This window comes from Alphaproteobacteria bacterium SS10, assembly GCA_019192455.1.
GTDB lineage: Bacteria > Pseudomonadota > Alphaproteobacteria > TMED2 > TMED2 > TMED2.
On record JAHCML010000009.1, the window covers coordinates 56,502 to 112,985 of the forward strand.

The 56,484-nt window shown below is 58.6% G+C and carries 56 protein-coding genes and 1 tRNA gene (2 of these 57 running past the window's edge); 23 read left to right on the forward strand and 34 right to left on the reverse strand.

Translation table 11 applies throughout. The features are described 5' to 3' along the window. The 4 genes from KI792_13775 to gmd form a co-directional block, all read right to left on the reverse strand. Positions 1-240, reverse strand: the 5' portion of a protein-coding gene (locus KI792_13775) for an EF-hand domain-containing protein (protein MBV6634091.1). Its footprint begins 348 nt before the window's first position; the window shows 240 of its 588 coding nt (coding positions 1-240); the start codon lies at positions 238-240; its stop codon lies off the left edge, out of view. Positions 241-387: 147 nt separating this feature from the next. After that, complete coding sequence (locus KI792_13780; protein MBV6634092.1) at positions 388-1,359, reverse strand: GDP-L-fucose synthase; 972 nt, start codon at positions 1,357-1,359, stop codon at positions 388-390. Positions 1,360-1,380: 21 nt separating this feature from the next. Next, positions 1,381-2,247 (reverse strand): hypothetical protein, encoded by an 867-nt coding sequence (locus KI792_13785; protein ID MBV6634093.1) that lies wholly within the window; start codon positions 2,245-2,247, stop codon positions 1,381-1,383. Between the two features lie 19 nt (positions 2,248-2,266). Next, a complete protein-coding gene (gmd, locus tag KI792_13790; GenBank protein MBV6634094.1) occupies positions 2,267-3,358 on the reverse strand; it encodes a GDP-mannose 4,6-dehydratase in 1,092 nt (363 codons plus the stop codon). Between the two features lie 222 nt (positions 3,359-3,580). Here gmd and KI792_13795 point away from each other — a divergent pair, with 222 nt between their 5' ends. Further along, positions 3,581-4,486: a TIGR01459 family HAD-type hydrolase gene (locus KI792_13795; GenBank protein ID MBV6634095.1), complete on the forward strand. Its 906-nt coding sequence runs from the start codon at positions 3,581-3,583 to the stop codon at positions 4,484-4,486. 11 nt (positions 4,487-4,497) lie between these two features. Here the strand turns inward: KI792_13795 and KI792_13800 are convergent, their stop codons facing one another. From KI792_13800 to KI792_13810, 3 genes are all read right to left on the reverse strand, one after another. Beyond that, positions 4,498-4,836 (reverse strand): ribbon-helix-helix domain-containing protein, encoded by a 339-nt coding sequence (locus KI792_13800; GenBank protein ID MBV6634096.1) that lies wholly within the window; start codon positions 4,834-4,836, stop codon positions 4,498-4,500. A 664-nt stretch (positions 4,837-5,500) separates the two neighbouring features. Then, entirely contained in the window at positions 5,501-6,175 is a 675-nt protein-coding gene (locus KI792_13805) for a Smr/MutS family protein (protein MBV6634097.1), read from the reverse strand. Positions 6,176-6,206: 31 nt separating this feature from the next. Next, positions 6,207-6,902 (reverse strand): hypothetical protein, encoded by a 696-nt coding sequence (locus tag KI792_13810; protein ID MBV6634098.1) that lies wholly within the window; start codon positions 6,900-6,902, stop codon positions 6,207-6,209. Between the two features lie 209 nt (positions 6,903-7,111). Here KI792_13810 and KI792_13815 point away from each other — a divergent pair, with 209 nt between their 5' ends. The 3 genes from KI792_13815 (at position 7,112) to dnaQ (ending at position 9,489) form a co-directional block, all read left to right on the forward strand. Continuing rightward, entirely contained in the window at positions 7,112-8,011 is a 900-nt protein-coding gene (locus KI792_13815; GenBank protein ID MBV6634099.1) for a shikimate dehydrogenase, read from the forward strand. A gap of 13 nt (positions 8,012-8,024) precedes the next feature. Continuing rightward, on the forward strand, positions 8,025-8,702 hold the full coding sequence (gene coaE, locus KI792_13820) for a dephospho-CoA kinase (GenBank protein ID MBV6634100.1): 678 nt from the start codon (positions 8,025-8,027) through the stop codon (positions 8,700-8,702). A 61-nt stretch (positions 8,703-8,763) separates the two neighbouring features. Continuing rightward, positions 8,764-9,489, forward strand: a complete 726-nt coding sequence (dnaQ, locus tag KI792_13825) for a DNA polymerase III subunit epsilon (GenBank protein MBV6634101.1) — start codon at positions 8,764-8,766, stop codon at positions 9,487-9,489. Positions 9,490-9,500: 11 nt separating this feature from the next. Here dnaQ and secB read toward each other — a convergent pair whose 3' ends face one another. Beyond that, positions 9,501-10,079: a protein-export chaperone SecB gene (secB, locus tag KI792_13830; protein MBV6634102.1), complete on the reverse strand. Its 579-nt coding sequence runs from the start codon at positions 10,077-10,079 to the stop codon at positions 9,501-9,503. 108 nt (positions 10,080-10,187) lie between these two features. Beyond that, on the reverse strand, positions 10,188-10,703 hold the full coding sequence (locus KI792_13835) for an FxsA family protein (GenBank protein ID MBV6634103.1): 516 nt from the start codon (positions 10,701-10,703) through the stop codon (positions 10,188-10,190). 355 nt (positions 10,704-11,058) lie between these two features. Between KI792_13835 and KI792_13840 the strand changes: the two genes are divergently transcribed. Both KI792_13840 and KI792_13845 read left to right on the forward strand, forming a co-directional pair. Beyond that, a complete protein-coding gene (locus KI792_13840) occupies positions 11,059-11,733 on the forward strand; it encodes a Tim44 domain-containing protein (protein MBV6634104.1) in 675 nt (224 codons plus the stop codon). A gap of 31 nt (positions 11,734-11,764) precedes the next feature. After that, positions 11,765-12,955, forward strand: coding sequence for an MltA domain-containing protein (locus KI792_13845; protein MBV6634105.1), 1,191 nt, complete (start codon positions 11,765-11,767; stop codon positions 12,953-12,955). On the opposite strand, the gene KI792_13850 is transcribed toward KI792_13845, so the two are convergent. Both KI792_13850 and KI792_13855 read right to left on the reverse strand, forming a co-directional pair. Further along, positions 12,914-13,543 (reverse strand): Maf family protein, encoded by a 630-nt coding sequence (locus KI792_13850; GenBank protein MBV6634106.1) that lies wholly within the window; start codon positions 13,541-13,543, stop codon positions 12,914-12,916. The genes KI792_13845 and KI792_13850 overlap by 42 nt on opposite strands. Beyond that, the gene (locus KI792_13855; GenBank protein MBV6634107.1) at positions 13,536-14,405 is read right to left on the reverse strand and encodes a kinase/pyrophosphorylase; all 870 of its coding nucleotides are present in this window, start codon (positions 14,403-14,405) and stop codon (positions 13,536-13,538) included. Before KI792_13855 ends, KI792_13850 begins: the two co-directional genes overlap by 8 nt. 588 nt (positions 14,406-14,993) lie before the next feature. Here KI792_13855 and hemE point away from each other — a divergent pair. From hemE to rho, 3 genes are all read left to right on the forward strand, one after another. Then, complete coding sequence (gene hemE, locus KI792_13860; GenBank protein ID MBV6634108.1) at positions 14,994-16,157, forward strand: uroporphyrinogen decarboxylase; 1,164 nt, start codon at positions 14,994-14,996, stop codon at positions 16,155-16,157. Between the two features lie 41 nt (positions 16,158-16,198). Then, positions 16,199-16,633, forward strand: a complete 435-nt coding sequence (gene hemJ, locus KI792_13865; GenBank protein MBV6634109.1) for a protoporphyrinogen oxidase HemJ — start codon at positions 16,199-16,201, stop codon at positions 16,631-16,633. 348 nt (positions 16,634-16,981) lie between these two features. Then, a complete protein-coding gene (gene rho / locus KI792_13870; protein MBV6634110.1) occupies positions 16,982-18,238 on the forward strand; it encodes a transcription termination factor Rho in 1,257 nt (418 codons plus the stop codon). 20 nt (positions 18,239-18,258) lie between these two features. Here rho and KI792_13875 read toward each other — a convergent pair whose 3' ends face one another. Next, positions 18,259-19,992: a hypothetical protein gene (locus tag KI792_13875; GenBank protein ID MBV6634111.1), complete on the reverse strand. Its 1,734-nt coding sequence runs from the start codon at positions 19,990-19,992 to the stop codon at positions 18,259-18,261. Positions 19,993-20,177: 185 nt separating this feature from the next. Here KI792_13875 and KI792_13880 point away from each other — a divergent pair, with 185 nt between their 5' ends. After that, the gene (locus KI792_13880) at positions 20,178-20,690 is read left to right on the forward strand and encodes a hypothetical protein (GenBank protein MBV6634112.1); all 513 of its coding nucleotides are present in this window, start codon (positions 20,178-20,180) and stop codon (positions 20,688-20,690) included. 70 nt (positions 20,691-20,760) lie between these two features. Here KI792_13880 and KI792_13885 read toward each other — a convergent pair. After that, positions 20,761-20,835, reverse strand: a tRNA-Gly gene (locus KI792_13885). 148 nt (positions 20,836-20,983) lie between these two features. Between KI792_13885 and KI792_13890 the strand changes: the two genes are divergently transcribed. The 5 genes from KI792_13890 (at position 20,984) to KI792_13910 (ending at position 24,142) form a co-directional block, all read left to right on the forward strand. Next, positions 20,984-21,532, forward strand: a complete 549-nt coding sequence (locus KI792_13890) for a prolyl-tRNA synthetase associated domain-containing protein (GenBank protein ID MBV6634113.1) — start codon at positions 20,984-20,986, stop codon at positions 21,530-21,532. 95 nt (positions 21,533-21,627) lie between these two features. Continuing rightward, complete coding sequence (trxA, locus tag KI792_13895) at positions 21,628-22,632, forward strand: thioredoxin (GenBank protein ID MBV6634114.1); 1,005 nt, start codon at positions 21,628-21,630, stop codon at positions 22,630-22,632. 113 nt (positions 22,633-22,745) lie between these two features. Next, entirely contained in the window at positions 22,746-23,495 is a 750-nt protein-coding gene (locus KI792_13900; protein MBV6634115.1) for an LON peptidase substrate-binding domain-containing protein, read from the forward strand. A 12-nt stretch (positions 23,496-23,507) separates the two neighbouring features. After that, positions 23,508-23,723 carry a Trm112 family protein gene (locus tag KI792_13905; protein MBV6634116.1) on the forward strand — a complete coding sequence of 72 codons (216 nt, stop codon included), beginning with the start codon at positions 23,508-23,510 and terminating at the stop codon, positions 23,721-23,723. Positions 23,724-23,809: 86 nt separating this feature from the next. Next, positions 23,810-24,142 carry a DUF971 domain-containing protein gene (locus KI792_13910; GenBank protein MBV6634117.1) on the forward strand — a complete coding sequence of 111 codons (333 nt, stop codon included), beginning with the start codon at positions 23,810-23,812 and terminating at the stop codon, positions 24,140-24,142. A gap of 7 nt (positions 24,143-24,149) precedes the next feature. On the opposite strand, the gene KI792_13915 is transcribed toward KI792_13910, so the two are convergent. Then, positions 24,150-24,380 carry a DUF1127 domain-containing protein gene (locus KI792_13915; protein MBV6634118.1) on the reverse strand — a complete coding sequence of 77 codons (231 nt, stop codon included), beginning with the start codon at positions 24,378-24,380 and terminating at the stop codon, positions 24,150-24,152. A gap of 163 nt (positions 24,381-24,543) precedes the next feature. Here KI792_13915 and gcvA point away from each other — a divergent pair, with 163 nt between their 5' ends. Beyond that, a complete protein-coding gene (gcvA, locus tag KI792_13920) occupies positions 24,544-25,491 on the forward strand; it encodes a transcriptional regulator GcvA (protein MBV6634119.1) in 948 nt (315 codons plus the stop codon). On the opposite strand, the gene thpR is transcribed toward gcvA, so the two are convergent. From thpR to KI792_13940, 4 genes are all read right to left on the reverse strand, one after another. Beyond that, the gene (thpR, locus tag KI792_13925; protein ID MBV6634120.1) at positions 25,488-26,039 is read right to left on the reverse strand and encodes an RNA 2',3'-cyclic phosphodiesterase; all 552 of its coding nucleotides are present in this window, start codon (positions 26,037-26,039) and stop codon (positions 25,488-25,490) included. The genes gcvA and thpR overlap by 4 nt on opposite strands. Before the next feature lie 6 nt (positions 26,040-26,045). Continuing rightward, positions 26,046-27,098 (reverse strand): NADP(H)-dependent aldo-keto reductase, encoded by a 1,053-nt coding sequence (locus KI792_13930; GenBank protein ID MBV6634121.1) that lies wholly within the window; start codon positions 27,096-27,098, stop codon positions 26,046-26,048. 35 nt (positions 27,099-27,133) lie between these two features. Beyond that, complete coding sequence (locus tag KI792_13935) at positions 27,134-28,273, reverse strand: FIST C-terminal domain-containing protein (GenBank protein MBV6634122.1); 1,140 nt, start codon at positions 28,271-28,273, stop codon at positions 27,134-27,136. 63 nt (positions 28,274-28,336) lie between these two features. Then, positions 28,337-29,071: an arylesterase gene (locus tag KI792_13940; protein MBV6634123.1), complete on the reverse strand. Its 735-nt coding sequence runs from the start codon at positions 29,069-29,071 to the stop codon at positions 28,337-28,339. Between KI792_13940 and KI792_13945 the strand changes: the two genes are divergently transcribed. The 3 genes from KI792_13945 (at position 29,070) to KI792_13955 (ending at position 33,370) form a co-directional block, all read left to right on the forward strand. Then, entirely contained in the window at positions 29,070-29,795 is a 726-nt protein-coding gene (locus KI792_13945) for an ABC transporter ATP-binding protein (protein MBV6634124.1), read from the forward strand. The genes KI792_13940 and KI792_13945 overlap by 2 nt on opposite strands. Beyond that, positions 29,795-32,386 carry an ABC transporter permease gene (locus KI792_13950; GenBank protein MBV6634125.1) on the forward strand — a complete coding sequence of 864 codons (2,592 nt, stop codon included), beginning with the start codon at positions 29,795-29,797 and terminating at the stop codon, positions 32,384-32,386. Before KI792_13945 ends, KI792_13950 begins: the two co-directional genes overlap by 1 nt. 261 nt (positions 32,387-32,647) lie before the next feature. Beyond that, positions 32,648-33,370 carry a Bax inhibitor-1/YccA family protein gene (locus KI792_13955; protein ID MBV6634126.1) on the forward strand — a complete coding sequence of 241 codons (723 nt, stop codon included), beginning with the start codon at positions 32,648-32,650 and terminating at the stop codon, positions 33,368-33,370. 103 nt (positions 33,371-33,473) lie between these two features. On the opposite strand, the gene KI792_13960 is transcribed toward KI792_13955, so the two are convergent. Next, positions 33,474-36,911, reverse strand: coding sequence for a PAS domain S-box protein (locus KI792_13960; protein ID MBV6634127.1), 3,438 nt, complete (start codon positions 36,909-36,911; stop codon positions 33,474-33,476). A 209-nt stretch (positions 36,912-37,120) separates the two neighbouring features. Between KI792_13960 and KI792_13965 the strand changes: the two genes are divergently transcribed. Next, on the forward strand, positions 37,121-37,882 hold the full coding sequence (locus KI792_13965; protein MBV6634128.1) for an SAM-dependent chlorinase/fluorinase: 762 nt from the start codon (positions 37,121-37,123) through the stop codon (positions 37,880-37,882). 9 nt (positions 37,883-37,891) lie between these two features. Here KI792_13965 and KI792_13970 read toward each other — a convergent pair whose 3' ends face one another. Next, the gene (locus KI792_13970; GenBank protein MBV6634129.1) at positions 37,892-38,515 is read right to left on the reverse strand and encodes a LemA family protein; all 624 of its coding nucleotides are present in this window, start codon (positions 38,513-38,515) and stop codon (positions 37,892-37,894) included. Between the two features lie 200 nt (positions 38,516-38,715). On the opposite strand from KI792_13970, the gene KI792_13975 reads away from it, so the two are divergent. From KI792_13975 to KI792_13985, 3 genes are all read left to right on the forward strand, one after another. Further along, the gene (locus tag KI792_13975) at positions 38,716-39,585 is read left to right on the forward strand and encodes a deoxyribodipyrimidine photo-lyase (GenBank protein ID MBV6634130.1); all 870 of its coding nucleotides are present in this window, start codon (positions 38,716-38,718) and stop codon (positions 39,583-39,585) included. Between the two features lie 14 nt (positions 39,586-39,599). Then, positions 39,600-40,061, forward strand: a complete 462-nt coding sequence (locus KI792_13980) for a hypothetical protein (protein ID MBV6634131.1) — start codon at positions 39,600-39,602, stop codon at positions 40,059-40,061. 301 nt (positions 40,062-40,362) lie between these two features. Continuing rightward, the gene (locus KI792_13985; protein MBV6634132.1) at positions 40,363-41,082 is read left to right on the forward strand and encodes a GntR family transcriptional regulator; all 720 of its coding nucleotides are present in this window, start codon (positions 40,363-40,365) and stop codon (positions 41,080-41,082) included. 17 nt (positions 41,083-41,099) lie between these two features. On the opposite strand, the gene KI792_13990 is transcribed toward KI792_13985, so the two are convergent. The 14 genes from KI792_13990 to nusA all read right to left on the reverse strand — a co-directional run. Next, on the reverse strand, positions 41,100-41,333 hold the full coding sequence (locus KI792_13990; protein MBV6634133.1) for a hypothetical protein: 234 nt from the start codon (positions 41,331-41,333) through the stop codon (positions 41,100-41,102). Between the two features lie 35 nt (positions 41,334-41,368). Next, complete coding sequence (locus KI792_13995; protein MBV6634134.1) at positions 41,369-42,556, reverse strand: hypothetical protein; 1,188 nt, start codon at positions 42,554-42,556, stop codon at positions 41,369-41,371. 268 nt (positions 42,557-42,824) lie between these two features. After that, positions 42,825-43,973: a hypothetical protein gene (locus KI792_14000; GenBank protein MBV6634135.1), complete on the reverse strand. Its 1,149-nt coding sequence runs from the start codon at positions 43,971-43,973 to the stop codon at positions 42,825-42,827. 230 nt (positions 43,974-44,203) lie between these two features. Then, positions 44,204-45,034 (reverse strand): TerB family tellurite resistance protein, encoded by an 831-nt coding sequence (locus KI792_14005; protein MBV6634136.1) that lies wholly within the window; start codon positions 45,032-45,034, stop codon positions 44,204-44,206. A gap of 106 nt (positions 45,035-45,140) precedes the next feature. Then, positions 45,141-45,995 (reverse strand): glycerophosphodiester phosphodiesterase, encoded by an 855-nt coding sequence (gene ugpQ, locus KI792_14010; protein MBV6634137.1) that lies wholly within the window; start codon positions 45,993-45,995, stop codon positions 45,141-45,143. Positions 45,996-46,374: 379 nt separating this feature from the next. Beyond that, the gene (locus KI792_14015; GenBank protein ID MBV6634138.1) at positions 46,375-47,145 is read right to left on the reverse strand and encodes a glycerophosphoryl diester phosphodiesterase; all 771 of its coding nucleotides are present in this window, start codon (positions 47,143-47,145) and stop codon (positions 46,375-46,377) included. Between the two features lie 34 nt (positions 47,146-47,179). After that, positions 47,180-48,175, reverse strand: coding sequence for a class I SAM-dependent methyltransferase (locus KI792_14020; GenBank protein MBV6634139.1), 996 nt, complete (start codon positions 48,173-48,175; stop codon positions 47,180-47,182). Between the two features lie 127 nt (positions 48,176-48,302). After that, a complete protein-coding gene (pnp, locus tag KI792_14025; GenBank protein MBV6634140.1) occupies positions 48,303-50,429 on the reverse strand; it encodes a polyribonucleotide nucleotidyltransferase in 2,127 nt (708 codons plus the stop codon). Between the two features lie 428 nt (positions 50,430-50,857). After that, positions 50,858-51,127, reverse strand: coding sequence for a 30S ribosomal protein S15 (rpsO, locus tag KI792_14030; protein MBV6634141.1), 270 nt, complete (start codon positions 51,125-51,127; stop codon positions 50,858-50,860). Positions 51,128-51,170: 43 nt separating this feature from the next. Then, positions 51,171-52,106 carry a tRNA pseudouridine(55) synthase TruB gene (gene truB, locus KI792_14035; GenBank protein ID MBV6634142.1) on the reverse strand — a complete coding sequence of 312 codons (936 nt, stop codon included), beginning with the start codon at positions 52,104-52,106 and terminating at the stop codon, positions 51,171-51,173. Next, the gene (gene rbfA / locus KI792_14040; protein MBV6634143.1) at positions 52,106-52,582 is read right to left on the reverse strand and encodes a 30S ribosome-binding factor RbfA; all 477 of its coding nucleotides are present in this window, start codon (positions 52,580-52,582) and stop codon (positions 52,106-52,108) included. Before rbfA ends, truB begins: the two co-directional genes overlap by 1 nt. Before the next feature lie 81 nt (positions 52,583-52,663). Beyond that, positions 52,664-55,345, reverse strand: coding sequence for a translation initiation factor IF-2 (gene infB, locus KI792_14045; protein ID MBV6634144.1), 2,682 nt, complete (start codon positions 55,343-55,345; stop codon positions 52,664-52,666). A 158-nt stretch (positions 55,346-55,503) separates the two neighbouring features. After that, positions 55,504-56,181, reverse strand: a complete 678-nt coding sequence (locus KI792_14050) for an RNA-binding protein (protein ID MBV6634145.1) — start codon at positions 56,179-56,181, stop codon at positions 55,504-55,506. A 63-nt stretch (positions 56,182-56,244) separates the two neighbouring features. Continuing rightward, positions 56,245-56,484 carry the final stretch of a transcription termination/antitermination protein NusA gene (nusA, locus tag KI792_14055; GenBank protein ID MBV6634146.1) on the reverse strand. The gene runs 1,347 nt beyond the window's last position, so 240 of the gene's 1,587 nt are visible here — the last part of the coding sequence; its start codon lies off the right edge, out of view; the stop codon is at positions 56,245-56,247.

The window sequence follows — 56,484 nt, forward strand, 5'->3', positions numbered from 1 at the left end:
GGTGACAGAGAGGCGGCGATCATCATCGGTATCGGCCTCTTGGAACATCTTCATCAGATGCTTGCCCGGGCCGCCCATCCGGTCAAACACGTCACCACCGCGCCCGGCTTCAACGACGCTGGGCAACAGCAGCGCAGCGGCCAGCACAGTGACAGCCACGCCAGAGGCAGCGCCCGCGCCAATATAGATAACGCGTTGGTAAGGCTTATTGGGTTTCTGGTCGGTTTGATTGTCGGTCATCTGGTCACTCCATTCTTCGATTGGGTGCCAGCGCCGATGCCGCAGGTCGGGAAGGGATTGGGAAGGGGGCGGTCATCAGCGCTGGTTCGCCGGTTAACACGGCGGTGCTGATGACGACCCTGCGGTCGATCCGAAAACTTTTTTGATTTAGGTGCCGGTGGCGACGCTCAACCGTGCCTGATCATAATTGTCGAGGAACCATTGATAGGTGCCCGCCAACCCGTCAGCGAGGTCGATGCTGTGCTTCCAACCGAAACCGTGAAGCTGGCTAACATCCAAGAGTTTCCGCGGGGTTCCGTCGGGTTTGTCCGCATCGAACACCAAATCGCCACCAAACTGCACTGTTTGTGTCACCAACCGTGCAAGTTCTGCAATCGTCACATCTTCACCGGTGCCAACATTGACATGGTCATGACCCGAATAGTGCTGCATCAGGTAAACACAGGCATCCGCCATGTCATCAACATGCAGAAATTCGCGCATTGGTGTGCCGCTACCCCAGACGGTTAGGTTGGCCGCACCAGCCTGTTTTGCCTCATGCGCCTTACGCAGCAGGGCAGGGATCACATGGCTTTGGGCCAGATCGAAGTTGTCGCCGGGGCCATACAGGTTGGTCGGCATCACTGAGATGAAGTCGCTGCCATATTGCTTACGATAGGCCTGGCACAGCTTGATCCCGGCAATCTTAGCCACCGCATACCATTCATTGGTTGGCTCCAACGGGCCGGTTAGCAGCTGCGCCTCATCCATCGGCTGCTTGGCCAAACGGGGATAAATGCAGGAGGAGCCGAGCAGCATCAGCTTAGCGGTGCCCAGGCGATGCGCCGCCTCAATCACGTTCCCCTCAATCATCAGATTGTCGTAGAGGAACTCAGCCGGGCGGGTGTCATTGGCATGAATGCCGCCAACCGTTGCGGCGGCGAGGAAGATCACATCTGGCTTGGCCTCTGCCATCCACGCCTCAACCTCACCCTGACGGCGTAGATCGGCGTCCTGACGACCTGCGGTCAGCACCTCACAATCCATATCAGCCAGCCGGCGCACAATGGCGGAACCCACCATGCCCCGGTGGCCAGCGACCCAAACCCGCTTTCCGGTAAGATCGAATTTGCTGCTCATGCTCTAGCCCTCATGCGGCCCCTATAAGGTAAAGGCCTCGGTTTGATCGGTTGGCCGCACCGTAACAAGCGGTAGGCCATCGGTGGAAGCGGCGAGGCGCCAAGCGGCCTCAATATCCCGGCAGACACGCTTAACATGGGCAGCGCCATCCTGCGGTACAAATGGTCCCGGCCACTGATACCAGGGGCCATCCAGGTTGACGCTGATAAACAGCAAGCCATCGCGCAGCACAATGCGCGCCTGATCATAGGGGAAGAGGGCGATCGCACCGCGTAGCTCTGGGGTCAGCAACTCACCCGCCAGCTTAAGGTTGCTGCCCTCCTGCACCTGACCCTGACCATCCAGAATGACCGCGCCTTCAAATGGGCGCACCAGATCGAACCGGGCACAAATGCCGTGAAACTTACGCTCTGGCAGATAGGTGTCGTCGTTCAGCGCCCAAATCTCTGCCTCGAAGATCTGACCCCTGGCGCCACCAATCGGACCATTGGCCCAATGGCGAAACCGCCGATAGGTGCCCCCCGGCAAAAGGCCAAGCGCCCGATATTGCGGGTAGAGCAGGGCGCGGCCGGGCACCCGGTGCCCATGGGTCAGGTCAAAGCCAACGACCAAGGGACGATAAAGCGCATCCATGACCCGCGCCTTCACGCGGTGATAGCGGTAGAGGCCAAAGGCGGCGGCACAGGCCAGCATCAGGAATAACAGGCCAAACGCGCCATCGGCGGTCAGCCCAGCACTGGCCCAAACCATTGTGCCGATAACGCAGGGCACCAGGATCAACCCAACCAAGATGGCATCGAGGATCAGCGCGTTTGCACCGCGCTGGCGCTCATCCTCCTGCGCATCGGCATAGAGCAGCTGATCGTTATGATGGGGGATGACGCTCATGCGGCATCACCGGCTGGGCTTAGTCATCGACCTGTTTGCGGTCACGCTCTAGCAGGACCTGCTTCATGTCGTTGCGGACCATCTCAGCGACCAGATCTTCAAAGCTGGTCTTATGCTCCCAGCCCAGCTTTTCTTTCGCTTTGGTCGGATCACCAAGCAGGAGGTCGACCTCGGTTGGGCGGAAATAGGCGGGATCAACCTCAACCAGGATATCACCGCTATCGGCGCAGCGACCCTTCTCACCGACGCCTTCACCTTCCCAATTGATGGTGCGGCCGATCTGTTGGAAGGCGAGGGTGACAAACTCACGAACCGAATGGGTCTCACCAGTGGCCAGGACATAATCCTCAGCCTCATCCTGCTGTAGCATGCGCCACATCCCCTCAACGAAGTCGCGGGCATGACCCCAATCGCGCTTGGCATCCAGGTTGCCGAGATAAATCTGCTTCTGGAACCCATGGTGGATGGCGGCAACCGCGCGGGTGATCTTACGGGTCACGAAGGTTTCACCCCGGGTCGGCCCCTCATGGTTGAACAGAATGCCATTGGAGGCATGGAAGCCATAAGCCTCCCGGTAGTTCACCGTGATCCAATAGGCGTAAAGTTTTGCCACCGCATAGGGCGAGCGGGGGTAGAAGGGGGTGGTTTCCTTCTGCGGTGTCTCTTGCACCTTGCCGTAAAGCTCAGAGGTCGAGGCCTGATAGAACCGAACCGCATCTTTCATACCTAGAATGCGGATCGCCTCAAGAATGCGAAGCGTGCCCATGGCATCGGCATTGGCCGTATATTCTGGTGTCTCGAACGAGACCTTCACATGGGATTGGGCGGCGAGGTTATAGATCTCCGATGGCTGCACTTCCTGGATCAGGCGGATCAGGTTGGTGGCATCGGTCATGTCACCATAATGCAGGTGGAACCGGCGGTTGGTCTCATGCGGGTCTTGATACAGGTGATCGACCCGGGGCGTGTTGAAGCTGGATGACCGGCGCTTCGTGCCATGCACCACATAACCCTTCTGCAGCAGCAGCTCGGCGAGGAGGGCGCCATCTTGGCCGGTGGTACCGGTGATCAGCGCAACCTTTTTGCGCTCAGAAGTCTTGGTCGAAGCCATATCACATGTCTTTAGCTTAAGGCCGGATGCATCGAGGTGAGGCGAGCAGGGCCGTTGCGGATTAGAGTTCCGGCTTACCAGACCCGGCTGGTCTGCTCAATCAAGCACCCATCTTTCGGCGATAATTTAACCAAAAGGCGGTTGACCAGCCATGAATAGGCACCGCACAAGCTGTGACCAATTGCTCGCCCCTAACCAACACCCATGACCAACGGACAACCCATGACCAATCAACCCGCATTGGCCGAGACTTCTGAGATCGCGATCCATGATGGGCTTAGTGGCTTCATCGACGTCTATGACGCGGCGATCCTGGATCTTTGGGGTGTGCTCCATGACGGTATCCGCGCCTATGACCATGCAGAGGATGCGCTGAAACGCCTGCGCGCAGCGGGGAAGAAGATCTGCCTTCTATCCAACGTGCCACGGCGCCTGGGACCGACCAGGGCCAAGCTTGATGGGTTGGGCCTTACCGAAGATTTGTACGATCACCTCGTGACCTCAGGGGAGGCCACGCATCAGGCTCTCACCAACCCCAGCGATGATTGGCACCGAAAGCTCGGCGACGCGGCCTATCCGCTAGCCCCGTTTGATGAAGCGGTTGAAATGCTAGAGGGCACCGGCAAACAACCAGTCAAAAGCGTTGGGGACGCTGACTTCCTGCTGGCCATCGGCATCAGTGATGTTCGGGAGACCCTGGATGATTACCGGCCCGCCCTGGATGCTGGGCTCGCCCGCAACCTGCCGCTGCTCTGCGCCAATCCAGACCTCATTGTAAATTCGGGCAATCGCCTCGCAATCTGCGCGGGCACTTTCGCAAAATACTATCAGGAGCAGGGCGGGGATGTGGCCTATCACGGCAAGCCCCATGGGCCGGTCTACGATCTGTGCCGCGAGCATCTGGGTCTAGCAGCGGATCAACGCATCCTGGCGGTGGGCGATAGCTTTGCCACCGACCTAACCGGCGCGAAACGCGCAGGGCTGGACGCCTGCCTTGTTGCAGGTGGCATCCATCTCGCTGATTTGGGTGGTGAGTTCGGGGCGCCGGTTTCGGCCCCCGATGTCGACCGACTAGCCGCCAAATATGGGCTAGCGCCTGATTATGTGGTGCCGGTCTGCCGTTGGTAACGGCACCAGGCTTAGGACACGTCTTCTAGAATACGGGCAACGGTCAGTGGCACCGGGTGTTTCGCCAGTGACCGGGTCGGGCCATCCAGGCGTTGCAACCGCTGACCCTGCAGCAGCATATGGCGCAGATAGTTGACGGCAAACACACGCAGTGCGGCGGTCAGGCCGTGCTCAGACTTTGAGCGGTCAACCAAGGCCACTAGATCACGCAGGCGCAGCTGCTCATTGGCGGCAACCTCATCAAGCACAACCCATAGGCTGCGCTCCATCCTGATACTGGTGCGACGACCATTGATGGTGATGCTCTTAGAGAGTTGATCCATAGGGCGGTTGGTGGGGGCGCGTTTCATAGTCTTATTCAACCTTCTCTACCCAGACGTGTATTTCGGTTCCGGGTAGTCATATGCACATTCGCGGCCAGCCCGATTAACGATTCAAACTAAGGCGTTCGGCGTCGGTTTTTGCCGATTAGGAATCGTCAATGGACTGGTTAAATTTGCGTCCGGCTCCTTTTTGACGCCAATTCGGCGGAGATGACTACCAAAAAGTGTAGGTTTTTCGCCGATTTTTCCCTGCTTGATGTGTGATACACCATTCCCGTTACCAGTGTATGTACTGTTGTTCGTGCAAAGTTAGTTGGTGCACGAACGCTCAGACCGGGACTGTTTCAAAACGCAATCCTCCCGCGCATTGGGTCAGCAGATCGCAATAGCCCGATTCGAATCGATATTCCTGGCATACCTAACCGGCCACTTCGCCCGCTATCCACAACCATTGGTAGTCCTCATATGTTTTTTTCTGACTAATCGAGATTTTTTGGCTGGCGCTTTCAGAAAAAATTCATACAACACGGTCATCGCGACGTCGTTCCCCACCCCAATCCCTGACGTCGCACCGTGGATTTGACAGCCGCGCGGGCATCCCCACCCCCAATCCCCCGCCCGCCGGCTGTCACTCCCAACGGACCAACTTCCAACAATTTGACTGCTTGAGACCCCGTTACGGCACAGGCTGTTATCGCTTGCGCTTTAGCAGGACGTAGAAGGCGCCGCCGCCGCCATGGCGCGGCTGGGCGGCCTTAACCGCCAGGATGTGTTCGGCTAGGCCTGGCATAGCGAGCCAGTCCAAGAGCCGCCGTTTGATGACCCCAGGCGCCTGCGCCATGACATCGGCCCGACCATCATGGTCGGTGGTAACGCGGCTGCGGCCCTTGCCGGTGATGACCAGCAAGCAGCGATGGCCAGATTGAACCCCGGTTTGAATAAACTGCTGAAGCTGCCGTTGCGCGTCATGCTGACGGGACCCATGCAGATCCAGCGTTGCATCAATTTCCATCTGGCCCCGGGTAAAGCGCGAGGCGGTGCGACCATCTACGCCCGGGATCACGGCGCCATGAACCTCCCAACCGCCTAACAAATCAGCGTGGGATCGCTTGGCCGATGGTTTCTTGGTCTGCGGTTGGGGCTTGGCCTTTGCGGCAGGCTTGGGGATGGGTGGCGGGGCTGCTTGGCCCTTGGCGCCATCGCTTGTCGGCGTCTTGCGAATGTCTGCCGGTTCAGTATCTGAACGGCGGTTTCGATCTATTGGCTCAACGCCAGCAGCCACCCGGCGCCAAAGCGTGCGATCTTCTGACCCCTGCTTACTAGCGTCCTTACTGCTGCCACCATCATTGCCGCCCTTACTGGCCATGGGGGCACCTGCTCACCGGGGTTCAGTTCTATTACTGATTAAAGCGCACCCGGTTGATCGTCTCCGGGCTTGCGATTACCCGAACGATTTGTGGCTTACGGCCGCCAGAGCAAGCCTTCTCACAATAAACGAAGTATTCCGGCAGCCCATCACGCAGGAAGTAATACATGTCCACCTGCACCTGACCCTTGGTCAGGATATAGAGGCGCCAATACTCATCAAACGAGCCCGCATCAATAATCGGGCGAAACTCAATCGACAACTGGCCGACCAGCGCATCAATCAACTCATTGGCGTGCAAGGCTTGTGAGGTGTCGAGCTGGGCCACACCCATGGTCACAAAGTAAGGCAGCTGATCTGCACTCGCGACCAGGTCATCATTGTTCTTAGCGGTCACCTCAAACAGCTGACCCTGCATGGAGCGCCAATCGTAACCATCGGCGGCAGAGATGAAGTGGCCTTCCTCCCGACACTCCAGCTTCGCCCATTGGAAGATGGGGTCTGGGATATAGGTATAGGCATCCTCTGGCGCGCCGGGGCAATCAGCGACCCCTGGGGCCGATAGATCAATCAGCGGGCCATCCTGGTCTTCCGACTGTTCCTCTACCGGCTCGTCCTCATCCGCGAAGAAGTTGGGCATGGAGGATTCCTGGGCCATGGCGGTGGCCGGGCCTAGTAGTAAGATCAGGGCGGCCAATAGGGCCAAAAAGCGGGGTAATCGGCTCATAATCAGGAAAGTCCGGGATGGAACCAATGCGTCAAAGAATAGGACGTCAGTGTAGCGCGGAATGCTGGATTGAATCTAGCAACCGGCGCACACCGTCGAAAATTGATCGGGCCCTATTCAAGATCAACAACCACAACTGCCATTTGCGCACACCGCCTTGGCTGTCTAAGTAGGGGCCGTCGAGATCGTTAGAGACCCATTCCACCAACATGACCAGCCAGGATAATGCCAGATCGCCAAGCGGCGCTGCCCGGGTTACCGGCCTGATCGGATGGCCGGTCAGCCATTCACTGTCGCCTGCTTTACACAACTACTGGCTTCGACAGTTCGGCATTGATGGGATGTACGCGCCATTTCCAGTGCATCCAGACAAGGTTGGTGATGCTATTGAGGGCCTACGCGCACTCGGCGTCGCTGGGGCCAATGTCACGGTTCCCCATAAGACGGCGGTGATGCCGCATCTGGATAAGCTGACCGCAACAGCCGGGCGATTGGAGGCGGTTAACACGCTGATTGTCCACAAGGATGGTTTAGTGACTGGCGATAACACTGATGCGTACGGGTTTGAAAGTAGCCTAAAAGCGCATGCGGGTAGTCAGGTCGCCAAGCAGATTGAGCAAAATCAACAGGTTATGATGGTTGGGGCCGGTGGTGCGGCCCGCGCAGTGTTGGATGCGGTGCTCAACGCTGGTTACAGCCGTGTGGTGATCACCAACCGTACGCCCGATAAGGCCGATGCCCTGGCCGCGCATTTTCAACAATTCTATCCACAGGCCGTGATTACCACGACCTCCTGGGACCAACGTGCTGATGCGCTTAACGAAACTCACTTGCTGATCAACACAACGAGCCTCGGCATGGCGGGTAAACCAGCCCTCGATATCGATGTATCGGCACTGCCAGGCGATGCCGTTGTCGCTGACATTGTGTATGTGCCGCTGATCACCCCCTTGCTATCCGCCGCGCGTGACCGGGGCCTCACCATCGTGGATGGTTTGGACATGCTGCTTTATCAGGCGCAGGCAGCATTTGAGGCCTGGCATGGTGAGCGGCCACCGGTGGATGCCGCCCTTCGCCAGATGATGCTGGACCGGATCCGTGATGGTTAGGCAATCCAGGCGCCTGCTGGTCATTGGGCTAACCGGGTCCATTGGGATGGGCAAATCAACCGCCGCCGCCATGCTGCGCCGGGCTGGCCTTCCGGTGTTTGATGCCGATAGGACGGTGCATCGGCTAATGGGACCGGGCGGTGCCGCCGTTGCGCCCCTACTTAAGGCGTTTCCAGAGATATCAGCCGAACAATCGGTTGCGACCGGGGTTGATCGCGCCGCGCTTAGCAATCACGTCGCCAAGAACCCCGATGCCTTAAAGGTGCTGGAGGCTGTGCTGCACCCGCTGGTCCGTCAGGCACAGCGGAAAGCCAGGCGCCAGGCCGCAATCAAAGGTGCGCGGATCCTAATCCTCGACATCCCGCTTTTGTTTGAGACTGGCGGCGATCAGGCCTGTGACGCTGTTTTCGTGGTGTCAGCACCCGCCTTGATCCAGCGGCAGCGGGTTCTGCGTCGGCCAGGGATGACCGCCCAGAAACTAAACACCTTCCTGGCTAAACAGATGCCCGACCGGGTTAAACGTCGGCGCGCTGATCGGGTCATTCAGACCGGCCTCGGCTTCGCCTTTGCCAGGCGACAAATGCTGCGTGCCATCGCAGAGGCACCAGGGATTGCCCGGCAAAACCGGAAATCCCCAGCCCATCCACCACTTTTTGGGCCTAGCAACCGCAATCACTTCCGCCGCCGCTAGTCAGCCGGGCTGTTAGTCGTTAGCTCATTACCGACATCAGACATCGGAACGAGCAGCCACCATGCGTGAGATCATTTTGGATACGGAAACAACCGGCATTGACCCGCAAGAGGGGCACCGGATTGTTGAGATTGGCTGCGTCGAGGTTATCAACAACGTCCCCACCGGCCGGACCTATCACCAATACATCAACCCAGAGCGTGATATGCCAGCAGAAGCAGAGCGTATCCACGGGTTGAGTGAGACCTTCCTCGCCGACAAGCCGACCTTTTCTGAAGTGGCGGGCGCCTTCATGGATTTCATTGGCCAGGATCAAATGGTGATCCACAACGCTGCCTTCGACATGAAGCATATCAATGCTGAGCTGGACCGGCTGGGCATCGGTGCGATCCCGATGGCCCGCGCCACCGACAGCCTGGCCATCGCCCGGAAGCGGTTTCCCGGCGCGCAATCATCCCTCGATGCATTATGCCGGCGCTTTGGTGTCGATAACTCTAACCGCCAACTGCACGGCGCGTTGCTCGATGCCCAACTTTTGGCAGAGGTCTATCTTGAGCTACGTGGGGGTCGTGAGCCTGGCCTAGGCCTGGCCGGTCAGACGGCCGGCGGTGGGTTGGAGCAGACCACACTGCAAGCCAGTGACAAGCCTGTCCGACCTGCCCGCAAGCACACTATTCCGGAAACGGAACAAGCCGCCCACCGGAAAGCAGTGAGCGGCTTGAAGGATTCTCTCTGGGCCAAGATGCAACCGGCTGAATTCGCCGGCGCAGAGCAGCCCGAGGCTTAAAGCTCTAGGCCTTAAACGTTGAACTTGTCGTCGGCATCACCAGCAGCTGGTGCGGTGCCCTGAACGGTGTCACCACCAGCAGCCATCGCCTGACGACGATAGAGATCGGCAAAGTCCACTGGGTTGATCAGCAGTGGTGGGAAACCACCCTGGCGGGAGACATTAGCCATGATCTCACGGGCAAACGGGAACAGCAGGCGTGGCGCTTCAATCAGCAGGACAGGCTTACGCAGCTCATCTTTCACACCCTGAAGACGGAACAGACCGCCATAGGACAGGTCCAGAATGAAGGCCGTCTCAGCTTCCGCTTTCTCTTCGGTTGGGGCGCTGCGGGCGGTACCGACGATACGCAGGCTGACCTCATAAACATCGTTCTGCATGTCGCGCGCTTGCACATCCACATTGATCTCAACCTGTGGTGCTTTCTGCGCAGCGGCAGCAAGGCTGGCCGGGGCCCGTGGGTTCTCAAACGAGAGATCCTTCACATACTGCGCCAGAATGGTGATCGGCGCTGGGGCTGGCTGGCCTTCACCAGCTTGGCCATTGGTCTGGGCGGTATCTTGGGTATCTGGCGTCGCGGTATCGGACATGGGTCAGGTCATCCCTGTAATGAGGTGTGTTGGGTATCTATTGGTAATTGGGCGCTGAGCTAACATGCGCCGGGTGCGAAACTCAAGCGGTGGCTGGCTGTTAAAGGCCTAGTTTGGGCGCGGCTTATCGCCTTCAGTCTCGTTCGGGGTATTCCCACGGCTGTCATCACCATCCTCGACAACCGTATAATCCCCTTCAATCACAACGGGATCACCGCTGGGCCGGGCTTGACCGCCTGGCGGATAACCACCCGCGCTCGTATGCACCGTGGCCCGATGCTTCAAACGGCTATGCAACCAGCCTGCGGTCAGGTTTCGTAGGCCCGGCAGGGCAAAGGCAAGGCCAACCATATCGGTCAGGAAGCCAGGGATAATCAGCAGAACGCCGCCAAAAATGGTGGTCAGGCCGACCATAGCCTCGGCCAACGGCTCTCGCTTGGTCTGCACCGTCGCGCGGGCTTGCTCGAATGACTGGCGGCCTTGGCTGCTGATCAATGCAATACCAATGGTGGCGCTGGTCAGTATCAACAGCAGGGTAATGGCGACGCCAACCTGCTCGCCCACCGCAACAAACATGGCGATTTCGGCGAGGGGCCAAGCAATCAGGATAATCAATGCGGGCATGGTTTATGGCCGTTTCATCTACCCCGTCACGGGGCTTTGACTGGTCTTTGAGGGCGGATTAATACCGGGCTGATAGCGCATATATGGGCCCTTGCCTGCAAAAAGCTGCGATATTTTCCGATAAGACTGCTCATCGAACCCTAGCAGTAATCGGCAAACGCCCCATCTTATGACCAAGAAGGTGATGGCCAATTGACCCATCGATGGCTAAGCTTTCTATGGGTTTAGAAGGTATATCGCTGATCTTTGGTCAGTAGCTTAATCCAGGCGCGCGGGCGGCACGTGGTTTGGAACGACACTTAGTTTAAGTGAGTGATGCGTGTTAACGCCGCCGGGACGACTACCGGGATACATCATGGAAATCATTATCTTTGGCATCATCGCGGGCGTTCTGATCGCACGCTTGAATAGCGTGTTGGGTCAAAAGAATGACGGCGACGAACTGCGCGGTTCCGGCAATCTGGCGCGCGATAACCAAAGCCAGGACGGCCAAGGTGCCGATGGCAATGTGATCCCAATGCCTGGCCGGGCTGATATGGGCCCACCGAATGAGCTTGATGACGATATGCCCATCTCTGTCGCCGCACAGATTGAGCGGGTTCAGCGGATCGACGGCAATTTCGATGAGGATCACTTCAATGAGGGTGCGAAAGCCGCATTTCCCATGATTGTTGAGGCCTTTGCCGCTGGCGAGAAGGAAGTGCTGCGCGACCTGCTTGATGACGGCATCTACCAAGACTTCGCTGCCGCCATTGATGACCGCGCGCAATCCGGTGAGACCATGACCACCGAGATTAAGGCCGTCCACGATGTTTCAGTTCTCGAGGCGAAAATTAAGGACCGCATGATCGAAGTGACGGTTCGCATCATCTCTGATCAGGTGAATGAGCTGACCCGCAAGCAAGCGGCCAACGAAGGCAGCGGTGTTGAGCCAGCAACAGTTGAGATCACCGATATCTGGACCTTTGCCCGCCCGGTCGGCAGCGACGTTCCGAACTGGAAGCTGATCGAGACCAGCGTCGACACGTAATCTCTCGCCCCCTTACCTCTAAAAGCCCCACATGAAACATCTGTTCTTTGCGCTGGCATTGGCAGCGCTTGCCGCCTGTGCGACCGCTGACACTGAGGATGCTGACACGCCGGATGAGGTGGTGTTATCGCCCGCCAGCTGGTCTGATCTACCTGGGTGGCGACGGGATCAGATTGCCGATATCCGACCCGCTCTCAATCGATCCTGCGACCGGATTGGGCGGCTTTCAGCAACCAGGAATATTGGCCCGGATGGTATTGGCGGCACCGCGGGTGATTGGCAGGTCATCTGTGACCAGCTGCAAAACACACCGGATCAGAACCTCCGCCCCGTTATCGAACAGATCCTGCAGCCCTATCGCGTGACCGGCACTGTTAGCGGTGAAACCGGCCTGTTCACTGGTTACTTCGAACCGTCCTTGAATGGCAGCCTGACCCAGACGGGTCCTTACCAGACCCCGATCCATGGCCGGCCAGATGATCTGGTGATGGTTCAGTTAGGCGGTTTCCGGGATGATTTGCGGGGACGTCGCATTGCCGGCCGGGTTCAGGACGGTCGCCTAACCCCGTTTGAAGATCGCGCCGAAATTGTCGATGGCGCGCTGCCCTCCGACACCCCGGTTTTAGCCTGGGCCGCCGATCCGATTGATGTGTTTTTCCTAGAAATTCAGGGCTCTGGGCGCGTGAACCTGCCCGATGGCGATCAACTGCGCATTGGTTATGCCGGGCAGAATGGCCATCCTTACGTCCCAATTGGACGGACGCTAATCGATGAGGGTGAGCTAACCCGCGAGAATGTCTCCCTTCAATCCATTCGGGAATGGCTGGCCGACAATCCTGCCGAGGCCCAGCGGGTCATGAATACCAACCCATCATATGTCTTCTTCCGGGAGATTGAGGGTGATGGCCCGATCGGTGCTGAAGGTGTCGCGCTAACCCCGGGCCGTAGCCTGGCGGTTGATCGCAGCATCATGCCGCTTGGCGTGCCGATGTTTTTGGATGCTGATGATCCCCTCGATCCCACCCAGCGGTTTCAGCGTTTGATGATGGCACAGGATACTGGCGGTGCCATTCGTGGTGCCGTGCGTGGTGACGTGTTTTGGGGTGATGGTGCCGAGGCTGAATTGCGGGCAGGAAAGATGCGCAGCTCTGGCCGTTATTGGCTGTTACTGCCACGCAGCTTAGGCGGGCAACAGCTTGCGGTCGCGCAGGAAGCCCAATAGCGGCAATAGCGGTAACCCGCGGATTGAGAACTCATCCCCATCCACGGCTTGGAACAGATGCGGGCCGAGGCCTTCAATCTGATAACCACCCACACAGTTCAGCAGATCTGGCCCCGCCGCTTCCACGTATCGGGTGATAAAGGCCTCACTTAATGGCCTTACCTTTAGCCTTGGTCGCGCCACCTGATGCCAAATCCTGGCACCCTTATGGAGTAGGACGGCGGCCGTCTCTAACGTATGGACCTTGCCAGAGATGGCACGCAGGTGATCGGCAAGCTCATCCATATCGGCCGGTTTATCAAACCAGCGATCCTTATCACCATCGCTCAAAGCCATGATCTGATCACAGCCGAGGACATATTGATCCGGATAGTTCGCCGCCACACGCTTGGCCTTGGTCTCGGCCAAGGCCCCCGCTGTTTCCATGGCGTTCAGACCACCCGCGCGGCAGGAGGCTTTCACCTCTTCCTCATCAACTGCGGCGGGTTGAACAATCAGCTCAACCCCGACAGCCTCAAGCATGGCCCGACGTGATGCGGAGCCTGAGGCCAGTACCAGCGGTTCAGCGGATAAAATGGCGTTACTCATCGCCGGTGTTGCCAGCCTCATCGACCGCACCGTGCATTTTCTGACGACGGCGGGTTAGCAGCATCATCACTTCAGCGGCGGTTTCCTCGATCGACCGACGGGTCACATCAATTACCGGCCAACCATGCTTAGCGTAATAGCGACGGGCCTCTAGCACCTCGGCACGGACCTTATCGGGATCAACATAATCGGTCTGTTCATCCTGCTTCAGCATGCGTAGGCGCTGCTGGCGAATTTGAACCAGGCGATCAGGATCCTTGGTCAAACCAACGATAATCGGCTTGGTCGCATCATGCAGGGCGTTGGGTAGCGGGGTGCCAGGGACATAAGGAATGTTAGCGGCCTTAATCCCACGATTACCAAGATAGATGCAGGTTGGCGTCTTAGAGGTTCGGGATACGCCCAGCAGCACCACATCAGCCTCATAAAGCCGCTGACCCATCTGACCATCATCATTGGCGAGGGCAAAATCCATCGCCTCAATACGATCAAAATACGCCTCATCAAGAGAGTGCTGACGACCGGGCTGTGAGTGGCGCTCTTGATCCAGATACATGGCAAGCGCGTTCATCACCGGATCGAGTACAGGCACGCATGGCATGCGCAGCTCTTGGCACCGGGCGACAACCTTATTGCGAAGGTCATCATCAACCAGGGTCACCATCACCATACCTGGAAACCGCTCAAGCTCCTCAAGCACGAGGGATAGCTGGCGTTCGGTGCGCACCAGGTTCCAGAAATGCTCAATCGGCTCAACATTATCGAACTGGGACAAGGCAGCGCGCGCGACGCTGTTAATGGTCTCACCACTACTGTCTGAGATCAGATGCAGGTGAAACTGACGCTTATCGACCTGTTCCATATCGCCGGGGGAGGAGGTGGACTCTGTCACGGAGGATATCACCGTCATGGGGATTGTTCTGGGGAAGGATAGAGGCACAGTATGTGCGAAAGCGGCCTCAACTGCCTTAGCCTTCGAAAGCATGCCCACTGACTGTCGCTTTATCATAGCCCTATCCCAAGGTGGATGGTTTTTCCCGCACTACCCGGCACCCGGGCACAACGGTTTTACATTCCACCAGCCGTCCACCGACCGATGATCAGTCATCCACGATTGCGACCCTATCTGTAAGCCGCAGTATCTGGATGCCTCCCACCGTTGTACCGGCTTTTCACAGGGATGAGTGGACGTCGAAGAAAGTAGGGCTAAAAGCCTGTGGGCAAGCTATGGAAAAGCGTTAATCCCCAATTCCCACAGGGATCCACTAAACAACAACAAATCATATTATAATTAATAATTAGTAATGGTTGGGTGCTTCGTGTTGACCGGGTGTCGCAAAAATGGCCTTTTGTGCCCGGCCAAATGAAGGCGATTAGTACGGAGTTTTAGACCGGTACCCGCCTCCCGTGGTAAGCCTGTTTATCTGCTGTTTTTGGGAATTTCTTTCAGATGTCTGATTTCGACCAATCGGTACCGACAGGGGAACAAGGGGCTGCAGGGAATGCTGTTCAGGCAGCAGCTGAGGATCCAGCTGCACAGCCAGAGGCGGCGACCAAGCTCTTTCTCGAAATCCTAGATGGCGATATCGCCGAACGCCCAGCCTTCTGGTTCCTACGCCAAGCCGGTCGTTACATGCAGGAATACCGGGATGTTCGCGCCAAGGCAGGTAGCTTCCTGAACCTCGTGACTAACCCGCAATTGGCAGCCGAAGTGACGTTGCAGCCAATTCGCCGTTTCCACCCCGATGCGGCCATCGTGTTCTCAGACATCCTGATGGTTCCCTACGCACTTCAGCAGAAGTTGGAGTTTGTGGAAGGTGAGGGGCCAAAGCTCGATCCCATTCGTGAATTCAACGATATGGGCAAGCTAACCCCAGCCAACATCAAAGAACGGGTGGCCCACGCCACCGAGACCGTGAAACTGGCGAAGGCCGGTTTGCCGGAAGATGTGGCGATGATCGGTTTTGCCGGCTCACCTTGGACGGTTGCCACCTACATGGTTGAGGGTGGCGGCACCAAAGACTTCGCGATGGCGAAAAAATGGGCCTATCGCGATCCGCGCGGCTTTAACGGCCTGCTAACCGTGATCATTGAAACCACGGTTGAGTTCCTCTCCGCCCAGATTGAGGGTGGGGTTGAGGCCGTCATGCTGTTCGACAGCCATGCTGGCGCATTACCGCCGCAGCTTTATGAACCCCTGGTGGTTCGCCCGACCCAACGGTTGGTGAAGGCATTGAAGGCACGGCATCCAAAGACGCCGATCATTGGTTTCCCGCGCGGTGTTGGTGAAAACTACCAACACTTCGCCAAGATCACCGGCATCAACGCCATCCATATCGATGAGTTTGTGACGCCGAAATATGCCTATGATCACCTCTCCATGCTGATGCCAGTGCAGGGTAATATCGATCCCGGCGCTGTCCTTGCCGGCGGTGAAGCCCTGAAAAAGGCAGCAGAGAGCATCATGATGCGGATGTGTGATCGGCCATTTATCCTGAATGTTGGTCATGGTTTGAACAAAGCCACGCCAATTCGCCATGTTGAGTATCTGGCAGACCTTACCCGCCGTTTCTCAAACCTCGCGGCGGCGGCTGAAATGATGGCAATGGATTAATCCAGCGCCACTAGTCACCTACCGAAAACCGGTTTTGTCAGATGGATAATCCCTATCTCTGGGTTAAGGCAGCGCACATCATTGCCATGACTGCCTGGATGGCCGGTCAGTTCTATCTGCCACGGCTTTACGTCTATCACGTGGAAAACGGCCAAACCGGGCCAAAGGCTGAAATGCTCCAAGTCATGGAGCGTAAGCTTTTGAAACTCATTATGAATCCGGCGATGATCGCGACCTGGGTTCTGGGTATCACCCTACTGGTTATGAACCCAGCCTGGCTTGAGGCCGGTTGGATGCATGCGAAGATCACCCTGGTTGTCTTGATGAGTGGTTTTCACGGTGCCTGCTCAAAATGGCGTAAGGAATTGGCGGCTGGCACTTGCACCAAAACCAGCAAGTTCTTCCGTATCGCCAATGAAGTTCCAACGGTTCTGCTGATCCTGATTGTGATCTTGGTGGTGGTACAACCGTTTTAATCGGCGGGTTTATTGGGATTGACGCCACAGTGCGGCTGACATAGTGTCGGATTAATCCCTGTTTGTTGAACAACATGGCTGGCCCGCAACCGCGCGGTCCGGTGGTTCCTGGTTAAAGGCGCTGAACGCCCAATGCCGCGATGTTAAGGAGCCGCAAGCTGGGTTCTCCGCCTGGCTTTATTGATTACCAGCACTGAAGGCTGGCTCAACAAGACGTTTTAGCGACGGTTAACCCCTGTTTTACCCAATCGCTGGATCGTCAAATACCCAAAGAAATCAGTTTCTTATTGGCCAGTTTCCCGCCGATCCACCCAATCTCCCAAACCGACATCATCCTTTGTTGCGCACATGAATCTTCAAGACCTCAAAGAAAAGACACCGCAAGAACTCCTCGCCTTCGCTGAGGAGCTCGAGATCGAGAACGCAAGCAGCCTCCGCAAGCAGGAGCTTATGTTCGCCTGCCTACAGCAGTTGGCGACCAACGATGTGGCGATCTATGGCGGTGGTGTGCTGGAAGTCCTGCAGGATGGTTTTGGTTTTCTGCGCTCACCTGAAGCGAACTATCTTGCTGGCCCAGACGATATCTATGTCTCACCCAGCCAAATCCGCCGGTTTGGTCTACGGACTGGTGACACGGTTGAGGGTCAGATCCGCTCACCTAAAGATGGTGAGCGCTACTTCGCGATGCTGAAGGTTGGTTCGGTCAACTTCGATGAGCCAGACAAGCTTCGCCATCGGGTCAATTTCGATAACCTGACGCCGCTCTATCCGGATGAGAAAATCCGCCTGGAAATCGATAACCCAACCAAGAAAGACTACACCCCACGGGTGATTGAGTTGGTCTCACCACTTGGTAAGGGTCAGCGGGCCCTACTGGTTGCGCCACCACGGACCGGTAAGACCGTGATGCTGCAATCCATCGCTACCTCACTCGAGGCCAACCACCCAGAGGCGTATCTAATCGTTCTGTTGATCGATGAACGCCCGGAAGAGGTGACCGATATGGCGCGCTCTGTGAAAGGTGAGGTTGTTTCCTCGACCTTTGATGAGCCAGCGACCCGCCACGTGCAAGTGGCTGAAATGGTTATCGAAAAAGCTAAACGCCTCGTTGAGCATAAGCGCGACGTTGTCATATTGTTGGACAGCATCACCCGTTTGGCGCGAGCCTATAACACCGTGGTTCCATCCTCCGGTAAGGTCCTGACCGGTGGTGTTGATGCGAACGCTCTGCAACGCCCAAAACGCTTCTTCGGTGCCGCCCGTAACATTGAAGAGGGTGGCTCACTCACCATTATCGCGTCTGCGCTGATCGATACCGGCAGCCGGATGGATGAGGTGATCTTTGAAGAGTTCAAGGGCACCGGTAACGCTGAGATCGTTATGGATCGGAAGCTGGCTGATAAGCGCACCTTCCCAGCGATCGATGTCGGTAAGTCCGGTACCCGTAAGGAAGAGCTGCTGGTCGATAAGAACGCGCTGGCGAAGATGTGGATGCTGCGTCGTATCCTCATGCCAATGGGCACGACCGATGCGATGGAATTCCTGCTCGATAAGCTCAAGCACACCAAGAACAACGACGACTTCTTCCAGTCGATGAACCAGTAATCTGTTATTGGCGCCTGGGGTTAGTAAACGTCAGGCACTGGCAGCTGTGGGATCTCGACCGGCAGATATGGGGCGATAAAGCTCAGCCAATCTGGCTGTACGCCGCCCAGAACGGCTGCTGCAATGATGGCGGCCACATGCAGAATTGGAATGCCGATTAGGGCGATGCCAAACAGGCTACCGCTCTTCGTCTTGGTCTGGCTGGCGTCCGCTGTTTCTTCCTCGTCTTCTTCCTCAACCAACAGCACTGCACCGGTTGTTCCGGTCCCGGTACCATCCTCAGGTGTCAAGGATGTTGCCGTGTTATAGGCGGTTTCCAGCGCCTCGTTGAAAAGGTCAGGTAGGGATAGCTGTAACGCGCGGCCAGAGACGTAGCGCATCCCCGCCAAGGTCAGCATCAGCCACAGAATTGGCAAACCGGCATCAAGCGCCCAACCGGCGGCCGGGTGGCCAGCGATCTTAATCGCGATATCTCGCACCGGGATCATGTAGAGACCGAGTGAAATAAGCGGGGTCAGCAAGGTCCCGGCCAAAACCGCGCGCAAGCGTGGGTGCCGGGTGATATGGAGGAAGGATCGATCAACCAGACTGGCAACCCGTTTTGCCATCTTGGTTGAGAGGCCGTGCGGAAACTTCTCCAGCAGATAGTTTGGCACCTGGCCATTGCCCGCCAGTGTTTGCACCAGGGCCTGTTTCAACAGCCGGTATTTCGCTGCCTCGCGGATATGCCCACCCACATTGCCACTGCCCTTCGCCGCTTTCTCAAGCGCGCCCAGGCCGGGTTTGATCAAGAGGTCCAGAAATGGTGGTACAGCACCCAACCGGCTGCGCTTACCAAAGGCGACAACCGGGAGCTTGCGCTTACCAAGCGCCAGATTGACCTGCGCTAGAGGGAAGCCGACCTCATACTCAAACAGCAGGCCCTGATTGGTCGCCTTTTGCTCCACCACATCGATATCGGCGTGGTGTTCGTTCAGGATGGTCGGTGGCTCAGTTTTCAACACCTTCTGCATCGGTGGTGGCACTTCCTTGCCCGAGATCCGGAAGTTTGCCTTACCGATCAGGTTGACGCCGGCAACATGGGCAAACCGGCCATGGCGTTCACATTCGTCACAGCCGATCTGGGTTTTGCCATGGCAGGTCTGGCATTGGATCTGACCTTTACCCATGCACTGGTCACACTGCATCTGCCCTGTACCCTTGCAGTAATTGCAGGGTTGTTTGCCAGTCGGCGTGTCGACGCTGCCGGTGCCGTTACAATGCTCGCAGAAGACCTTGCCGGTACTGTTACAGGTCTTACAGGGCAGCCAGCCCTGACCAACACAGGTGGGACAGGTGATCATGCCCTGGCCGTGGCACCGGTTGCAGATCTCAACATAAGCGAAAGACATGACCGAGTTTGGCAGCTTTAGCTTATCGGTTTGGAAGCCCCAGCCTTTGCCGGGCTGCTGAAGCACCAGATTGGCCAATTGCTCGCGCAGCTCTGGGTCGCGGCCCGCATCCTCGCTCGCCGTTTTGGCCCGCATTTGCCAATCATGGCGCGAACCACAAATCTCAGCGCCGTCGGGCGGGTCGCCAAACAGACGCTGGGTACTGACCTTACCGGCGACCTGGACTGTCACCTGGCCGCGGATCTTGGCATTGCCTTCTTTGGCACCAACAACCTTAACCTTGCGCCCATCCATGCCGTTGCCATCAACAATGGCCGCGATTTGCGCTTTGGCGGCTTCGGTGAGGGTGCCCTTTTCGGCCATGGGTGCGGGTTCTTATTCTGCGCGTAAACGCGTTAGGTCATTGCGACTAAAGGCTAACCAATTCAGGCCGCGCAGACAATTTGCATGTTTAACTCAAATTTTAGCTGATTTATTCAGGTAATCGACAGGTTATTCTCTCAATATATTTATATTGATTACTTTAATAAATAAGTAATCATTTAAGTATGGAGGCATGGCCCATCAATATATTGGCGTTTAGTCCAACCCCGTCCCAGGAGCAGGCGACCCATAAGGTGTTGCCGCAGGAACTCGGTTTTGGGGTGGATATGGCGCCCAGCGACCGGTTCATGGGCCGTTCGCTAAACTGCCATTGCTACGACGTGATCGTGATGGTTGAGCCAAAGCGTCTGGATGACGTCCTTTATGCTTGGCGCCTATCGCGGCAATCCCGCTTAAATCAGCAAACACCGCTGGTGGTTATGGGCTCCCCGCCGAGCTCGTCGTTGGCGGCGATTATTGAGCGGATGCCCAGCCTGACCCACATCACCCTGCCAGCACCGCGTAAGGTGATCTGTCGCCAGGTGATCTCAATCGCCTATGGTCGCGCCTTGCACCGCGCACTGACCAGGCCAAGGAATGAGACCAGCTTAATGCCAACCACCTTGGCGGCATTGCTGCCCTATCCGCAGCAACGGGGCATGGTCACGCCCGGCTCAATGGCGGCGGCGCCCGCATAACCTTCCAAATTCCGGACAATAAAAAACCGCCTGGGCGATGGCCGTGGCGGTTAAGCATTTCGGATGGCGATGGAGCGGGTGATGAGATTCGAACTCACGACTTCAACCTTGGCAAGGTTGCGCTCTACCCCTGAGCTACACCCGCGCTGCCATCGGAGCCGGGAATATACACGGTAGCTTTTCAGATGCAAGGCGATTCGTAACAGTGGGTTTTTGGCCCTTTTCCTGGCGGCTGGCTTGGCTTAAGTCAGGGCATTCGATTGAACCATCCCGATGCCGTTGAGGCCAGTGATATGAGTGAACCCGCCGTAACCCCGATCAGCGAGGATGCCGCCCCGCCCACCAGCGCCGATGACCTTCTGGCCAAGCTGGATGAGCTGGGCATCGCCTATCAGCGACATCATCATGAGCCGTTGTTCACGGTCGCCGATAGCCAGGCGATGCGGGGCCAGATCGATGGTGCCCATATCAAGAACCTGTTTGTGAAGAACAAGAAGGGGCAGATCTGGATGATCACGGTGCTTGAGCACCGCTCAGTCGATCTCAACACCCTGGCTAAACAGATTGGCGCGGGTCGTGTCTCTTTCGCGAAGCCTGAACTGCTTTGGCAGTATTGGGGTGTCAGGCCCGGTGCCGTCACCCCATTTGGCGCCATCAATGACAGTGAGAATGTGGTCACCGTCATCCTTGATGAAGCGCTGAAGGGCGAGGCCTGCGTCAACTGCCACCCGTTGGTGAATGACCAAACCATTGGGGTTAGCGCCGATGATTTGGTTAAGTTCCTAACCCACACCAATCATGAGCCGACATTCGTTACGATACCGGAACGTGAAAGCGCATAACGGCTAAGCACTTGCAGCTTTGGCTCTCCATGCCAATTTGCTAGATCGAACAAACAGCCCGCGTCCTGCGGCCTGCAACTGTGAGCGACCAGATTATGGAATTCATCATCGGCCAGGATAAACCAGCCGCCCCAACTGCTGCTGATCAGATGGCAGACGCCGCAACGCCAGCGGTCGGCCCAGCCGATGCCGCTGCGCCCGGCTCTACCACCATGCCACCGAGCGATGGCGATATTGTCGATGCCAATATCAATACCTTCGAAGAGGCGGTGATTAAGGCCTCCATGACCCGGCCGGTGCTGATTGATTTCTGGGCCAGCTGGTGCGGCCCCTGTCGTCAGCTGACCCCGATCCTAGAGAAGGTGGTCACTGAGGCACGCGGCGCCATCAAGCTGGTCAAAATCAACGCTGATGAGAACCCAGAGCTTTGCCAGATGCTGCAGGTGCAATCCCTGCCAACGGTCTTTGCCCTGTTCCAGGGTCGTCCGGTCGATGCCTTTATGGGCGCGCAGCCTGAGAGCACGATCCGCGAGTTTGTGACCAAGCTGGCCGGTCTCGCTGGCCCAGCGGCCCTGCCGCTCGATGCGATGGTTGAGGAAGCCCAGGCAGCTCTGAACGATGATGATGCAGCGGCTGCCTATGAGCTGTTTGCCCAAGTCCTGGAAGAGAACGAGGAACACCCAAAGGCCTTGGCCGGTGCCGCCCGTTCCCTGCTTGCCATGGGTGAGGCTGAGGCTGCGACCAGCCTGCTTGAGGATCTGCCGCCGAAGCTTCAGATGGATAGCGATATTCAAGCGGCCAAATCCGCGATTGAGGTTGCCGGCCAGGCTGCCGATGCCGGCCCATTGGCTGATCTGCAGGCCGCTGTGGATGCAAATGCCGATGACCACCAAGCGCGCCTTGATCTGGCGATCGCTGCCTTTGGCGCTGGTGAGCAGGAACGCGCGATGAACGAGCTGATGGTCATCATCGCTGCCGACCGTGATTGGGAAGAGGGGGCGGCGCGTCAGCAGCTCCTGAAATTCTTTGAAACGCTGGGCCCGGCTGACCCCCTGACATCGAAATTTCGACGTCAGCTATCGGCTATCCTGTTTTCTTAGATATTGCGCACTATATCGTTGTCAGGCGGCGGAAACCCTCGGTTGGGGGACAAAACCGCATGCCATGTTATGCGCAACAAACAGCGTTAACGGACCGATTGATCACCGATCTCATGTCCCCAGAAGCAAGCAAAGAAATAATCGCCGATCTCCCCGCCGAGATTGCGGTCTTTCCCCTAACTGGCGTGCTGCTGCTCCCCGGTGGGCGGCTGCCGCTTAACATCTTCGAGCCGCGTTATCTGGCGATGATTGACCATGCCTTCCGCCATGGCCGTTTGATTGGCATGGTACAGCCACGCGTGGCCAATCCCGCCGATAATCATGGCGATGACCTGACGCTCGATGATGATGAGGAAATCGCCCGGATTGCCGCTGCTGCTGCGGCGGCTGAAACCGGCCGTGATGAACCGCCAGCGCTTTATGACACTGGCTGTGTCGGCAAGATCGTGCAGTTTGAAGAGACCGATGATGGCCGATACATCGTTGTTCTGGAAGGTTTGTCTCGGTTCCGGATTGAAAAAGAGCTACCACTTGATCCGGGTGGGTTCCGCAAGGTTGCCGTCAATTGGCAAGAATTCGGCACCGACCTTGCCGAGACGGGGCAGGAGATTGATCGCGATCGCCTCATCCCCAGCCTGCAGCAGTTTTTTGAGATCCACGGCCTGTCAGCGGATTGGGAAGCCATTGCTGAGACACCCGATGATCGCCTGGTGACGACCCTCTGCATGATCTGCCCGTTTGAGCCGGGGGAGAAGCAGGCCCTGCTAGAAGCCCCCGATCTGGCCAGCCGCGTTGATGTGATGCAGGCGCTAATCGATATGGCGGTTCATGAAGGTGATGACGTGGCGGCGGTTCGCCATTAGGGTGCGGCCACCATGTCAGCAGATCAATCAACAGACACCAATACAAGGCAGCCAGCGCCGGTCGATCCGAAGCTGCTAGAGATCCTTGTCTGCCCGGTTAGTAAGGGCCCGCTTCGCTATGATGCAAAGGCCCAGGAGCTAATCTCAGAGATGGCGCGGGTTGCCTATCCGATCCGCGACGGTATCCCGATCATGCTGGTCGATGAAGCCCGCCCGCTAGACGACTGATCCCGTAATGGTTGATCTCCCCATGGTTGATCCCCGTGTCTGATGCACCAGAAACCAAAACCGCTGATCGCCCTTGGGTGACTGAGATTGCCGTGGCGGCTGATCGGCGGGGCCTTACCATTACCTTTGAAAATCCCCTGCCCGATGGCCGGCAATCCGTCGATTTCACGGCCGAGTATCTGCGGGTGGAAAGCCCATCAGCGGAAGTCCAAGGCCATGGGCCAGGACAAAAGCGACTTGTCAGGGGTAAGGAAGAGGTGGCGATCGCCAGCCTTGATCCGATTGGCCATTACGCGGTGCGGATCGGCTTTTCCGATGGCCATTCAAGCGGTCTCTATACCTGGGAGACCTTCCAGACATTGGCGCTAGAGCACCAGGAACGCTGGGCGGCCTATCAGGCGGCCACCCAGAGCTCGTAACTGGTCATTAAGCCTTCCAGAACGGCTTGCTCGCCTCACGATGGGCGTCCGCTCGGGTAACCCCAATATCCTGCAGCATATGATCAGGCAGGGCCATCAGGTCGCGGCGTTGCTTAGCACGGGTTTGCCAAACAGCAATTAGGGCAAAGACCGGCTCGAGCCGGGTGGCCAGGTCCAACGGGTGGGTTGGGCTGGAAGCAAGCTCGTGGGAAACAGCGGTACGATTTAGAGCACTCATCACCAATCTCCTCTCATCAGCTAACCGAAGCGGCGGTGATTGCCGCGTCGTTCTTGATGAACAGAGTTGGGGTAAATAAACTAAGTGACAAACGCGAAATTCTTGCCCCGTGAATCAGATAATCTTCGCCTTACACGAGAAACTGGGGATTTTGGAGTGATCAATGGCCCGTGCCCTGCCGCCGCTAAACAGCCTTCGCGCCTTTGAATGCGCTGCCCGGCTTGGCGGTTTTGTCGCCGCGGCGGGGGAGTTGAATGTGACCCCAGCCGCGATCAGCCAGCAGGTGAAACAGCTGGAAGCGCATTTGGACACCCAGCTATTTGATCGGCGCCCCCGTGGATTAATGCTGACGACGGCCGGCCAACAGCTGCTGCCTGAGCTGACCAAGGGCCTCGCCCACATGTCTCGCGCAGTCGGGTCGCTGGCGGCCGAACCTCTGGCTGGACAGCTGCGCATTGGGGCCGAGCCAACGCCCGCCATCGCTTGGCTGGTGCCGCGTTTGGGTGGCTTCCTCTCTGACCATCCGGAGATTGAGCTGACCATCGACACGGCGTATCCCACACCAAACCCAAGCAGTGGCGAGGTTGATATCTCGCTGCGCTATGGTCGCGGGAACTATCCAGGGCTGGTCGCCACCCTGTTGATGACGGAGGAGGTGTTCCCCGTCTGCGCGCCCAGTGTTCTGAACCAAACACCGCTGCGCAAGGCGGCGGATCTGGCCGACCATGTGCTGATCCATGATGTTGACACCCAGGATGATGAGCCGGCGCTGAAATGGGGCCGGTGGCTGCGCGATCTGGGGGTGCCAAATGTGGATGCGACCCGTGGCTTGAGCTTTACCAACTCCGCCATTGTCTATCAGGCGGCGCTGGCTGGTTATGGTGTGGCGCTGGGCCGTACTGCGCTTGTCTCTCGCCACCTTGAGAAGGGGCGGTTGGTTCGCCCGTTAACTGATAGTCGACCGGCGGATTTCGCCTATTACGTGGTGACCACCGCTGCTAATGCCGCCCGTCCCCGCATTCGCACCTTCATTGAATGGCTGCAGGCCGAGGTTGCCCGCGATGACGCCCAGGGCCTTGGTGTTCCGGGGGCTAGCGTACCTAGCGCCTAAGCCCCGGTAAGACTGTAATCGGCCATGGGCAGATAGCGTGGCTGGCCCTTGCCCAGTTGGCTCTCAAACAGGGTGAAATGATCAGCCCTCCAGCTTTGCCGTGGCGGGATCAGGGCGTTTTGGGTGTGATGCTCCACCGCGGCACTTGATGGGCCATCGCGGCGGGGGAAGCGCGCCAGGGTGACATGGGGCAGAAACTTACGATGCTCTGGCTCCAGCCTGGCCATTTGCAGGCACCGCTCAATCTTCGCCTGGAGATGCTCGAGTGCGTGGTCATGATCAACCCCAAGCCAAATATTCCTGGCGGTTCTTCCGCTACCGAAATGACCTAGAACTGTGGTGCTGATCTCTACCGGGTCACCGGTGATCTGGCCAAGGGCGGCATCAATATCGCTGGCCGCCGCCTCATCCACGTCACCGATAAAGCGTAGGGTCAGATGCAGGTTTTCAGGTGAGACCCAGCGCGCACCCTCCAAGCCGCCCATACAGGCCGTGATCGCATGGGCGGCGGTTTCAGGAACCGGAAGCCCAACAAACAGGCGCAGCATGGCGGGTTATGGGCCCGGGTTGGGGTGCCGTTGGTGGATTGCCTCAATCCCCGCCATGACGGGCTCGCTCAACGTCACATCCTTGGCTGCGATATTGATGCGCAGCTGCTCCATCGAGGTGGCACCGATGATGGTTGAGGTAACAAAGGGCTGCGCATCACAGAAAGCGATCGCCATTTGGTTCGGGTCGAGCCCATGCATCTCTGCTAGACCGACATAATCCTCGGTGGCTGCCTCGGCCTGTGGGTTGCCGTAACGGGATTTCCGGGAATCCATACTGCGCCGCGCGCCAGGTGGGCGGGCGCCGCCGATATATTTGCCAGAGAGTTGACCACCGGCCAGCGGGGAATAGGGCAAGCAACCGCAATCTTCGCGGATTGAGATCTCTGCTAGCCCAACCTCGTAACTGCGGTTCAGCAGGTTGTATGGGTTCTGCACCGACACAACCCGTGGCAGGCCAAGCGTCTCAGCGTAATGCAGGAACTTCATCAACCCATATGGGGTGTCATTGGATAGGCCAATTGTGCATATCTTCCCGGCCTTCACCAACTCGCCAAGCACCTCGAGGGTTTCCAGGATTGGCACGGCATTGGCCGCTTCCTCAGCTTCCGGATCGTGGTTGAAGCCAAGCTGGCCAAAGCGATTGGCCGGGCGGTCGGGCCAGTGCAGCTGATACAGGTCGACGTAATCGGTCTGCAGCCGCTTTAGGCTGTTCTCTAGCGCCTCAACGATATTGGCCTTGTCTGAGCGGGTCTTGCCATCCCGGATCCAGTCAAAATGGGGTGCACGGCCCACCACTTTGGTGGCCAGCACGATTTTGTCCCGGTTCTTGCGCGCCGTGAACCAGTTGCCGATGAACTCCTCAGTCTTGCCATAGGTCTCAGCAGAGGGTGGGACGGAGTACATCTCAGCGGTATCGAAGAAGTTTACGCCCTGATCGACGGCGTAATCCATTTGCTCATGGCCTTCAGCCTCGGTGTTTTGAACACCCCAGGTCATGGTGCCAAGGCAGATGCGGGAGACCTGAATATCGGTCCGCCCAAGCGGTGAATAGCGCATTTTATATGGTTCGTTTCGGGTGCGAAAAGAAAGGCTTACCCAAATAACATGAGTATGCCGGTATGGGTATACAACCGGTCATGGCTGATTTCCCCATTGGCGAAGATACCGGCCATGGGGATCTCGCCAAAGATATCGGTGATGGCGCGCACCTCGGCACTGTCGGGGCCGAACATATTCTCGCCCCGCGCCATGCAGGAGAAATAGAGGGCACCGCGTGGTTCGGGCATCCGCTCTTTCAGCCGGCGCAGCATCTGCTCCATATCCGCCATGGCGGCATAGGTGTTGCGCTGAACGAATTGCAGCAGCTGACCTTCCTCAACCTCTTCCGAGATCGCGATCCAGCCGCGCTCATTATCCACGCCGAGGATGTTGCGAACCAGGTAATCACCGGTGTCTGAACCGCTAACCGGTAGGGCGGCAAAGACATGGGCTTCGGTCTGCTCTTCCGACCCCGACAGGGTTTCGGCGATGTCTTCCTTGAAGACCTCAAGCGCTGGGCGCCCCTCAACCGTCATGATCACGTTGTCTTCGCACTCGGTGATAGGGCGGGCCGGGCTAACCGGCGTACAGCCCTGGGTCAGGCCGGTGGCAATGCTCACATTCTCATCAAAAAACACGCCGCTGACGCCCTGCTCAATGATTTTCCCGGCCACCTGTTTCAAGGCGACGCGGGACGAGCTTAGGCCGCCAACCAGGAACGCTTCCGTATCGGCGGCGGTGTCCATGATGAGGCGCGGCAAATCTTCATCGCGCGGGTCGCCATGGATGACGGCTGCAACCGCGTGGCGCCCGGTCAACCAATCGGCCACCGGCATCGTATCGCTGGAAATCTCGCCAAACCCATCGCTATCGCGTCGGAACAGCTGGAAGCTGCCAACCGGCAAATGCCCAACCATGAGGGTCAGCGCTGGCTCGGCCAGGATTTCCTCAGACCCGGCAACGATGCCGATACCGACGGAACCAACCCAATCCTCAATCCCGGTAATGCCGCGCAGTAGGGTTAAGATGCTGCCCAAATCATCGACCAGCGCATCGGTGACATAGATGAACCCGATATTGGCACCGCCAATGGCGCCAAGGTCATCCAGGCAACGTTTGGCCACCTCTTTCCAATCCTGGCCGCGGGCAACGGCAAGGCGAAACGGGCCAGTGGTGATGTCAGGGGTGGTCATAAAGCGGTTGGTTCAGCGTAACTTGTAACCCGGTGTAGACGGTTTTCTTACCCGGCTGCAAGCTCAACTCTCCCGACCATCAAGGCCATCGAGCAGCGTCTGAATGACCGGCAGCATGCGGGTCACCATCTCTTTCGCCCCCGCTTGGTTGGGGTGGATGCCGTCATTCTGGTTCAGGCTTCGGTCCCCGGCCACGCCGTCCAGCAGGAACGGGTAGTACTCTGCCTCATATTCCAGGGCCAATTCGGGATAGATCGGGTCAAACGCCGCCTGATACTCCGGGCCCAGGCTGGTTGGTGCCCGCATACCGGCCAGCAGCACCGGTATGCCCTCGGCATCGAACCGCTCCATCATCGCGGTTAGGTTCTGACGGGTGGAGGCGGGGTCGATGGCGCGCAGGATGTCATTGCCGCCAAGTGCCAGCACCACGGCATCCGGCCGGTCACCCAGCGCCCAATCCAGGCGGGACACCCCGCCGGCCGTGGTATCGCCGGACACCGAGGCGTTGATGATCTCAACCTCATAACCATTCTCGGCCAAGGCTCCCTCAAGCTGGGCCTCAAAGGCCTGCTCTTCGGCCAGGCCATAACCGGCCAGCAAACTGTCGCCATAGAGCATGAGGCGGACCGGTTCGGCAGCCTGCGCCAGCGCGGGAGGTGTGAAGGCCAGCAAGATTGCAAAAAACAGTGAGTGAAACTCGCACCTTGAGGGTCCAAAGCGATGGAAAAGCTGTGCTGCAATGCCATATCGGTTATCGGCTTGAGACTTAAGGCAAGGGCGGCGAAGCGCATTGAACATGCTAGATAATCCTTCATCAGCGGGCCTCGACGACGCGGCACCCGCAGCCTCGACAGAACCCGTGATCAAACTCGACGGTGTGCATGTGACACTGGGGAGTGAGGCCGGTCCGGTCAATATCCTGAAAGGGATTGATCTCTCGATCCCCGCGGGTCGCACTGTCTCAATCGTGGGCCCATCTGGCTCTGGTAAGTCCACGATGATGATGGTGATCGGCGGGCTGGAACGCCCGACCGAGGGCACCGTCACGGTGGCCGGGCAGGATCTCGCCAAGTTGGATGAGGATGGCCTCGCCCAGTTCCGCCGCGACCATATCGGCATCGTGTTCCAGGCCTTCCACCTGGTACCAACCATGACCGCGCTGGAAAATGTCGCCATCCCGCTTGAGTTTGCGGGCCGTACTGATGCGTTTGAGGTGGCAGAGCGGGAGCTTGAGCTGGTTGGCCTCGGCCATCGTTTAACCCATTACCCGGGTCAGCTATCGGGCGGTGAGCAGCAGCGTGTTGCCCTGGCCCGGGCGTTCGCCGTGCAGCCGAAACTGCTGCTGGCCGATGAACCGACAGGCAACCTCGATGGCGCCACTGGCGACCGGGTGATTGAGTTGATGTTCGACCTTGCCGCCAAGCGCGGGACGACGGTCCTGCTGATCACCCACGATCCGGCGCTGGCGGCCAAATGCGATAGCCAGATCCGACTATCCGATGGCTTGATCGAGGCTGATTGATGACTGAGGGCGTGATTGATCAAACTGGCAATCCGGCCGCTGGCTGGTCCATGGCCTGGCGCATCGCCCGGCGGGAGCTGCGCGGCGGTATTGCCGGTTTTCGGATCTTTATCCTGTGCCTGATGATCGGGGTTGCGGCTATTGCCGCTGTCCGCTCCGTCTCCAGCGCGGTGCTCAACAGTTTGAGCGATGATGGTCGCGCCATTCTGGGCGGCGATATGGTCATGCGCTCGATCTATATCCCCGCCGAGCCAGAGCAGCAGTCGTTCCTGGACGTGATCGGCACTGTCTCAAACGGTGTTGAGATGCGCGCCATGGCGAGGGTGCCGGGTGCCACCGGCCTCGGCGCCGGTGCGGCCACGCTGGTTGAGCTTAAGGCCGTCGATGATCTTTACCCACTCTATGGCGAGGTTGAGCTGCAAGGCGGTGGTGACTTCCGTGAGGCCGTGGCCCAACAGGCCGATGGCAGCTGGGGCGCTGTGGTTGAGGAGGGGGCGCTAATCCGTCTGAACCTCGAAATCGGCGACCGGGTTGTGCTGGGCCAGGCGGATATGACCATCACCGATGTCATTGCCCGTGAGCCTGACCGTGCCTCTGGCGGCACCTTTACCCTCGGCCCCCGGATGATGGTCGATCTTGCCGCCATGGATGACACCGGGCTGATGCAGGAGGGGAGCCTGATCTACTTCCTCTACCGCCTGGATCTGAATGATGGGGTTAGCGTTGATGAGGCGCGCCGGGCCATCGCCGACAATGTACCCGCCGCCGGTTGGCGGGTTCGCGACTTCCGCAATGCCTCACCCGCACTCCGCAACTTCATTGAGCGGCTGACCATGTTCCTGACCCTGACCGGGCTGACGGCCTTGCTGGTCGGTGGTGTAGGGGTTGGCAATGCAGTGAAGGGTTACCTCGATGGGAAGTCCCGTACCATCGCCATGCTGAAATGCGTCGGTGCGCCGGGCTCCCTGATTTTCCGCGCCTATCTGTTACAGGTGATGGCGCTGGCCAGTATTGGTATTGGCCTTGGCCTGGTGGTGGGGGCCATTGCGCCCATCCTTGTGGGCCAGGCGCTTGAGGGCATTTTGCCGATCCGTATCTCGATCGGGTTTGATGGTATTGGCCTGATCTTGGCCGGCCTGTTCGGCTATCTCGTTGCCCTGACCTTCACCGTTTGGCCGCTTGGCTATGCCCGGGATGTGCCGGCGGTGGCGATTTTCCGCGAGATGTTTGCCGATAACCGGAAAGAGCCGCACCGCCGTTATGTCCTGATGACCGGCGCCTTGGCCCTGACCCTCGGGGCCATCGCGGTGCTGACGGCGGAGCATCAGGTCTTTGCCTTCGCATTCGTTTCGGGGGCGGTACTAATATTGATTGCCTTCAATGCGGCCGGTGGTTTGATCACCAACGGGGCAAAGGCGCTGGGCCGCCCGCGCTCACCAACGCTTCGTCTGGCGCTTACCAATCTGCATCGCCCCGGCAGCCCGGCACCCACCGTGGTGTTGTCTCTGGGCCTCGGCCTGACGGTCTTGGTTACAATCGCCCTGATTGAGGGGAACTTCGCCCGCGCGGTGAATGATGAGATCCCGAAGGATGCGCCGACCTTCTTCTTTGTCGATATCCAGCCGGATCAGCTTGAGCCGTTCCGCAACCAGGTGGAATCTGAGCCTGGGGTGACCGATTTCCGGGCCACGCCGATGATGCGCGGCCGTATAGTGGAGGTGAATGGCACCCCGGCGCGTGAAGCGGTGGTGAATGAGGATGAGGCCTGGGTCCTAAATGGTGATCGCGGCGTCACCTACTCTGCTGAGCCAGCCAATCAGGGTGAGACCTGGGCCGGTGAATGGTGGGACCCGTCTTATGTTTCAGGCCGCGATGGTCCGCCGCTCGTCTCGGTTGAGGAGAGCATCGCCGAGGCATTCGGCATCGGCCCGGGGGATGAGATTACGGTCAATATCCTCGGCCGCGATCTCACCGCGACCATCGCCCATGTGCGGGAGGTGAATTGGGGCACGGTGCAGATCAACTTCACCCTGATCTATGCGCCTGGCCTGCTCGACAACGCACCGCAGACCTTCCTCGCCACCCTCAAGGCACCACCGGAGAGTGAGGCCGCAATCCAGCGCGGCGTGCCGGCCAATTTCCCCAATATCTCTATGGTTCGGGTCCGCGATGCCATCGATACGGTGAACACCGTGTTGGGTAATATCGCGACCGCCGTCCGGGTTACCGCCGCGGTGACCCTGGTTGCCGGAACGCTGGTCCTGGCTGGTGCTATCGCCGCCGGTCACCGCCGCCGGATCTATGATGCCGTCGTTCTGAAGGTTTTGGGCGCCACCAGATGGACGGTCCTGCGGGCCTTCCTCACCGAATATGGCGTGTTGGGGATCAGCACGGCGTTAATCGCCGGGGTTGCGGGCACCATCACTGCCTATCTGGTTCTAACTGGGACCATGGGCATGGCCTGGACCTTCCTGCCCATGGCGGTGATCAACACCATCCTGATCGCCAGCGTCATCACCATCGGCCTAGGCTTCCTCGGCACCTGGCACGCGCTAGGCCAGAAGCCAGCACCATTATTGCGGAATGACTAGTGGTTGGGCGCTTGCCAGCTCGATTGCCGCTATTTTAGCAAAAGCTCATGATTTCCCAGTGGTTTGGGCTTTGGTCACCACTGTCGAAATCGGTGCAGATCGCACCGATTTTGGTTGAAACGGCTTGTCTGTTTCACCATCTTGCTCGGTATCGATGGGTGCGTGTTAGAGACATGTCTTAATCAGAGGCATGAAGGACGACACCATCGCGCCTGCCCGCGCTCGCGGTCGGGAAGCATAAGTTTCAATGGAGGTATCTCGATGTCGACCGAATGGTCCAACGGGAGTCAATCCGTAGAGTACGGCCAAGCGGCCACCGGCGTCAGCTTTGACGAAGGCCTGCGTCAGCACATGCTGCGCCTCTACAATCTAGTGGGCGGCGGTATCGCCGTTGCTGGTTTTGCAGCCCTCGCCACCGCCTATACGCCTTTGGGTGGTTTGCTTTACAGCACCGGTCTGAACTGGGTCGTGGCCTTTGCGCCGCTGGCCATGCTGTTCTGGGCCATGTTCCGCAGCCACACCTGGTCACTGGGTAAACTGCACACCTTCTACTGGTCCTTCACGGTCGTGATGGGTGTGTCCATGGCCTATGTTTTCGCGGTTTATACCGGCGAGAGCTTAGCGCGGGTGTTCTTTATTACGGCGGCGACCTTTGCCGGTGCCTCGCTCTATGGTTACACAACCAAGAAGAGCCTGGCCGGTTTCGGTAGCTTCCTGATCATGGGCGTTATCGGCCTGATCATCGCCAGCATCGTGAACATCTTCCTGCAATCCTCTGCCCTGCAGTTTGCGATCAGCATCATCGGTGTCATCGCCTTCACTGGCCTGACTGCCTATGACACGCAGAACCAGAAGCAGGTTTATCTGCAGACCGGTGGCGGTGAGCTTGCACAGCGCGCGGGTGTGATGGGGGCGATCAGCCTGTTCATCAACTTCGTGAACCTGTTCCAGTTCCTGCTGATGTTGCTCGGCAATCGCGAGTGATTTGAAGCATCGACCAAATAGGATTAAGGCCCGGCATCGTCCGGGCCTTTTTCTTTGCCTGATTGATGTCGCCCATAGGGGCGCTTCTTAGGGAAGCGGGGTCTTAAGTGCCCACGCGGTCGAGGATTGGGATCGCCCGCAAGGCGAGGATCACCTGCTCGACCTCTTCCTCAATCTGGGCCGCCATCTCATCTGAGATTAGGCTCTTGTCCGGCTCTTCCGCCGGTTCTTCTGATTGGAGAAGTTTGGCGGTCTTCTCAAGGCTGGCGGTCATCGCCATAAGGCGCGGCGCGCCGAAGGAGCCCGCCAGGCTCTTCATCGCGTGGGCTTCCTCACCCACTGCCTTAATGTCTTCTGTTGTGAGTGCCAGCGCGATTTTGGCGCCGCGATCCCGCGCCTCCACCTCAAAGCTGTCGATCAGGTCATCAACCACATCATCGCCGATTGTCTCGCGCATGCCGTCGATTACCTGACGATCAATGGTCTCATCTGTCGGATCATCTTGCATGGAATGTCGGCCCCCGGCTGTGTTGGTCGCACGGTTGTCTTGGCTAGCATGACCAAGGTCGCCATCGCCACCCATACCATCCTCTGGCTGCATCGTATGGGTGATGAGCTCACTAATCTCCAACGCTTCGGCATCGCGCGGCATGCTGGCGGTCAGAAGGGAGACGGTGCTGGCATCCGGCAGTTCTTCTGGGTTGATCAGCCCGATGATTTGGATTTCCGCCGTTTCCGGTTGGCTTCGCAGGCGTTCAACCAGCGCCATACCGTTCACCGATGGTGTCATCAGGTCGATGATGGCGAGGTCGACGCCCAGATCTCGGGTCTGCTCCAGCGCGCCGGTGGCGTTACCGGCCGTAATGCTCTGCATCGATTGGCCGTCCAGCATCTCTGACAGCCGTTGCTGGTTGTAGAGGCTGTCATCGACAACCAGGGCCAGGGCACGTGGGCCCATTGCTTTGGCCGTTGCCTCATCCTCCCCGGATTTAAGCCGGGTGCGTTTGCGGGGGATCGGCTGGCCCTTGATCAGCGCCTCGATATCGCTGCGGTGGAATGGGACCGGCAGTATATCGGCAAAGCCACCGGCCAAATGCAGCTCCCGCTCCGCCCGCTGTCGGGGTTGATCGACCAGGATCACACGGCCAGCCGCCGGGCTTGCCACCGCGATTTCTTTCGGTAGGGTGGGTAAATCACGACGGAACAGCCGGGCATCGATCAGGGTCGCGCTGTAATGGAACTCCACCGGCAGATCCGACAGATCATCGGCCACCTCAACCTCACAGCCAATACCGTCGAGCTGGGCCACCAGGCTTTCCCGGATGATGGAGGGTGGGGCCAGGATTAAGTAGCGTTTGCCGCTGCCAGCGGGCGGCATTGGTGCCTCGGCCCGGGCCCGGTGCGGCAGGCGCAGCTTAGCGGTAAACCAGAAGGTTGAGCCGCTGTCAGGGCGGCTGGTAACGCCGATATCACCGCTCAACAGCTCGGTCAGCCGTCGACAGATGGCAAGGCCCAGCCCGGTGCCACCATGCTTACGGTTTAGGACGGGGCTGCCCTGGTAGAAATCACCGAACAGGGCCTCTTGCTCCTCAGGCGCGATGCCGATGCCGGTATCGCTGACCTCAAATCGCAAGGTGATGGTGGGGTCCGTGCTGGTGCCGTCGGCGCTCTCGGCATTGCCTAGGCTGGTCACGACCGGCTTCACGCTGATGCGGATGCCGCCCTCATTGGTGAACTTGATCGCATTGCCCAACAAGTTCAGCAGGATCTGGCGCAGGCGCCCAACATCGCCGCGCAGATAGCGTGGCACATCAAAAGGGATATCGGCGCTGATCCGGAGGCCTTGCCCCTGGGCCCGGGCGGAGAAGAGGTCAACCAGCCCCTCAACCTGCTCAATCAGGTCAAAATCCCGGTTCTCCAGGATTAGGCGCCCGGCCTCCATCTTTGAGATATCGAGGATATCCTCAATGATCGTCATCAGGCCGTTGGCGGCATCCCTCGCCGTTTCGGCAAAATCCCGCTGCTCTTCGTTCAGCTCTGAACTGCTTAGCAGGCTTAGCATGCCGAGCACCGCGTTCATCGGCGTGCGGATTTCATGGCTCATAACCGCCAGGAATTCGGATTTGGCCCGGCTGGCCCGCTCGGCGGCATCGCGCGCCTGGGTTAACTGCCCGGCGGCCCGCTCCCGGCGGAGGGCGGCCACCACCAGATCGACGGCGGTGGATAGGGTCTCAACCTCAATATCCAGCCATTCGCGCGGCTGATCTAACTGTAGGAAGCCAACAATGCCCCAGAGGGGGTCTAGCTCATCATCAAAGGGGCGGATTGGAAACAGGCAGAATGATTGGACACCGACGTAATCCATCAACTCTTGCAGCTCTTCATCGGCGGTCGAGAGTGCCTCAATCGCCGGGCGCCCACGGCGCAGATCGGCCATCTCTGCGAGGCCGCTCGCCACCGGGTCGAACTCTTCAAGCTTGTCCTGGAACAGTGGATCGCCATAGCCAGGCGCGGTCCAGGCCCAGCGCTCCGCCGCTAGATAATCCTTGGGCAGGAATACCTCGCCCTCATCAGCGGCGTCGCCGTTATTATTCTCGGGCCGCTGCAGCATATGGACGAAGACATGGCTGACCCCGGCGGCGGTGCCGAGGCGCTCCAACACATTGGTTAGAGTTTCCCGCCAATCCTCATCAGCCAGGAAGTTTTCGGCCGCAACACCGACGGCAGACAAGATCGCTTCGCGCCGTCTCAAGGTTTCTTGCACCCGCAAGCGTTCGGTGACATCGCGGAGTGAGATCACGCCGGCAATCCCGTCGCGGGTCGGAATACGGCGGGTTCGGGCCTCAGCAAGGAAGGGCGAGCCATCACCCTTCAGGCAGGTGATCTCGATCACATTGCCAGTGTCGCGGGCAATCGCCTCCATGAGGCGGCTGCGATCAATGCTGGCGACTAGTTCGCCGGGGTCGCGCCCGACCAGCTGATCCTGGGCGATGCCGAACAGATTGGCGGCGGCATTGTTGCAATCGCCGATCACCCCATCATGGTGCATCAATAGCCCTTCGAGTGAGGCGTCAGAGAGGACGCGCATGCGGCCCTCACTCTCACGCAGGGCCATGGCGGCCTGCTTCCACTCGGTTATGTCTTGGCGGATCGCGATACGACCAGCGGCAACCCGGCTGTCTTCAATGCGCAACCAACGATGCTCGGCGGTTAGCAGGTCCAGTGGATCGCCATCGGCATTGTCCATGACCCCCTGCAGCATCCCGCGCGCCAGCGCCTGATCGGCAAACAGGTTGGCATCGATGCACGCCTCAATCAGGGCCGCGTAGCCCATCCCCTCGGCTATGGTGACGGTGTCGTTATGCAGCTCAACAAACGGCGCGTTGTAGGCGACCAGTTTGTCATCTTGATCAAAGATCGCGACGCCGTGCGCCACGCCATCTAAAACCGCACCCAGCGCACCAGCCGCCGCCGTCAGGCTGCTATCAGCACTGGTCACAGGGCTATCACTTGCGGGTTTGGCGTCTTGAGAAGGGGTCACGTGTTGGCAGGTTTGATCAGGTCGGATTGATTGGGGTCGCGCGAGGCCTGCGCGCCCATCCAGAATTGTTGCGCCTGGGTGGCTTGATTGTGGTTCCCCAAAACCTGCCATCACCACTCCCCGACAGGGTAACAGGATCGTGGTATCAAGGCACCCTCCTTGTCCTTATGGCGAATTAGGCGATAGCGGCCTCAAAACGGGTTGAAACCATGATCATTACCTTTACCGATTTTGGCTTAAGCGGCCCTTACCTCGGCCAGGTTCGCGCCGTCTTTGCCGCTGAGGCGCCGCAAGTGCCGGTGATTGACCTGTTTGCCGATGCCCCGGCCTATGATCCCATGGCGGCCAGCTATCTGCTTGCTGCCTATGCGCCGTCGCTGCCCGATGGGTCGGTGTTCTTTTGCGTTGTTGACCCAGGTGTTGGTGGTGATCGTGACCCGATCATGGTGGCCGCCGGGGGGCGCCAGTTCGTGGGGCCCGACAATGGGCTTTTTGAGGGGGTCTTGCGGCAGGCGGAGCATGCGGCAAGTACACAAGGTGCCCGCCCGCCTAAGGCTTGGCGCATCGATTGGCGGCCAGAACGGGGGCTATCCGATAGCTTCCACGGCCGCGATCTGTTCGCACCGGTGACCGCGCGCCTAGCCAATGGGATGCGGGTTGATGCAACGCCCACCGCACCCGGTGATCTGTATCGTCCGGACTGGCCCGATCACCTGGCTCGAGTCATTTATATCGATCATTACGGAAACGCAATGATCGGCCTCTCGCAAGAGGATCTGGCCGAAACTGACCAGTTGGATGTGGGTGGCAAGCTGATCCAGCACGCCCGGGTCTTTAGCGATACGGAAACGGGCCATCCCTTCTGGTATGTGAACAGCAATGGGCTGGTTGAGATCGCGGTTAATCGGGGTCGCGCGGATGAGGCGCTGGGCCTATCCGTTGGGTTCGATGTGACGATAGTGAAAGCCTAGGCGGTACCGTTATCGGCGGGCGAAGAACTCGTGCATTTGCAGGTCTTCGCCAGTCTCATCATCAGCCCGCCAGCGGGTGGATTTCAGCCGGAATGGGCGTGATGATTTAAGCCCGAAAACATTCGCGATCTGCTTGTTCGGGAAGCCCTTAAGCCGCTCGTTATAGTCGCGAACATTGTCGTTATAGTCCGCTTCCGCTGCTTTGATGTGGTCGGTCGCCACTTGTAGCCGTTCCAGTGCTTCCCGATATTCCGGGTTGCCCATGACATCGGGATAGGTACCCGCAAGGTCGATCAGGGCGCGCAGGCGCTTGCTCAACTCATCCTCACGCTTGGCCCGTTCTGGTGGGTCAATCACACTGATATCGGTCCGGTTGATTGCCTGACGCACAGCGGCGGCGAAGTTTCGAACCCAGTCGATGGCCATATTCTGGCTGCTGGCGTGGTTTTCCAGGGTTTTGATCAGGGCCGGGATCCGATTGCGGCGGTCCAGCAGCCGGTTCTCAATCTCCCGCCAGGACTGATCGACGCGTTCTTTCTGGCGCAGAATGCGGCCACGGGTCTGCATGAGGTTCATGCCGGCCACCAGGATCGCGACCGCGACTAGGATGACCCACCACTCCAATTCGATCATCGGCCGCGCCCCCAAAACTGGGCCAATGCGCCGCCTGACATCGATGGTCTATCGCTCATTAGCAAATGCCTCATAACCCCATTCTATGCGGAACGGCGGAAAACTGCGCCAGTTGTTTCACGTTCCTGGCTTGCCGAGCCTGTTTTGGGCGTTACCTCAATGCCGCAAGAATGAATCACAATGCGGTCGTCTGATCCCAAATGAACAAGGTCTCTGAACCTAATCCGCCAATTGATGGGCAAAGCGCCAGTACCATTGATGCGCCAGCGCCGATTGACCTCGCCCCATTGGCCGCTGGCGATCTGGCTGCTTTGGCGGCTGCGTTCCCGCAGGCGGCGGCAAGGGACGACACCCTGGCCGACTGGCCACCCGGTTCTGATGGGGCTAAGGCACGGATTGAGGCCTTAGCACCCCAGGCCTATGAGAAGAGCCGAAACCATGTGGACGGTAAGGTTTCCCGCCTTTCCCCCTATATCCGCCATGGGGTTGTTGAGTTGGCGGCGATCCGCGATGCCGCGCTGGATAAGGTGGGCAAACCCAAGCAGGCCTTCAAATTCGTGCAAGAGCTGGCCTGGCGGGATTACTGGCTCCGCGTCTATGCCGAGATTGGCGATGGCGTCTGGGACGATCAGGAAGATTGGAAGACCGGCTTTACCGCCGGTGATTATGCGGATCAGCTGCCCGATGAGATCCCAGCCGGTCAAACCGGCCTGAAATGCATGGATGATTGGGCGGATGAGCTGCGGGAAACCGGCTATCTGCACAATCATGTGCGGATGTATGTGGCCGCCTATGTGGTTCATTACCGCCGGGTTAAGTGGCAGGCGGGCGCGCGTTGGTTCCTTATCCATCTGCTGGATGGCGACCCCGCCTCAAACAATCTGTCCTGGCAGTGGGTGGCCAGCACTTTTGGCCACAAGCCCTACATCTTCAACCGGGATAATCTGGTGAAGTACACGGATGGTAAGCATTGCCAGGGCTGTCCCCATGCGGTGGCCGGTACCTGCCCGTTTGATGCGTCCTATGACGCCTTGTCTGATCGGTTGTTTCCAAATGGCCAGGGCGGCTAGTAAGGGGTTGGGCGATGCTGATTTGGGTTCATGATGATGCGTTGGGGCCAACTCAGCTGGTGTTTGAGCGGTTTCCGAAGGCAGCCGCTGCCTATGTCTTCGATGATCAGGTGATTGAGCATCGGCATTATGGGCTGAAGCGTTTGCATTTCATTGCCGGTTGCCTGGCCACGCTGAACGAGCATCACCCGGTTGCGACCTATCATGGTGATACGGCGCAAACTCTCGCCAGCCTGGCCAAGCAATCTGGCACCGACATAATCGCCACCATGGCAACCCCTTGTCCGAAGCTTGGGCAGGTCATGGGTGACCTGGAGGTGCGGCATGGATTGTCACTCACGGTGGTGGAGCCGACGCCCCTCGTGCAGCTGGAAAGTGAGCCCGACCTAAAGCGCTTCTCACGCTATTGGCGGCAGGCTCAAAAGTCGGCGTTCAAACATGCCGATTTGCCGTTGTTCAAACGACCGCAACCTTGAAATCTGTTGGCAGCGCTGGTCGGTGATCAGCTCACTGGTCGAACACCATCTTTGTCGGACAATCAACAATAGGGCGCTCAGACGCCGCCACGCTTGGCCTGCCCCAGCCAGTGGTCGATGGGGTGGGTTGGGGTTGTTTCCAAATCGTTACTCTTAAGACGACATCTCAGCTTCCAGCACTCTGTCAAAATTGACGATTAGCGTCTATTTCTGCATTCTGAATTCGATAAATAGAATTCGGAATGCGTAAAAACGCAGTATATAAGCCGATTTCTGGTGATTGCGCCTAGCATAGGTTGAGATGTCGATCCGCGAGATTCCAAGCCGTTCTGACCTGGTTCATGAGGCTTACGACGCCATAAAAGCCGCGATCATGGCCGGTGATTTACAGCCGGGCGCCTATCTGGCGCAGGAGAGTCTGGCCGCCAAATTGGGGGTCAGTCGCCAGCCGGTTAGTCATGCGCTGATGCTGCTGCGTCATGATGGTTTGGTGGTTGAACGGGGTCGGAAGGGTCAAATGGTGGCGCCTTTGGACCCCCATCATTTGCTCTCGCTTTATCAGGTGCGTGGTGCCCTCGATCGGCTCGCGGCTGAGCTGACCGCGACGCGATTGGCGCGCCTATCTGAGGGCGCGGCGGCGGGTCCCGGTGGCGGCCTTGATGGCGGCCTCGGCACCGACCTCACCATGATGCTGGCTGATGGGTCGGGGGCAATCGCTAGCAATGATATCGCCCGATTGGTCGAGGCGGATCTCGCCTTCCATCGGTTGATCTACAAACTATCTGGTAACCCCGAACTTGGTGAAATGGCGGATGCGGCCTGGCCCCATATGGTTCGATCCATGCGGGTGCTGCTGACGGATATCGAGCAGCGGCAGAAGGCGTGGGATGATCACCGCCGGATCGTGAAGGCGATCCTTGATGGCGATGTGGCGGAGGCTGGCAACCGGGCGGCACAGCACGCCGAAGAGGCAGGGGAAGCGACCTTCGCCTGCCTGCTTGAGATTGCTAAGAACCGATAGACCCCGGTTAAGGTGGATTACGGCCTTGGTGGTGGGGTGGCCGTGGCTGCCTTTTCTGCTGCCCGCTTCGCCTTCACCACTTGCAGCAGGTGATAGAAGGGCGGGGTTGGTGGCCCGCTGACCTTTGGGCGCTCTGGCTTAATGCCGAGCTTGGCCGCTTGGCGATCCTCTTCCAGCGCATCGAGCAGATGCTGAAGTGAGCCGTGCTTAACCGGCGTGCCAGGTGTTGGATTGTTGGGGGTTGGCGTCATTGTTCTTGCTCTCCGTCGATTATCCGGCCCGTCGCTTACGGTGCGGGGGCAGCGTCAGCTTGTGAGGTTGGGCCACCCAGGGTTTGGTTCCGGGGCAGGGTTTCTGGACCAGGCGTGGTGGGCTCAACCGCGTCACCGGCAATTGGGTCGCCGGGCTGCAGGCCCTCAGCCTTCAGGATGGCGGCCAGGTCAGGGTTGCGGCGGATGGCAACAACGGCTGAGCTCATGCCCTCAAGCAGTTGGCGTGCGGTGATCCGGGTGCCCGGGTCGTCAGAGTCTTTCCACTCCTGATAATGGCTGCGGGCCGCCAAGATGCTCTCGACCGGGTTCTCACGTTGGTTGGTAATCAGCGCCCGCGATTGGGTGACCATGTCCAGCATGTTGGCCATGTAGTGCAGGTTGGTGCGGCCAATATCGCGCATGGCGGCCAGGGTCTCCGCCAGCTCACCCTCGGCGCGGGGCGGCTTGTCCATCGTGTCGTACTGGCGGCGTAGGCGGTTCGCCTGTCCGCGATGATGGGTGGCCTCGCGTGCCATGTTGACCAGGCCGGTCAGCTGGGTGCGGGCGTTCAGCCGCTCCTCATTCTCAGACCCGAAACCGAGATAGCGTCGGCCACCCTTCAGCTCGCCCAGGATCTCTGGGTTCTCTTCAACCTGTTGAGCGGCGGCTTCCAGGGCATCCTCGCCCAGCTCGCGGCGTAGTTCCGACCATTTACGGCGTGCCACGGCAGGCTCGTCATAGGCGCGGATGATCGCATTCTCGATGCTGCTTTCCGCAATGTTGGCGCGGCCGCCTTGCTCGCTCATCTGGCGGGCCACATGGCTGCGACGGGCCATTTGATCGCGCCAGGCAATGGCGGTGTCCAAACGCTCCGGCGTTAGATAGGTGCTGAGCCAGGCCGCACGTTCGGCAACCACCTCAAGGGCGCGTTGGCGGCTCGGCAGGCCATTCATGGTGGAGCAGGCGCCAATAATCACATGATGGCCCATGCTTTTGTTCAGCTCATCTGACTCATGCAGGGTTGGGGCATCGCGATCCGCCATCTTGCGGATGTCAAACATGTGGTTGTCGAGCTGACCCTGACCAAGGAAGGGGATCGGGTCGCGCCAGGCCGGCATGGCCGACTGATCAGGCGTGGCCTCCTGTTCATGCCCCATCGTGCTCAAACGCTCGAGCAGCGTCGCATAGGCGCCGGGTGAGCCGTCATACCGATGGGGATGCATAGGTTTCCTCCCTTGAGACAATGGGGTGCGTTTGATGATGTTTTGTATACTATATAAGTAACAATCGGGCCATAAAAATCTGCATTGTTTCCTTAAATTAGACAAAAAATCTGTCGATTGACGCGTTTTGGGAGGAAAAATGGCGTCGAAACCAGGGTTGAGCCAGCGTGATACCGGCTGGGTGCTGCGCCACAACGCGAAAGGCCCGCCAGCGGAGGATGGGATCGCTGGTCGAGCCTTTGCGGTAGGGCCTAAATTGTGGGGGTAATTAGGCCAGATTGCTGGGTCCGGTGCGCTCCGGGCTGCGGGCGGTGCCTGGTCGCTTCTTGTCGGCCAGCGGGTTGGTTGGCTCAATGCCCTGGGCGCGAAGGCTGGCCGACAGGCTTGGGTCGTCCATGATGGCGGTGAAGGCTGGGGCCAGGCCCTGCCTTAGGCTGCGGGCGGCGCTGCGGCTGCCCATGTCATCCTGGGCAATCAGATCATGGTACAGCTCTCTTGCCGCCACGACGGTGGTGACCGGATCGGTTTCTTGGCCGGCGATCAGCGCCTGTGCCCTGGTCACCTTGTCTGCCATATCCATCATGTAATGCAGGTTGATGCTGTTGATGTCGCGCATGGCCATGAGGGTGTCTGCCACTTCGGCATCGCCCCGGCCGGGCTTCTCCATGGCGTCGTATTGGCGGCGGATCTTGGTGATCTGCTGGCCATGATTGGCGATCTTGGCCGCTGATTGCGGCAGGGTGGCCAGGCTGTTGATCGCCTCTCGCCGTTCGGCATTGGGACCGCCGAGGCCAAGCCAGGTGTTACCACCTTTAAGGGTGCCAATAATCGATGGGTCCATCGACACCTTGCGCGCTGCCGCAGCGAGGCCGCCCGTCTCGGGGGCAGAGACCAGCTCACCCCAAGCCTGTTTGGCGGCATCGGGATCGGTAAAGGCATTGGCCACCACCCGCTCCATCGCTCTGGTGTCTTGATTGATGTGGTTGCGGTTGTCGCTGATCTGGCTGCTGAGTTCGGCCACCTTGGCGACCTGGTCACGCCAAGCAATGGCGCGGTCCATCTTCTCCGGCGTTAGGTAGGTAGAGAGCCAGGCCGCGCGCTCGGTCAGGATGTCGAGGCTTTGCTGACGGGCGTCCAGGCCGTCTTTAACCGAATGGGCGCCGATAGTGGCGTGGTGGGTCATCGGTTGATCAAGCTGATCATCAGGGTGCAGCGTCGCGCCATCCCGGTCTGCCATGCCTTTCAGTACGGGCATATGGGCGTCGAGATCGGCGGTGGCGATATTCGGCAGAATGTCCTGCCAGCCGGGCATCGGCCCTGCCAGATCGTGGGCTGATCGCTTCTCACCCATGGTCGCTAGCCGCTCAAGCTGGGCCTCATAAGGGCCGGGCGAACCGTTGTATTTTAATGGGTGCATTGATCTACTCCTCGACAACAATCTCTTATCTGAACACTTGTTTTGTATATCAAATACGTAACAATAATCTTAGAAAGAGGCCCATTGTTTCTGATTAGTAGACAAAAATAGCAGTCGCAATCCCCTCGTATGGCCGTGCTTGATAGAAGCAGCCAGACAAAAATTACCAATATTTTCCAATGTGTTGGCGGCTAGGTACTTATCCAAACACCGGTGACAAATGCCGAAAGCTAGGTCGCGGCGACGATCTTGCGGATTTGCTTCTTCGGAATCATCAAGCTTGTGCAGCAGCGCTCCAGGAATTTCTTCTCAGACTTGTCCACGGAGCCGTCGGCTGCTGCCAACATGCGGATACCATCAATGACCATTAGGCGTTGGGGTGGTTTAAGGCCGGCTGCGATCGCGCTCAGGTAATCGGTCAGATCTTTTTCTTCCAGCGTATGTGTGGCGATCGCATTTCTTATCTCGCCTTGCTTCACCTCTTGGCCGGTGATTTTCGACATATAGTCGGCGATTAGCGCCACCTCACGTGGGTCAATCTCACCATCTGCCTTGGCGGTCGCGATCAGCACCTCACGGAGAAGATCGGCAAATGAACTGCCAGCCTCGGCGTGAAACTTCTTCGTTGCTCGTTTGGCTTTTCTAACTGATTGGACAATCAATAAGATCAGCAGCAGCAGGCCCGGCCAGAAGGCATAGCCAAACACGTAGGTGGCAGCTGGGATCTCGCTCGGCGGTAGGGGATCTGGCAATACGCCAAGTGATTGCAGTTGCGCTATCTTCTCGGCATCCATCGGCCAGTATTTGTCGGTCCCGTTGGCTTCAATGACCAGGCCCTTATCAACCACGTAGACACCGAGGCCGAGCCAGAATGTCGTGGCTAAGTGTGACAGGCGCCCATTATTTGCCCATTCACTCGGCAGGCTGGATGCCAGCCCGGGGGGAATGGTGACCGACGCTACCTTGGTCGTGCTGTCGTCATTGCCAACTCGGATTTTAGCTTCCGCCTCACTTGGCATACTCAAACTTAAAACCAGCAGGCAAATCACCACCGACAGCAAACGCATCATGTCACGCCCTCATGACCTTCAAGAAACTGAGTATATGAGTATGTGCTTGTCGATGGAGTGACACAATCCTAAACCCAGTCATCAAGCGTGATTGCCTTCAAACCATGTTGTTCATGGCGAAGCGGGCCAGGCGGTTATAGAGCGGCGGCGGTGCCAGCTGGCCGGGCAGCTCTGGTAGGCGCAGCAGGTCTGGCCAGTGGGTGTCAGGCATATCGATGCCCCAGGCCCGGCGAAGTTTCTGCAGGCTGGGTGGCAGTAGGGCCAGGGCCTTGCGGATGCCCGCTGGGCAATCGGTGATGATGGTGCCAACCCCGGTGGCGATCAGGCTGGTCGCCAGGCGTGGATGGTTAATCGTCCAGGCCACCACTGGTAGGTTCGCCGCCCGCAAATCGGCCATCTGTGCCGTGGTGATATGCATGCCGTTCAGATGGATGGCTGACAGCTCCAACCGTTGATGCAGGCGCCGCCAATCTTTGGGCAATCGATTGGCCAGAAGGCCGCGCGGGTAGCCAGGCGCATCACGCCGTGCCGCCAACAAGGATTTGGCCGAGAAGCTGGAGAGTAATGGCGGTGGCTCACCCTTTGGCCAATAGGCCTTAATCGCCTCGGTCACGGCGAGGGCGGTCGTTCGCTCCCGCCCGATACAGGGCTTAATCTCGATATTTGGGGTGATACCCAGAAGGGCGCAGCGGGCCAGCGCTTCGGGCAGGGTGGGCACGGCCTCACCGGTGAAGCTGTCATGGAACCGGTAACCGGCATCAAGATGGCGGATGGTGCGGTAACTGGTGTCGCGGACCAGGGCACGATGACCGGTGGTACGCTTTAAGCTGACATCATGCATCAGGATCGGGATGCCATCTGCGGTCAGCTTAACGTCGAACTCGACCCAACTGGCCCCTTCCCGTGCCGCTTGATCAATACCGGCCAGGGTGTTTTCCGGGGCTAGTCTCATGGCCCCCCGGTGGCCGATGACACGCGGCAGTTCAAGCTGCATCGTCGCCTCCTCGGTGGCCACCTTGCCGACCAGCTGGCCAAACAGGGTGCGGGGTCCAATCTCTCGTTTTTGGACATGGCCGTTCCGATCTCACGCCGCTGGTCGAAACTTTGCCAGCAAAACAAAACTGGAACGCACACATCATTGCGGAGGTGTATGCGGGGGAAGTGTTACGGTTTCGCTAAAGTCCCTTGACGGAACTGTTAAATCGGTCGGGCCCGGTGGTTTTGCGCCAGTTTGTTACGTAAGCGTGGGTGATTGGCGCATGGTTGTGTCGCCCAAGACACGAGTGAGAAGGTGAAGAGCCAGGGTTTTACTGGCTCTGGACTAGGTTTCCCTAATGCGAGTCATTGAGGGTAATCTGCCGCCTGGGTTGGGCATCCAGGATCGGCTTCAGGGTTTTGGGCGTATCGGTGAACACGCCCTCAACACCCCAGGCTAGCAACTCATGCATTTGGTCAGTATCATTGACGGTATACACTAGCACGTGTCGACCCGTCGATTTGAATGCCGCCACCTCCTCGGCCGTGACGCGATCCCCGTTCACATTGATGGTTGCCACCGTTAGCCGATCCGCGATTTCCCGCCAATCATCCGGCTTGTCCCAGATCAGGTAGCCGCGCGGCCATTCGGGTGCCTCCCGCTTGGCAACCTCCAACGCCTCGATTGAAAAACTGGAGATAAAGGGTGGCGGCGCATCACTGGGCCAACAGGCCTTAAGGGTGGCCATAACCGCCATCGCCGTCTCGACATCCCTATTGGGGGCCACCTTGATCTCAACATTCGCCGTTAGCCCTAGGGCGTGGACCAGCTCGATGGCGTCCTCAAGTGTGGGGATTGGCTGGCCATTGCCTGCATCCAGCTCCCGAAGCGCTGCAAAGGGTGTTTTGTCCACCTGCCCAGTGCCGTTGGTCGTGCGGTCCAGGGTGTCATCGTGGAACAGGATGGTTTGGGGTGGGGTATCGCCGCTGATGGTGGCATCGAACTCCACCATCGGTGCGCCCTGTGCGCTGGCTTCGCGAATGCTGGCGAGGGTGTTTTCAGGCGCGTGGGCCGCTGCCCCGCGATGGCCGATCAGTAAGGGTAAGGTGAGGGTTAGCGGCCTCATCTCTGATCACTCGGTTTGGGTTACTCAGTTTGGGTTACTCGGTGGATTGAACCCCGGTAACCTTGCCATCAATCACCGTCTCGCCCTTTGGATAGGCGGTGGGCAACACGGCATCTAGCTCAACCGGCCATTTGACCGAGCTTCTACCAACCTTCCTGAACAAAACGGCGGAGGACAGGCTGCCCTCATAATGCTCATCAAACGCATTGGTCGGGTGGCACATGCGGGGCACAATAAACGCCTGCTCGCCAATCACCGCCTGCTCAATCACAAAGCCGGTCGCGGGGTTAAAGATCGCGTGCCAGGCCTGGTCTGAGAAACGCCAGAAATCCCAGGGCTGCTCATGCAGTGGCCAAGTCTGGTGGGTCATGACGAGGCCGATGCCGCCGGTCTTCATCACCTTGCTAAGCTCGATGGCCACCTTCCACGGCATCAACAGGTGTTCAAACACCGAGAAGGACATAACGGCATCAAAGGTGTTCTTGCGGAAGTGCCGGGACAGGGAATGGGCATCGCCGGTCACATCCACATTCGGCCCTTCCATGATGTCGAGACCGGTATACTGCCAATCCTTCGGTGCGAAGTGACGGCGGGCAATGCTGGACCGGGCCCGGGCGCCGATTTCCAACAGATGGCCGGGCTTACCCTGCGCCTGCATGGCGTTGATAAAGGTCTCTAGGGCCTGGTGGGTGCCATCGCCCTGGGGCTGTCCCGGATTGGTGATCTTATGCTGCTGCTGATCTTGCGTATCGATGACCAGCTCACCGCTGGCGAGGTCGCTTGCCTTGGTCTTTAGCTCAAAGCGTTGATCAAAGGAGAACCGGGTTGAGCCTTCGTCGCCCGTCTCGGTCTTCAGTGTCAGCGGAAACACCTGATCATCGGGCAGCACCAGCTTAACGCCAGTAATCGGGGCGCCCATCACCTGAACCCAGCCGGTAATGACCAGCGAGCCCTGGAACAGGGAATAGCGACCCATGCCGTATTTCACGGTGGGTATCGTTTCCGCGGGGGTTGGTGCTGGTTCGTTCATGCGAGACCGGTATCCGGATGGGCGCAGGATGTAAAGCTCTGGCAGAATTCAGCCAATTTATGGGTGCAAAAGCAAAGGGGCCAGCGAATGCCGGCCCCTTCTCAAAAATCGTTTCACCCTGTGGGTGTTACGCGTCTTCCATCTCTGGTTCGACTTCTTCGCCGGTTTCCTGATCGATGTTTTTCATCGACAGGCGAACCTTGCCGCGATCGTCGAAGCCGAGGCATTTCACCTTAACTTCCTGGCCTTCTTCCAGGACGTCGGTGACCTTACCGATGCGACGGTTGGCAATCTCAGAGATGTGCACCAGGCCGTCACGGCTGCCGAGGAAGTTCACGAACGCACCGAAGTCGAGGATCTTGACCACCTTACCGGTGTAGATCACGCCAACCTCTGGATCGGCGGCGATGCCTTTGATCCATTCGATCGCGCGGGTCGCGGCTTCGTTGTCGGTGGCGGCAACCTTAACGGTGCCATCATCGTCCAGATCGATCTTACAACCGGTGGTTTCGACGATCTCACGGATCACCTTACCGCCGGAGCCGATGACTTCACGGATCTTCTCAGGCTTGATCTTGAAGCTGGTGATGCGTGGGGCGAACTCGTTCACCTCTTCGCGGGCACCTTCAATTGCCTTGTTCATCTCACCCAGGATGTGGACCCGGCCGTCTTTGGCCTGCTCAAGCGCCACTTCCATGATCTCTTTCGTGATCGAGGTGATTTTGATGTCCATCTGCAGTGAGGTGATACCGTCTTTGGTACCAGCCACTTTGAAGTCCATATCGCCGAGGTGATCCTCATCACCAAGGATGTCAGACAGAACCGCGAAGCGACCGTCTTCTTCCTTGATCAGGCCCATGGCGATACCAGCCACTGGCTTTGGCAGCGGCACAGCCGCATCCATCAGCGCCAGCGAGGTGCCGCAAACGGTGGCCATAGAGGAGGAACCGTTGGATTCCGTCACCTCAGAGACAACCCGCATGGTGTAGGGGAAGTCTTCTTTCGATGGCAGCATCGGCTTAATCGCACGCCAAGCTAGCTTGCCGTGGCCGATCTCACGACGACCAGGTGAGCCCATGCGGCCAGCTTCACCGACAGAGTATGGCGGGAAGTTGTAGTGCAGCATGAAGTTCTCACGGTACTCGCCTTCCAGCGCGTCGATGATTTGCTCATCCTGACCGGTGCCGAGGGTGGCAACGGCGAGCGCCTGGGTTTCACCGCGGGTGAACAGGGCAGAACCGTGGGTACGTGGCAGGACCCCAACCTCCGCCACGATCGGGCGAACGGTTTTGGTGTCACGACCGTCGATCCGGACGCCGGTGTCGAGGATGTCACCACGCACGATGCTGGCTTCGAGCTTCTTGAAGCTCTCACCGACCATGTTTGGCTCAATCGCGTCGTCTTCAGCATAGAGGGCCATGGCCTTCTCTTTTGCTTCACCGACTTTGCCCTGACGCTCAACCTTGTCCTTGATCTTGTAAGCGGCTTTGAGGTCGTCACCGACTTCACCTTGCAGCTTCTCGAACACGGCCTTTTGGTCGTAGGTCGGCTCTGGCATTGGGCGAGGCTCTTTCGCGCACGCTTCGGCCAGCTCGATGATGGCGTCGATGACCGGTTGGAATTGCTCCATACCGAAGTTCACCGCACCCAGCATGACTTCTTCAGACAGCTCAGACGCTTCTGATTCAACCATCAGCACACCTTCGGTGGTGCCGGCCACAACCAGGTCGAGAATGCTCTCTTCCATTTGTTGTGAGGTTGGGTTCAGGACGTATTCGCCATCGATGTAACCAACGCGCGCCGCACCGATTGGGCCCAGGAATGGCAGGCCAGACAGGGTGAGGGCAGCGGAAGCACCGACCATGGCGACCACATCTGGGTCATTCTCAAGGTCGTGGGCCAGAACGGTGGTAACCACCTGGGTCTCGTTCTTATAGCCATCAATGAAGAGTGGGCGGATCGGCCGGTCGATGAGACGGGAAACCAGGGTTTCTTTCTCAGTTGGGCGACCTTCACGCTTGAAGAAGCCGCCAGGGATTTTACCGGCAGCGAAGGTTTTTTCCTGATAGTTCACGGTCAGCGGGAAGAAGTCCTGACCCGGCCGTGGTGAATGGGCGCCAACAGCGGTACACAGCACGGTGGTCTCACCATAGCTGATCATCACGGCCCCATCGGCCTGACGGGCAACCTTGCCCGTTTCAATGACGAGCTTACGCCCGCCCCACATCAATTCCTTACGGAAAACACTGAACATTACGTTCGTTCCTTACCTACGTGGATCGATACCACCAAAACCTGGCCCTGCCAGATCCGTGAACAGCCAAACAGTCCTACAGCCTATTCCCGGGTTCCCTTCAGGTATCGATCATGTGACGGCGCCCGGACCATCCGGACGCACATGAAAACAAGCGATCAGCCGTGCCAAAAGCTTGCGCGGGCCGACCCTTCGGCCCATCGGGAGATGCTGGCAAGAGGGAGCGCCAGCCTTGCGCCCGACCCTCGGTCGGACGAAGCCCAAATCCAAAAACGGGAAACGGCGACCGCGGGGTGCCGCAATCGCCGTTACCGAAAATCTTGTTCGTTTGATCGACCCCAATGGCAAAATCCGCAGACAGTAAGGGTGTGCTGGGCGTTCCCATCACCGCTGTCTGTGTCACCATCAAGCCGATACGCCTTCTACAATTAGCGGCGTAGACCAAGACGCTCGATCAGCGTCTTGTAGCGGTCATCGCTCTTCTTTTGCAGATAGTCGAGCAGACCACGACGACGACCAACCATGGACAGCAGGCCACGACGGCTGTGGGTGTCCTTTTTGTTGATCTTCAGATGTTCGGTCAGGTTGTTGATCCGCTCGGTCAGGATTGCGACCTGAACCTCTGGTGAGCCGGAATCATTATCACTTTGGCCATATTCTTTCATGAGCTCGGCCTTGCGCTCTAGGGTAATCGACATCGTCAAATCTCCTATCGATGAGTGTCAAAAACGGTTGCGTGGCTTAGAGGTTCAGGACACGGATCGGTTTGATCTCGGGTCCGTCCAACTGCGCTAGGGCCACCGGCTTGCCATCCGACATGGTCAAGATCGGCTCGCCCTCATCCTCCATTTCGAGGTTGTCTAGGCGGTGTCGATCCTGACGGGACAGGAATTTAACCGATTGGCCGAGGCGCAGTTTCTGGGCCTCTTCACGCGTTAAGGCGAGGGCCGGGATGTCGTCCAGCGCTGCCTCAACCGGGAGCAAAAGCTGCTCTCGGGCGTGGGTTATAGACGAATCTTCGATTTCGTCCAATGGAATCGCATCATCTGCCGTGAAAGGCCCGGCAGAAAGCCGCCGTAACTGGCTGACATGGGCCAATGTACCGAGCTCTAGCGCCAGGTCCCGGGCGAGAGAGCGGACATAAGTGCCGGCCCCGCAAGCGACCTCAAACTTGGCGTGGTCCTGATCGACGATCTCGATCAGCTCGAACTCAAAGATCTCCACCTCACGGGTGGGGATTTCGACCTCTTCCCCCTCACGGGCGAGATCATAGGCACGCTCGCCATTGATCTTGATCGCGGAGAATTTGGGCGGCACCTGGGTGATGAGGCCTTTGAAACTCGGCAGGGCGTCCAGGATCTCTTGCTCACCCGGGCGGGCATCGCTGGTCTTGATCACCTCGCCATCGGCATCATCGCTATCGGTTGCCTCACCCCAACGGACGGTGAAGGCATAGGATTTATCGCCATGCAGGGCGTAGTTGACCGTCTTGGTCGCCTCACCAAAGGCAATCGGCAGCACGCCGGTTGCCAGCGGGTCGAGAGTGCCGCCATGGCCTGCCTTCTGTGCGTTCAGATGGCGGCGGATGCGGTTCACGACGGTGGTTGAGGTAACGCCGATCGGCTTGTCCACGACCATCCAGCCATGGACCGGATCGCCCTTCTTACGGCGGCCCATTACTGGTCCTCACCCTTCAGGTGATCATCCGCCATCTCGTCGTCCTCGAGGCTATCGAGGTCAAAGCCTTGCTTATCCTGGTTGGCACGGTTCAGCAGGGCGCCAATCCGGTCCGCCTCTTCAAAGGTGTCATCCAGAATGAATTTGAGGTTTGGCGTGTATTTCAGATGCATGGAGCGGCCCACAAGACCCCGGAAATAGGGCGAGGCCTTGTTTAGTGCGGCGACAACATCCTCAACCGACGCACCCTCAACTGGCGCCTGGCCGCCCAAGGGCATCACATAGGCAGAGGCGTTTTTAAGGTCTGGGCTAACCCGAACCTCGGTCACTGTGATGCTGACATCGCGCAGTAGGGGGTCGCGTGCCTCATTCTCTTGAAGGATTTGTGCCAGGGCGTGTCGGATTTCTTCCCCGACGCGCAATTGCCGCTGGCTGCGCCCGGCCGCTGTGCCGCGCGCTGATGACCGATGGGCCATGATCTATCGTCTTTCACTCAATACGCATCAGCCCAGCACATGTTGTTTGGGCTGATGTCTTTGTCGGTTCAGCTCGGTCGATTAAAGCTCGCGGGCCACTTCTTCGACTTCGAAGCACTCAATGACGTCACCGGCTTTGATGTCGTCATACTTCTCAAATGCCATACCGCATTCGAAGCCGTTCTTGACCTCTTTGACCTCATCCTTGAAGCGCTTGAGCGTCTTCAGGGAGCCCTCATGGATCACCACACTGTCACGCAGCAGCCGGACCTTGGCACCGCGGCGAACTTCGCCCTCGGTGACATAGCAACCGGCAACCTTGCCGACCTTGGTGATGTTGAAGACCTCGCGGATTTCGGCATTGCCGAGGAAGGTCTCGCGCAAGCTTGGCGCCAACAGGCCGCTCAGCAGGCCGCGCACATCGTCGATCAGGTTGTAGATGATCGAGTAGTAGCGGATGTCCACGCCATCCTTCTCAGCCGTTTCACGGGCTTGCGGATTGGCACGAACGTTAAAGCCGACCAGCATCGCACTGGTGGAGCTAGCAAGGGTGACGTCGCTCTCGTTAATCGCACCAACACCGGAGTGCAGGACGCGGAGGTTCACCTCATCGCTGTCCTCGGCGAGTTTGGTGAGCGAGGTGGCAATAGCCTCAACCGAGCCATGGACATCGCCCTTAATGACGACGGCCAGTTCTTTCTGCTCACCCGCTGCGATGGCGCTGAACATTTGCTCAAGTGAGCCCTGACCAGCAGCAATCGTCTGGGTCTCGCGCAGCTTGCGCTGGCGGAACTCAGAAATCTCACGGGCCTTGGCTTCGTTCTCAACGACGGCGAACTCATCACCGGCATTTGGTGCGCCCTGGAGGCCGAGGATCTCGACCGGCACGCCTGGGCCAGCTTCTTTGACGTTCTGACCGCGGTCATTGACCAGGGCACGAACGCGGCCCCACTCAGCGCCGGCAACGAAGATATCGCCAACTTTAAGCGTACCACCCTGAACCAGGACGGTAGCGACCGGGCCGCGACCTTTATCCAGTTTGGCCTCAATCACGGTGCCGTTGGCAACGCGGTTTGGATTGGCCTTCAGTTCCAGGATCTCAGCTTGCAGGAGAATGGCTTCCTCCAGCTTGTCGAGATTGGTGCCCTGCTTGGCTGAGACTTCCACATCCAGAATGTCACCGCCCATGGCTTCCACGATCAGCTCGTGGGTCAGCAGCTCTTGGCGGACCTTGTCTGGGTTGGCCTCTGGCAGGTCGACCTTGTTGATCGCGACGATGATTGGCACCTCGGCAGCCTTGGCGTGGTTAATCGCCTCAACTGTCTGCGGCATGATCCCATCATTGGCGGCAACGACCAGGATCACCAGATCGGTCACGGTTGCACCACGTTGGCGCATCTCGGTGAACGCGGCGTGGCCCGGGGTGTCGATGAAGCTGATCTTTGCCCCATCTTCCAAGGTCACTTGATAGGCACCGATATGCTGGGTGATGCCACCGGCTTCGCCCGCGACCACATCGGTTTTACGCAAGGCATCGAGGAGGGAGGTCTTGCCGTGGTCGACATGGCCCATCACGGTCACGATTGGCGCGCGCGGCACCATATCGCCGTCATCATCTTTGGTCTCGGTGGTGAACAGGCCAAGTTCCACGTCGCTTTCAGAGACGCGGACCATGTTGTGGCCAAATTCCTCAACCAGCAGCTCAGCGGTATCGGCATCGATGGATTGGTTGATGGTGGCCATCACACCCATCTTCATCAGCGCCTTAATCAGGTCGCCGCCACGCTCGGCCATACGGTTGGCTAGCTCTTGCACGGTGATGGCGTCGGGCACCTTCACCTCGCGGGTGACCTTAACGGCCTCCTGCGGCTGCATGGACTTCATCCGCTCACGCTCACGGGCACGGCGTTGTGCGGCCAGTGATGGGAAGCGACCTTCGCCCACATCATCGTTAAGCGCCTGGGTAACCGTCAGCTTACCCGTGCGGCGGCGGTCGCCACCGGCACCACGGCGGGTGTTTGGGGTCTGTTTAACAGCGCCAGCGCCCTTGCCCTTTTTACGGCCACCGCGGGCATCTTCCTCTTCAACCGGGCCAGCAGGTGCGGCCGGACCAGCGGTGCGGGCAGTAGCGCGCTCACGCTCGGCCTCTTCGGCGCGGCGCTTGGCGGCTTCTTCTTCAAGGCGGGCGTCTTCGACGGCCTTTTGCTCGGCTTCGTCAGCCTGGATCTTTTTCAGCTCGGCCAGCTCACGGTCGCGCAGGCTTTGCGCCTCATCAACCGGTGCTTCTTCAGCCGCTGCTTCCTCGGCTGGCTCTTCGTCCTTCTTGGCCTTCTTCGCGCGCGTTGGGCGCGGTGGTGGGGCTGGACGCTCTTCGGTTTTGCGGTTGGCGGCTTCCTGCAGCGCCTTGATCCGGGCGTCGCGCTCGCTCTCGCTCAGATTGCGAAGGGCCTGGGTTTCTGGCGACTCTTCCTCTTTGACCTCGGCTTTGCCTTCGGTCTGGGGCTGCGCCTCAACCGGGTCTTCCTGCTCTTCCGGCTTGGTCTCGGTCGTCAGGCCTTCAGCGCTTAGGGTACGCTTACGGCGGACTTCCACCTGGACGTTCTTAGACCGGCCCTGGCTGACGCTTTGACGCACAGCACCGCTCTCGCCAGGCCGCTTGATCTCAAGCTTGCCAGCGCCGCCTAGGCTTAGCGTCTTGGTCTTCTTCGCTTCGGGCTTTTTGTCCTCGGCGGTCTTCTTGTCGGAGGTCTTCGTTTCAGTCATGTCGATCCGTGTCGTCCTATCCGGCGGCCCACCCCTAAGCTTCGTGTTCGAGCTCTCTGTTCGGGGCGCCGCCGTTAGCGGTGGGGTGTTGTGGCAAAAACCAACGGGTTAAGCAACCAAACTCGTGTTTTTCCGCCCTTTTTGGGCTGTCATGGGGATTAGGTTTCCGGCGGCTCCCGGCCAATCCCGCCAAGGCGGTCCAAATCACGAACAAGGCTTTCGGCCAGCGAGCCTGGGCCCACGGCCACATGGACCGCGATATCACGGCCAAAAACGGCGCCTAGTTCGGCAGCAGTAAAGGTGTCGTCATTGCGGGCAGTGGTGCGGGCGCCTTTGCCGTAGCGCTCAACCTTATCGCGGCCGGCCGGGCTGGCATCACTCGCCTGAATTAAGAGATAGGCATCATCGCGGCGCAGCCAATCGATAACTTTATCGGAGCCGGCGACAGCCTGACCGCCGCGCCGGGCAAGGCCCAGCCAGTTCAGGCAGCGTTGCGATAATAGGTTTGAAAGCTGTGACGGCAGCTCAGCATCCACCGTCACCGGCTGTTTGAATGCGCGGGAGAAGAGCTTCTTCTCAATCGCGGTTTCAAGGGCATCGTGATCAGCGGTTACCCAGGCACCACGGCCGGGTAGCTTTTCAGCGAGGTCGGGTGTGACCTGGCCTTCACCATCGAGGACAAAGCGGATCAGCCGGTCGGTTGGACCTGGCTGACGGGACACAAGACAGCGCCGTTCCGGCCCACTCTTTTTATTGCGGGCCGAATTGGCGGGACCGTTATCGAGCGTATCCTGCTCGAACTCCTGGTCCGTTGCGGTGTCTTGTGCCGTGCTCAAATGCGTCCTTTCGGAAGTGGCTGGGGCAGCGGGTAAATCCGTTACTGAATGGCTCGGCGTACATTACGCCGTGGCCTTTTCAGCTTCTTCACCCTCAGCTTCAGCCGCCTCGGCTTCGGCAGCTGCTTCATCAGCGGCTTGCCACTCTTCTTCAAATAGCTGGCTACGCAGTGCCATGATGATGGCGTTTGCGCTGTCCTCAGTGATCGCTTCTTCACCAACGATTTCAACGAATTCGTCACCAGCCAGATAGGCGATGTCTTCCAGGCTGCGAACTTCGTTCTCGCCCAGCTTCACCATCAT

Excerpts from the sequence above, each read along its gene's own strand:
- KI792_13780 (MBV6634092.1), bottom strand. The coding sequence starts at position 1,359 with ATGAGCAGCAAATTCGATCTTACCGGAAAGCGGGTTTGGGTCGCTGGC.
- KI792_13785 (MBV6634093.1), bottom strand. The coding sequence starts at position 2,247 with ATGAGCGTCATCCCCCATCATAACGATCAGCTGCTCTATGCCGATGCG.
- gmd (MBV6634094.1), bottom strand. The coding sequence starts at position 3,358 with ATGGCTTCGACCAAGACTTCTGAGCGCAAAAAGGTTGCGCTGATCACC.
- KI792_13795 (MBV6634095.1), top strand. The coding sequence starts at position 3,581 with ATGACCAATCAACCCGCATTGGCCGAGACTTCTGAGATCGCGATCCAT.
- KI792_13800 (MBV6634096.1), bottom strand. The coding sequence starts at position 4,836 with ATGAAACGCGCCCCCACCAACCGCCCTATGGATCAACTCTCTAAGAGC.
- KI792_13805 (MBV6634097.1), bottom strand. The coding sequence starts at position 6,175 with ATGGCCAGTAAGGGCGGCAATGATGGTGGCAGCAGTAAGGACGCTAGT.
- KI792_13810 (MBV6634098.1), bottom strand. The coding sequence starts at position 6,902 with ATGAGCCGATTACCCCGCTTTTTGGCCCTATTGGCCGCCCTGATCTTA.
- KI792_13815 (MBV6634099.1), top strand. The coding sequence starts at position 7,112 with ATGACCAGCCAGGATAATGCCAGATCGCCAAGCGGCGCTGCCCGGGTT.
- dnaQ (MBV6634101.1), top strand. The coding sequence starts at position 8,764 with ATGCGTGAGATCATTTTGGATACGGAAACAACCGGCATTGACCCGCAA.
- secB (MBV6634102.1), bottom strand. The coding sequence starts at position 10,079 with ATGTCCGATACCGCGACGCCAGATACCCAAGATACCGCCCAGACCAAT.
- KI792_13835 (MBV6634103.1), bottom strand. The coding sequence starts at position 10,703 with ATGCCCGCATTGATTATCCTGATTGCTTGGCCCCTCGCCGAAATCGCC.
- KI792_13840 (MBV6634104.1), top strand. The coding sequence starts at position 11,059 with ATGGAAATCATTATCTTTGGCATCATCGCGGGCGTTCTGATCGCACGC.
- KI792_13845 (MBV6634105.1), top strand. The coding sequence starts at position 11,765 with ATGAAACATCTGTTCTTTGCGCTGGCATTGGCAGCGCTTGCCGCCTGT.
- KI792_13850 (MBV6634106.1), bottom strand. The coding sequence starts at position 13,543 with ATGAGTAACGCCATTTTATCCGCTGAACCGCTGGTACTGGCCTCAGGC.
- KI792_13855 (MBV6634107.1), bottom strand. The coding sequence starts at position 14,405 with ATGGAACAGGTCGATAAGCGTCAGTTTCACCTGCATCTGATCTCAGAC.
- hemE (MBV6634108.1), top strand. The coding sequence starts at position 14,994 with ATGTCTGATTTCGACCAATCGGTACCGACAGGGGAACAAGGGGCTGCA.
- hemJ (MBV6634109.1), top strand. The coding sequence starts at position 16,199 with ATGGATAATCCCTATCTCTGGGTTAAGGCAGCGCACATCATTGCCATG.
- rho (MBV6634110.1), top strand. The coding sequence starts at position 16,982 with ATGAATCTTCAAGACCTCAAAGAAAAGACACCGCAAGAACTCCTCGCC.
- KI792_13875 (MBV6634111.1), bottom strand. The coding sequence starts at position 19,992 with ATGGCCGAAAAGGGCACCCTCACCGAAGCCGCCAAAGCGCAAATCGCG.
- KI792_13880 (MBV6634112.1), top strand. The coding sequence starts at position 20,178 with ATGGAGGCATGGCCCATCAATATATTGGCGTTTAGTCCAACCCCGTCC.
- KI792_13890 (MBV6634113.1), top strand. The coding sequence starts at position 20,984 with ATGAGTGAACCCGCCGTAACCCCGATCAGCGAGGATGCCGCCCCGCCC.
- trxA (MBV6634114.1), top strand. The coding sequence starts at position 21,628 with ATGGAATTCATCATCGGCCAGGATAAACCAGCCGCCCCAACTGCTGCT.
- KI792_13900 (MBV6634115.1), top strand. The coding sequence starts at position 22,746 with ATGTCCCCAGAAGCAAGCAAAGAAATAATCGCCGATCTCCCCGCCGAG.
- KI792_13905 (MBV6634116.1), top strand. The coding sequence starts at position 23,508 with ATGTCAGCAGATCAATCAACAGACACCAATACAAGGCAGCCAGCGCCG.
- KI792_13915 (MBV6634118.1), bottom strand. The coding sequence starts at position 24,380 with ATGAGTGCTCTAAATCGTACCGCTGTTTCCCACGAGCTTGCTTCCAGC.
- gcvA (MBV6634119.1), top strand. The coding sequence starts at position 24,544 with ATGGCCCGTGCCCTGCCGCCGCTAAACAGCCTTCGCGCCTTTGAATGC.
- thpR (MBV6634120.1), bottom strand. The coding sequence starts at position 26,039 with ATGCTGCGCCTGTTTGTTGGGCTTCCGGTTCCTGAAACCGCCGCCCAT.
- KI792_13930 (MBV6634121.1), bottom strand. The coding sequence starts at position 27,098 with ATGCGCTATTCACCGCTTGGGCGGACCGATATTCAGGTCTCCCGCATC.
- KI792_13935 (MBV6634122.1), bottom strand. The coding sequence starts at position 28,273 with ATGACCACCCCTGACATCACCACTGGCCCGTTTCGCCTTGCCGTTGCC.
- KI792_13945 (MBV6634124.1), top strand. The coding sequence starts at position 29,070 with ATGCTAGATAATCCTTCATCAGCGGGCCTCGACGACGCGGCACCCGCA.
- KI792_13940 (MBV6634123.1), bottom strand. The coding sequence starts at position 29,071 with ATGTTCAATGCGCTTCGCCGCCCTTGCCTTAAGTCTCAAGCCGATAAC.
- KI792_13950 (MBV6634125.1), top strand. The coding sequence starts at position 29,795 with ATGACTGAGGGCGTGATTGATCAAACTGGCAATCCGGCCGCTGGCTGG.
- KI792_13955 (MBV6634126.1), top strand. The coding sequence starts at position 32,648 with ATGTCGACCGAATGGTCCAACGGGAGTCAATCCGTAGAGTACGGCCAA.
- KI792_13965 (MBV6634128.1), top strand. The coding sequence starts at position 37,121 with ATGATCATTACCTTTACCGATTTTGGCTTAAGCGGCCCTTACCTCGGC.
- KI792_13970 (MBV6634129.1), bottom strand. The coding sequence starts at position 38,515 with ATGATCGAATTGGAGTGGTGGGTCATCCTAGTCGCGGTCGCGATCCTG.
- KI792_13975 (MBV6634130.1), top strand. The coding sequence starts at position 38,716 with ATGAACAAGGTCTCTGAACCTAATCCGCCAATTGATGGGCAAAGCGCC.
- KI792_13980 (MBV6634131.1), top strand. The coding sequence starts at position 39,600 with ATGCTGATTTGGGTTCATGATGATGCGTTGGGGCCAACTCAGCTGGTG.
- KI792_13985 (MBV6634132.1), top strand. The coding sequence starts at position 40,363 with ATGTCGATCCGCGAGATTCCAAGCCGTTCTGACCTGGTTCATGAGGCT.
- KI792_13990 (MBV6634133.1), bottom strand. The coding sequence starts at position 41,333 with ATGACGCCAACCCCCAACAATCCAACACCTGGCACGCCGGTTAAGCAC.
- KI792_13995 (MBV6634134.1), bottom strand. The coding sequence starts at position 42,556 with ATGCATCCCCATCGGTATGACGGCTCACCCGGCGCCTATGCGACGCTG.
- KI792_14000 (MBV6634135.1), bottom strand. The coding sequence starts at position 43,973 with ATGCACCCATTAAAATACAACGGTTCGCCCGGCCCTTATGAGGCCCAG.
- ugpQ (MBV6634137.1), bottom strand. The coding sequence starts at position 45,995 with ATGAGACTAGCCCCGGAAAACACCCTGGCCGGTATTGATCAAGCGGCA.
- KI792_14015 (MBV6634138.1), bottom strand. The coding sequence starts at position 47,145 with ATGAGGCCGCTAACCCTCACCTTACCCTTACTGATCGGCCATCGCGGG.
- KI792_14020 (MBV6634139.1), bottom strand. The coding sequence starts at position 48,175 with ATGAACGAACCAGCACCAACCCCCGCGGAAACGATACCCACCGTGAAA.
- pnp (MBV6634140.1), bottom strand. The coding sequence starts at position 50,429 with ATGTTCAGTGTTTTCCGTAAGGAATTGATGTGGGGCGGGCGTAAGCTC.
- rpsO (MBV6634141.1), bottom strand. The coding sequence starts at position 51,127 with ATGTCGATTACCCTAGAGCGCAAGGCCGAGCTCATGAAAGAATATGGC.
- truB (MBV6634142.1), bottom strand. The coding sequence starts at position 52,106 with ATGGGCCGCCGTAAGAAGGGCGATCCGGTCCATGGCTGGATGGTCGTG.
- rbfA (MBV6634143.1), bottom strand. The coding sequence starts at position 52,582 with ATGGCCCATCGGTCATCAGCGCGCGGCACAGCGGCCGGGCGCAGCCAG.
- infB (MBV6634144.1), bottom strand. The coding sequence starts at position 55,345 with ATGACTGAAACGAAGACCTCCGACAAGAAGACCGCCGAGGACAAAAAG.